The organism is Mesorhizobium sp. WSM4844, assembly GCF_055811775.1.
The window spans coordinates 1-56,438 of sequence record NZ_JBVVQB010000032.1 but is presented as its reverse complement, the minus strand read 5'-3'; the positions used below and the strand labels follow the sequence as shown (position 1 = coordinate 56,438).

At 62.1% G+C, this 56,438-nt stretch carries 51 protein-coding genes, 1 tRNA gene and 3 pseudogenes (1 of these 55 running past the window's edge); 23 read left to right on the top strand and 32 right to left on the bottom strand.

The features are described 5' to 3' along the window. Together AC0L2A_RS22885 and leuA are read right to left on the bottom strand one after the other, a co-directional pair. Positions 1-1,713, bottom strand: partial view of a hypothetical protein gene (locus AC0L2A_RS22885; RefSeq protein ID WP_473610780.1) — the 5' portion only. The gene continues 66 nt to the left of window position 1, outside the view; 1,713 of the gene's 1,779 nt are visible here — the first part of the coding sequence; its start codon is at positions 1,711-1,713; its stop codon lies beyond the left edge, outside the window. 182 nt (positions 1,714-1,895) lie between these two features. Next, positions 1,896-3,614 carry a 2-isopropylmalate synthase gene (gene leuA / locus AC0L2A_RS22880; protein WP_473610796.1) on the bottom strand — a complete coding sequence of 573 codons (1,719 nt, stop codon included), beginning with the start codon at positions 3,612-3,614 and terminating at the stop codon, positions 1,896-1,898. A 661-nt stretch (positions 3,615-4,275) separates the two neighbouring features. On the opposite strand from leuA, the gene AC0L2A_RS22875 reads away from it, so the two are divergent. The 4 genes from AC0L2A_RS22875 (at position 4,276) to AC0L2A_RS22860 (ending at position 7,130) form a co-directional block, all read left to right on the top strand. Then, the gene (locus tag AC0L2A_RS22875) at positions 4,276-5,208 is read left to right on the top strand and encodes a complex I NDUFA9 subunit family protein (protein WP_473610778.1); all 933 of its coding nucleotides are present in this window, start codon (positions 4,276-4,278) and stop codon (positions 5,206-5,208) included. A 132-nt stretch (positions 5,209-5,340) separates the two neighbouring features. After that, on the top strand, positions 5,341-5,577 hold the full coding sequence (locus AC0L2A_RS22870; protein ID WP_023797920.1) for a hypothetical protein: 237 nt from the start codon (positions 5,341-5,343) through the stop codon (positions 5,575-5,577). 279 nt (positions 5,578-5,856) lie between these two features. Then, complete coding sequence (locus AC0L2A_RS22865) at positions 5,857-6,546, top strand: hypothetical protein (RefSeq protein ID WP_473610777.1); 690 nt, start codon at positions 5,857-5,859, stop codon at positions 6,544-6,546. Next, positions 6,543-7,130: an RES family NAD+ phosphorylase gene (locus AC0L2A_RS22860; protein WP_287206439.1), complete on the top strand. Its 588-nt coding sequence runs from the start codon at positions 6,543-6,545 to the stop codon at positions 7,128-7,130. The genes AC0L2A_RS22865 and AC0L2A_RS22860 overlap by 4 nt, the downstream gene beginning before the upstream one ends. Positions 7,131-7,149: 19 nt before the next feature. Here AC0L2A_RS22860 and AC0L2A_RS22855 read toward each other — a convergent pair whose 3' ends face one another. Then, positions 7,150-7,539, bottom strand: coding sequence for a rhodanese-like domain-containing protein (locus AC0L2A_RS22855; protein WP_473610775.1), 390 nt, complete (start codon positions 7,537-7,539; stop codon positions 7,150-7,152). 2 nt (positions 7,540-7,541) lie between these two features. Beyond that, on the bottom strand, positions 7,542-8,111 hold the full coding sequence (locus AC0L2A_RS22850) for a peroxidase-related enzyme (RefSeq protein WP_128174323.1): 570 nt from the start codon (positions 8,109-8,111) through the stop codon (positions 7,542-7,544). A 71-nt stretch (positions 8,112-8,182) separates the two neighbouring features. On the opposite strand from AC0L2A_RS22850, the gene AC0L2A_RS22845 reads away from it, so the two are divergent. Beyond that, the gene (locus AC0L2A_RS22845) at positions 8,183-8,443 is read left to right on the top strand and encodes a hypothetical protein (protein ID WP_473610774.1); all 261 of its coding nucleotides are present in this window, start codon (positions 8,183-8,185) and stop codon (positions 8,441-8,443) included. Positions 8,444-8,607: 164 nt separating this feature from the next. Then, a complete protein-coding gene (locus AC0L2A_RS22840) occupies positions 8,608-10,380 on the top strand; it encodes an SLC13 family permease (RefSeq protein WP_473610773.1) in 1,773 nt (590 codons plus the stop codon). 894 nt (positions 10,381-11,274) lie between these two features. On the opposite strand, the gene AC0L2A_RS22835 is transcribed toward AC0L2A_RS22840, so the two are convergent. The 4 genes from AC0L2A_RS22835 to AC0L2A_RS22820 form a co-directional block, all read right to left on the bottom strand. After that, positions 11,275-11,589 carry a hypothetical protein gene (locus AC0L2A_RS22835; protein ID WP_139172611.1) on the bottom strand — a complete coding sequence of 105 codons (315 nt, stop codon included), beginning with the start codon at positions 11,587-11,589 and terminating at the stop codon, positions 11,275-11,277. Positions 11,590-11,886: 297 nt separating this feature from the next. Further along, complete coding sequence (locus AC0L2A_RS22830) at positions 11,887-12,291, bottom strand: hypothetical protein (RefSeq protein WP_473610771.1); 405 nt, start codon at positions 12,289-12,291, stop codon at positions 11,887-11,889. 119 nt (positions 12,292-12,410) lie between these two features. Continuing rightward, on the bottom strand, positions 12,411-12,626 hold the full coding sequence (locus tag AC0L2A_RS22825) for a hypothetical protein (protein ID WP_473610770.1): 216 nt from the start codon (positions 12,624-12,626) through the stop codon (positions 12,411-12,413). A gap of 117 nt (positions 12,627-12,743) precedes the next feature. Then, positions 12,744-12,818, bottom strand: a tRNA-Gln gene (locus AC0L2A_RS22820). 509 nt (positions 12,819-13,327) lie between these two features. On the opposite strand from AC0L2A_RS22820, the gene ppdK reads away from it, so the two are divergent. Beyond that, positions 13,328-16,006, top strand: coding sequence for a pyruvate, phosphate dikinase (gene ppdK, locus AC0L2A_RS22815; RefSeq protein WP_473610769.1), 2,679 nt, complete (start codon positions 13,328-13,330; stop codon positions 16,004-16,006). Between the two features lie 81 nt (positions 16,007-16,087). Here ppdK and AC0L2A_RS22810 read toward each other — a convergent pair whose 3' ends face one another. Both AC0L2A_RS22810 and AC0L2A_RS22805 read right to left on the bottom strand, forming a co-directional pair. After that, positions 16,088-16,477 (bottom strand): DUF427 domain-containing protein, encoded by a 390-nt coding sequence (locus AC0L2A_RS22810; protein ID WP_473610767.1) that lies wholly within the window; start codon positions 16,475-16,477, stop codon positions 16,088-16,090. A 164-nt stretch (positions 16,478-16,641) separates the two neighbouring features. Further along, positions 16,642-16,998: a hypothetical protein gene (locus AC0L2A_RS22805; RefSeq protein WP_023797902.1), complete on the bottom strand. Its 357-nt coding sequence runs from the start codon at positions 16,996-16,998 to the stop codon at positions 16,642-16,644. 196 nt (positions 16,999-17,194) lie between these two features. Between AC0L2A_RS22805 and AC0L2A_RS22800 the strand changes: the two genes are divergently transcribed. Beyond that, positions 17,195-18,823: a fatty-acid--CoA ligase gene (locus tag AC0L2A_RS22800; RefSeq protein ID WP_473610766.1), complete on the top strand. Its 1,629-nt coding sequence runs from the start codon at positions 17,195-17,197 to the stop codon at positions 18,821-18,823. Positions 18,824-18,901: 78 nt separating this feature from the next. Beyond that, positions 18,902-19,684, top strand: a complete 783-nt coding sequence (locus AC0L2A_RS22795; protein WP_473610765.1) for a DUF1499 domain-containing protein — start codon at positions 18,902-18,904, stop codon at positions 19,682-19,684. A gap of 88 nt (positions 19,685-19,772) precedes the next feature. On the opposite strand, the gene AC0L2A_RS22790 is transcribed toward AC0L2A_RS22795, so the two are convergent. Together AC0L2A_RS22790 and AC0L2A_RS22785 are read right to left on the bottom strand one after the other, a co-directional pair. Next, entirely contained in the window at positions 19,773-20,528 is a 756-nt protein-coding gene (locus AC0L2A_RS22790) for a substrate-binding domain-containing protein (RefSeq protein WP_473610795.1), read from the bottom strand. A 159-nt stretch (positions 20,529-20,687) separates the two neighbouring features. Beyond that, positions 20,688-20,771, bottom strand: a pseudogene (locus AC0L2A_RS22785) (hypothetical protein); the annotation flags it as partial. Between the two features lie 197 nt (positions 20,772-20,968). On the opposite strand from AC0L2A_RS22785, the gene AC0L2A_RS22780 reads away from it, so the two are divergent. From AC0L2A_RS22780 to AC0L2A_RS22760, 5 genes are all read left to right on the top strand, one after another. After that, on the top strand, positions 20,969-22,009 hold the full coding sequence (locus tag AC0L2A_RS22780; protein ID WP_473610763.1) for an ABC transporter substrate-binding protein: 1,041 nt from the start codon (positions 20,969-20,971) through the stop codon (positions 22,007-22,009). A gap of 28 nt (positions 22,010-22,037) precedes the next feature. After that, positions 22,038-23,075, top strand: a complete 1,038-nt coding sequence (locus AC0L2A_RS22775) for an ABC transporter ATP-binding protein (RefSeq protein WP_473610762.1) — start codon at positions 22,038-22,040, stop codon at positions 23,073-23,075. After that, positions 23,072-23,959 carry an ABC transporter permease gene (locus tag AC0L2A_RS22770; RefSeq protein WP_473610761.1) on the top strand — a complete coding sequence of 296 codons (888 nt, stop codon included), beginning with the start codon at positions 23,072-23,074 and terminating at the stop codon, positions 23,957-23,959. The genes AC0L2A_RS22775 and AC0L2A_RS22770 overlap by 4 nt, the downstream gene beginning before the upstream one ends. Beyond that, on the top strand, positions 23,952-24,743 hold the full coding sequence (locus AC0L2A_RS22765; protein WP_128248014.1) for an ABC transporter permease: 792 nt from the start codon (positions 23,952-23,954) through the stop codon (positions 24,741-24,743). Before AC0L2A_RS22770 ends, AC0L2A_RS22765 begins: the two co-directional genes overlap by 8 nt. A 97-nt stretch (positions 24,744-24,840) precedes the next feature. Continuing rightward, a complete protein-coding gene (locus AC0L2A_RS22760) occupies positions 24,841-25,689 on the top strand; it encodes a phosphorylase family protein (protein ID WP_473610759.1) in 849 nt (282 codons plus the stop codon). A gap of 1,191 nt (positions 25,690-26,880) precedes the next feature. Here AC0L2A_RS22760 and AC0L2A_RS22755 read toward each other — a convergent pair. The 4 genes from AC0L2A_RS22755 to AC0L2A_RS22740 form a co-directional block, all read right to left on the bottom strand. Next, a complete protein-coding gene (locus AC0L2A_RS22755; protein WP_473610758.1) occupies positions 26,881-27,963 on the bottom strand; it encodes an AbrB family transcriptional regulator in 1,083 nt (360 codons plus the stop codon). 143 nt (positions 27,964-28,106) lie between these two features. Continuing rightward, positions 28,107-28,415, bottom strand: a complete 309-nt coding sequence (locus AC0L2A_RS22750) for a putative quinol monooxygenase (RefSeq protein ID WP_473610757.1) — start codon at positions 28,413-28,415, stop codon at positions 28,107-28,109. A 46-nt stretch (positions 28,416-28,461) separates the two neighbouring features. Beyond that, a complete protein-coding gene (locus AC0L2A_RS22745; protein ID WP_473610755.1) occupies positions 28,462-29,277 on the bottom strand; it encodes an SDR family NAD(P)-dependent oxidoreductase in 816 nt (271 codons plus the stop codon). Between the two features lie 68 nt (positions 29,278-29,345). Next, positions 29,346-29,783 carry a DsrE family protein gene (locus AC0L2A_RS22740; protein ID WP_473610793.1) on the bottom strand — a complete coding sequence of 146 codons (438 nt, stop codon included), beginning with the start codon at positions 29,781-29,783 and terminating at the stop codon, positions 29,346-29,348. 96 nt (positions 29,784-29,879) lie between these two features. Between AC0L2A_RS22740 and AC0L2A_RS22735 the strand changes: the two genes are divergently transcribed. Beyond that, on the top strand, positions 29,880-30,974 hold the full coding sequence (locus AC0L2A_RS22735) for a hypothetical protein (RefSeq protein WP_473610754.1): 1,095 nt from the start codon (positions 29,880-29,882) through the stop codon (positions 30,972-30,974). A 26-nt stretch (positions 30,975-31,000) separates the two neighbouring features. Beyond that, the gene (locus AC0L2A_RS22730; protein WP_473610753.1) at positions 31,001-31,210 is read left to right on the top strand and encodes an antitoxin; all 210 of its coding nucleotides are present in this window, start codon (positions 31,001-31,003) and stop codon (positions 31,208-31,210) included. 17 nt (positions 31,211-31,227) lie between these two features. Here AC0L2A_RS22730 and AC0L2A_RS22725 read toward each other — a convergent pair whose 3' ends face one another. From AC0L2A_RS22725 to AC0L2A_RS22690, 8 genes and pseudogenes are all read right to left on the bottom strand, one after another. Continuing rightward, on the bottom strand, positions 31,228-32,157 hold the full coding sequence (locus tag AC0L2A_RS22725) for a cation diffusion facilitator family transporter (RefSeq protein ID WP_473610751.1): 930 nt from the start codon (positions 32,155-32,157) through the stop codon (positions 31,228-31,230). Positions 32,158-32,185: 28 nt separating this feature from the next. Continuing rightward, complete coding sequence (locus tag AC0L2A_RS22720) at positions 32,186-34,393, bottom strand: anthranilate synthase (RefSeq protein WP_473610750.1); 2,208 nt, start codon at positions 34,391-34,393, stop codon at positions 32,186-32,188. Between the two features lie 297 nt (positions 34,394-34,690). Then, positions 34,691-35,760, bottom strand: a pseudogene (locus AC0L2A_RS22715) (M14 family metallopeptidase). A gap of 133 nt (positions 35,761-35,893) precedes the next feature. Then, the gene (locus AC0L2A_RS22710; RefSeq protein ID WP_473610749.1) at positions 35,894-37,270 is read right to left on the bottom strand and encodes an FAD-containing oxidoreductase; all 1,377 of its coding nucleotides are present in this window, start codon (positions 37,268-37,270) and stop codon (positions 35,894-35,896) included. Beyond that, a complete protein-coding gene (locus AC0L2A_RS22705; RefSeq protein ID WP_473610747.1) occupies positions 37,267-37,728 on the bottom strand; it encodes a DUF4126 domain-containing protein in 462 nt (153 codons plus the stop codon). Before AC0L2A_RS22705 ends, AC0L2A_RS22710 begins: the two co-directional genes overlap by 4 nt. Before the next feature lie 156 nt (positions 37,729-37,884). After that, positions 37,885-38,394 (bottom strand): RES family NAD+ phosphorylase, encoded by a 510-nt coding sequence (locus tag AC0L2A_RS22700; protein ID WP_287316667.1) that lies wholly within the window; start codon positions 38,392-38,394, stop codon positions 37,885-37,887. Beyond that, positions 38,391-38,876 (bottom strand): type II RES/Xre toxin-antitoxin system antitoxin, encoded by a 486-nt coding sequence (gene parS, locus AC0L2A_RS22695; RefSeq protein ID WP_473610746.1) that lies wholly within the window; start codon positions 38,874-38,876, stop codon positions 38,391-38,393. The genes AC0L2A_RS22700 and parS overlap by 4 nt, the downstream gene beginning before the upstream one ends. Positions 38,877-39,024: 148 nt before the next feature. Beyond that, positions 39,025-40,002 (bottom strand): helix-turn-helix domain-containing protein, encoded by a 978-nt coding sequence (locus tag AC0L2A_RS22690; protein WP_473610792.1) that lies wholly within the window; start codon positions 40,000-40,002, stop codon positions 39,025-39,027. 124 nt (positions 40,003-40,126) lie between these two features. Between AC0L2A_RS22690 and AC0L2A_RS22685 the strand changes: the two genes are divergently transcribed. Then, entirely contained in the window at positions 40,127-40,774 is a 648-nt protein-coding gene (locus tag AC0L2A_RS22685) for a cysteine hydrolase family protein (protein WP_473610744.1), read from the top strand. 289 nt (positions 40,775-41,063) lie between these two features. Here the strand turns inward: AC0L2A_RS22685 and AC0L2A_RS22680 are convergent, their stop codons facing one another. From AC0L2A_RS22680 to AC0L2A_RS22645, 8 genes are all read right to left on the bottom strand, one after another. Continuing rightward, positions 41,064-42,743: a formate--tetrahydrofolate ligase gene (locus AC0L2A_RS22680; protein WP_473610743.1), complete on the bottom strand. Its 1,680-nt coding sequence runs from the start codon at positions 42,741-42,743 to the stop codon at positions 41,064-41,066. Positions 42,744-43,050: 307 nt separating this feature from the next. Next, the gene (locus AC0L2A_RS22675) at positions 43,051-43,473 is read right to left on the bottom strand and encodes an ester cyclase (RefSeq protein WP_473610742.1); all 423 of its coding nucleotides are present in this window, start codon (positions 43,471-43,473) and stop codon (positions 43,051-43,053) included. A 132-nt stretch (positions 43,474-43,605) separates the two neighbouring features. Beyond that, complete coding sequence (locus tag AC0L2A_RS22670) at positions 43,606-44,748, bottom strand: DUF2333 family protein (protein ID WP_091598492.1); 1,143 nt, start codon at positions 44,746-44,748, stop codon at positions 43,606-43,608. A gap of 50 nt (positions 44,749-44,798) precedes the next feature. Next, a complete protein-coding gene (locus tag AC0L2A_RS22665) occupies positions 44,799-46,103 on the bottom strand; it encodes a DUF6638 family protein (protein WP_091598489.1) in 1,305 nt (434 codons plus the stop codon). A 220-nt stretch (positions 46,104-46,323) separates the two neighbouring features. Continuing rightward, entirely contained in the window at positions 46,324-48,234 is a 1,911-nt protein-coding gene (locus AC0L2A_RS22660; RefSeq protein ID WP_091598483.1) for an AAA family ATPase, read from the bottom strand. Between the two features lie 24 nt (positions 48,235-48,258). After that, the gene (locus AC0L2A_RS22655) at positions 48,259-49,404 is read right to left on the bottom strand and encodes a hypothetical protein (protein WP_027151017.1); all 1,146 of its coding nucleotides are present in this window, start codon (positions 49,402-49,404) and stop codon (positions 48,259-48,261) included. A 29-nt stretch (positions 49,405-49,433) separates the two neighbouring features. After that, a complete protein-coding gene (locus AC0L2A_RS22650; protein ID WP_091598480.1) occupies positions 49,434-50,522 on the bottom strand; it encodes a hypothetical protein in 1,089 nt (362 codons plus the stop codon). 221 nt (positions 50,523-50,743) lie between these two features. After that, positions 50,744-51,355, bottom strand: a complete 612-nt coding sequence (locus AC0L2A_RS22645) for a thymidine kinase (protein ID WP_091598477.1) — start codon at positions 51,353-51,355, stop codon at positions 50,744-50,746. A gap of 236 nt (positions 51,356-51,591) precedes the next feature. On the opposite strand from AC0L2A_RS22645, the gene AC0L2A_RS22640 reads away from it, so the two are divergent. The 6 genes and pseudogenes from AC0L2A_RS22640 to clpS (AC0L2A_RS22615) form a co-directional block, all read left to right on the top strand. Continuing rightward, the gene (locus AC0L2A_RS22640; protein WP_023799957.1) at positions 51,592-52,539 is read left to right on the top strand and encodes a choline ABC transporter substrate-binding protein; all 948 of its coding nucleotides are present in this window, start codon (positions 51,592-51,594) and stop codon (positions 52,537-52,539) included. Between the two features lie 161 nt (positions 52,540-52,700). Next, positions 52,701-53,555 carry a choline ABC transporter permease subunit gene (gene choW / locus AC0L2A_RS22635; protein WP_023799956.1) on the top strand — a complete coding sequence of 285 codons (855 nt, stop codon included), beginning with the start codon at positions 52,701-52,703 and terminating at the stop codon, positions 53,553-53,555. After that, positions 53,552-54,733, top strand: coding sequence for a choline ABC transporter ATP-binding protein (choV, locus tag AC0L2A_RS22630; RefSeq protein WP_287220108.1), 1,182 nt, complete (start codon positions 53,552-53,554; stop codon positions 54,731-54,733). The genes choW and choV overlap by 4 nt, the downstream gene beginning before the upstream one ends. Positions 54,734-54,923: 190 nt before the next feature. Beyond that, the gene (gene clpS / locus AC0L2A_RS22625) at positions 54,924-55,229 is read left to right on the top strand and encodes an ATP-dependent Clp protease adapter ClpS (RefSeq protein ID WP_027151022.1); all 306 of its coding nucleotides are present in this window, start codon (positions 54,924-54,926) and stop codon (positions 55,227-55,229) included. Between the two features lie 194 nt (positions 55,230-55,423). Further along, positions 55,424-56,071, top strand: a complete 648-nt coding sequence (locus AC0L2A_RS22620; protein ID WP_473610791.1) for a VOC family protein — start codon at positions 55,424-55,426, stop codon at positions 56,069-56,071. A 20-nt stretch (positions 56,072-56,091) separates the two neighbouring features. After that, positions 56,092-56,190 (top strand): annotated as a pseudogene (clpS, locus tag AC0L2A_RS22615) (ATP-dependent Clp protease adaptor ClpS); the annotation flags it as partial. Positions 56,191-56,438 lie beyond the last annotated feature (248 nt).

The window sequence follows — 56,438 nt, the reverse complement described above, 5'->3', positions numbered from 1 at the left end:
GTATCTCCGCTCGACAAAAGCCGCGCGCGGATCGGCAGCGAATTTCGGGAACTTGACAGTCAACTCGTCCAGAAGTTCGTGCGCCAGTTGATCGCGGCCGGCGGCCTTGGCAGTGATCAGCCGCGCAGCCAGATAGTGCGATTTCGTCGGCGTCGCTTGCAGCGCATCGCTGGCAAGCGCGGCCTTGTTCATATCGCCAGCCATGAACTGGCCGACGAAAAGCCCGTAATCCCACCAGGTCGGATGGGCGCTGGAGGTTTCGGCGGCGTGAGCAAGGATCGGTGTCCCCTCCCTGTACCTGCCGGCGAAAATCAGCCCGTAGGCGTAAGCTGCTGCCATGCTGAGGTCGTAAGGATTGAGTTCGTAGGCCTTGCGCATCCAGCGGATCGATTCCTCCGAATTGCCGAGGCGGGAATTGAGATAGCCATAGGCACGGTGGGCATAGGGGCTGGTCGGCCCCATCTGCACGGCGCGACGCGCCAGCGACATCGCCTGTTCGATCGTTGCGCCGGCTGGATAGGCGTAGTGATCTGTGCCCGCCTCGAGATGCAGGGTCGCCAGCTCCGAAAAGACCAGCGACGATTTCGCATCCCGATCGACCAGGATTTCGAGGCAGCGATAGGCAGCCTCATGGGTTTTGGCGCCCTGGTCGAGATAGTATTTGTCGTTGAGCAGCAGACATTCCGTCAGGCCGGTCTGAAGGCCGCTCTGTTCGATATAGTTGTAGATCGCGCCCGAGGCGGGAACGGCCGAACTCAAAATGCCGGCGACACTGTCCTCGACGGTGGAGGGTGTGCTGTCGGCGGCAGTCAAGTTGCGCGACAGCAGGACCCGCCCGGTCGCCACGCTTTGAAGCTCCAGCGTGACGTCGCCTGCCGTTGGCCCCGGCAAGACATCGAATACGAAGCTGATCGCATCGGCGACCGAATCGGGCTGGCCGTCAGCATCGCGACCGATGAAGCTGACCGTGTCGAAGCGGCTGAGGCCGGCGCGCAGCGATGCGGCGACGCGGGCAGCCTCGGCACTGTTGGTTTTCACCGCAATGTAGACGAGCGGAAGGCTTTCAGCCGGAGCCCATGGCGCAATGCTGCCGGTTGCCACCGCATTTTCAATCGTCGGCGCGGCATCGCTTCCGGCCAGCAATGCGCTGCCTCCCTGACGAAGGATCAGCACGCCCAGCATGGCGATGACCAGAGCGATCGCCAGCCAGAAGAACTGGAGATGGCGCAGCAGCGAGGGTGCCGGCTGGCGAACGACGGGGGACATCAACGATGCGGCAGGTGCGGCCATGCCGGGTTCTTCGGGCGATTCCGGCAAGGTGGCCGCCGCTTCGACGTGTTCCGCCGACGCCGGCTCGACCGGCAGGCGGATCGCGTTGAGTTCATAGGATGGAACATAGCCGCCACGCGGAATGGCAATGCGGATCGGCTCGGCAACACCCTCATTGGCAAAGTAATGCTGCAGAAGCTCGCGCAGCCTGCCCGCCTGCACCCGCACCACGGCGTCGGTCGACGGATCGAAATCGCCGTCCTTGCCGAAAACATCCATCGCGATGGAAAAGCCCTTGAGCTTGTCGGCTTCGCCTGCCTGCTCGCGCTCGACCAGATAGCGAAGCAGCTTACGCGCTCGTTCGGATCTCCCGAACGTTTCGCTGGCTAGCAATCGCTCCAGCGTCTCGCGCACTGCGGGGGCGGCAGGCGTGGCATGCTGCAAGTGTCGATCCTCTCGAAGTCGGCACAGGTTAAGACGCAATCATATAGCGCCTGCACTGCCATACAAGCATGCATCCATTATGCGATCGCGTACCCCACCGGATAATATTCCGGTGGTTAATGGCGCGAAAGACTGGGGCAGGATGATACCATCCGGGGTCATCTTGCTCCAGCTCAGCTCCTCTAGTCGGCCTTTCCGCCGACGATGCGATTGGCGGCGGAAACCACGGCTTCCAGCGAAGCGGCGACGATATTGGTGTTGATGCCGGCGCCGAACAGCTTGCCGCCGGGATGCTCCATCTCGACATAGGAGATGGCCGAGGCATTCGAGCCGCGCTGCATGGAGTGCTCCGAATAGTCGAGCACCGACATCGGCACGCCGACATGGCGCGACAGCGCGTCGACAAAGCCGTCGATCGGGCCGGTTCCGGAGCCTGATATCGTCACCTCCTTGCCGCTGTCGAGGATGATCGCCTCCACCGCGCGCCGCCCCTTGATCTCGATGTCGGGATAAGTGTGGTGGTCGAGGAATTTCAGCCGCGCGCCGGGCTGATCGACGTAGGTTTCGAGAAAGCGCTCGTAGATGCGCTTGGCCGGCACCTCCTTGCCTTCGGTGTCGGTGATCGCCTGGATCGCTTGACTGAACTCGATCTGCAGGTTGCGGGGCAGATTGAGGCCGTAGTCCGCCTGCAGCACATAGGCGATGCCGCCCTTGCCGGACTGCGAGTTGATGCGGATGATCGCCTCGTAGTTGCGCCCGACATCGGCCGGGTCGATCGGCAGATAGGGCACTTCCCAGTACGGCGTGTTGGCCTTGCGCAACGCCTTCATGCCCTTGTTGATGGCATCCTGGTGCGAGCCGGAAAAGGCGGTGTAGACGAGCTCGCCGACATAGGGATGGCGCTCGGGGATCTTCAACTGGTTCGAATATTCGTAGACGTCCTTCATCCGGTTGATGTCGGAGCAGTCGAGCTCGGGATCGACGCCTTGCGTGTACATGTTAAGCGCCAGCGTGACGATGTCGACATTGCCGGTGCGCTCGCCATTGCCGAACAGCGTGCCTTCGACGCGGTCCGCGCCCGCCATCAGGCCGAGTTCGGTGGTGGCGATCCCGGTGCCGCGGTCGTTGTGCGGATGCAGCGAGATGAGCAGGTTCTCGCGGTTGTCGAGATTGCGGCACATCCATTCGATGCGATCGGCATAGATGTTGGGTGTCGACATCTCGACCGTGGACGGCAGGTTGATGATCAGCTTGTTTTCCGGCGTCGGCTTCATGATTTCGGTGACGGCGTTGCAGATTTCCAGCGCCACTTCGAGCTCGGTGCCGGTAAAGCTCTCCGGCGAATATTCGAAACGATAGAAGCCGCCGGCCTTCGCTGCCATGTCGGTGATCATCTTGGCCGCATCGGTGGCGATCCGCCTGATGCCGGCGACGTCCTTCTCGAAGACGACGCGGCGCTGCAGTTCGCTGGTCGAATTGTAGAAATGCACGATCGGGTTGGTGGCGCCCTGCAGCGCCTCGAAAGTGCGGGTGATCAGTTCCGGCCGGCACTGCACCAGCACCTGCAGCGAGACATCGTCTGATACATTGCCCTCTTCGATGCACCAGCGGGCGAAATCGAAGTCGGTCTGCGAGGCCGACGGGAAACCGATCTCGATCTCCTTGAAGCCCATGTCGAGGAGCAGGGCGAACATGCGCGCCTTGCGCTCGTGGCCCATCGGATCGATCAGCGCCTGGTTGCCGTCGCGCAGGTCGACCGAGCACCAGATCGGCGCCTTGTCGATGACCTTCGAAGGCCACACGCGGTCGGTGAGACCGACGGTCGGGTAGGGTTGGTATTTGCGGGCTGCCTCCGGCATGCCCCGGGCTGCCCCCGGCATGGCCCGGGCATCCTGGCCCATCTCCCCGCTGTCTGAGCGGATCTCTTCTCGTGCGTTCATTGTCGTCTCTCCCGGCGGCTCGCGGGATCCGCCTTCAGGCGGATTTGGTGTCGAGCGGCGCCTTTACCAGATGTTCATTTGATGTTGACTTGCCAATTTTGAAACTGGCCAAGGAGCATGCGCGTGAGCGGCGGTTCGACCGCCGGGCGCTCCTTCAGCGAACCCGGCGATCGCCGATAAGGCCGAGCAGCAGCAGAGCGGAAGCAAGCGCGCGCACGGTCTCGCCAGCAAAGCCGGTCTGACGGGAAGCGACGGAGGTGGCGCGGTTGGTCATGGCGGTTTCCATACAGGAGCAGCCAAAGCGAGGCAAGTGGGGCCGAACGACAGTGTCGTAAGCACACGAGTTGTCCGGATTAGGTAGCACGTGAGTTGACCGGTTTTATTACCAGCGGATGGTGGCTGGGGATGAGACGGACAGCATGGCAACCCAGCGTCGAACACTCGCGCCCACAGCGACATCGGCCGTCTCTCGATCGAACCTGGCGCCGACTGGAACAAAAAACGTTCCTGCGTTGTTCTCCAACCGTCCCGATGTTCGAAGGGGCTGGGTTATACGCCGGCCAGAGGCGATCCTTGCGGCAGGCGCTCGGTGGGCACGCAAAGCCAAGGGATGGCGAGGCAAATGGATCCTGACGATCTCAACACAGAACGGATCGTCACTGTGTTCGGCGGGACGGGTTTTCTCGGGCGCCGGATCGTGAAGCGGCTCCTGGAAAGGGGTTTCACGGTCCGCGCCGCATCCCGCCACCCGGCTCGGGTGGGCCAGGTTTTTTCCTCGACGGCAAGGCCGCCCGAGGCCGTCGAGGCGGACATATTGGATGCATCCTCGATCGGCACGGCCATTGCCGGATCACAGGCGATCGTGAACGCCGTCAGTCTCTACGTCGAGCAGGGCGCCCAGACGTTTGAGCGCGTGCATGTGGAAGCCGCAGCTGAACTTGCCGCCGCGTCGCGCGCTGGCGAGGTCGACCGGTTCGTCCAGATTTCGGGGATCGGCTCCGATCCTCAATCGGATTCGAACTACATCAGGGCACGTGGGCTCGGAGAAGAGGCGGTGGCGAGCGCATTTCCCGGCGCCATCATTGTGCGTCCCGCCGTCATGACGGGACCTGACGACGTTTTCCTCACGACGATTGTCAGGCTGATACGTCTCCTGCCGGTTTATCCGCTGTTCGGCGATGGCGGCACACGGCTTCAGCCGGTCTATGTGGAAGACGTCGCAGACGCAGTCAGCCGGCTGATCGGCGGGCGAAACCACAAGGGCTCATCGATATTCGAATTCGGCGGCCCGCGCATCTACACCTATAAGGAACTGCTGCGCGAGATCGCCCGACAGCTCGATACCCACATCAGGCTGATGCCGGTGCCGTTTGCGGCGTGGGACGCCTTGGCCGGCGTCGCGGAACTCCTTCCGGGAGCGCTGATAACGCGCAACCAGGTCGATCTTATGCGGCACGACAATGTGGCCGCAATCGGCGCGCCGGGCCTGAAGGAACTCGATATCGCGCCGCGCGACATCGAGGAGGTGATCCGCTTGATCGAACGGCGGGCGTGAGGCTGCTCGGGCCGGTCTCCTGTTTATTTAGCAAGACTTCCTGCTTGGCAGGACTCTACGATCCTGCCGGGAACCTATCGCCATGCGGCGGGTTGGTCGAGTTTGAACCAATGAGGAAGAAGGAAAAGTACCATGGCCAGATGCGATCAATGCGGGAATGACTACGACAAGGCTTTCGAAGTGACGCTGGCTGAGGAAAGCTATACGTTCGACAGCTTCGAATGCGCGATCCAGAAACTTGCGCCGCTCTGCCCGCATTGCGGGTGCCGGATCATCGGACATGGTGTCGAACAAGATGACATCATCTACTGCTGCGCACATTGCGCCGCGGAGGAAGGTGCAAGCGCGCTGACCGATCGCGCGCCTTGATGATTTTGGCCCCGCTTCGTCAAGTTCGCTCCGGTGCGATCGCGTTGATGGTGATGGGGTGATGCGCTCAGCGGCAGTGGAGCACGCCAGCCTGTGCAGGACCACATGCGGCTCGAGATGGTGCAATTTTCCCGGCAGTGAGCGGCTATTCCAGATTGATACAACCTCGCCCTGGCGGAACGGAAGGTGCAAAGCTTGACAAGATTTAAACTTGTCAAGGTTGCCAAAGTTGACAAAGTTGCTCGCAGCGCCATATTGTCTCGTCAGGAGGCAGAACCCATGGCAGGCAAAACGCGAGCCGAGGCACCGGCCGTCACCGCGAAGACACGGGGCCCGGGCGTGCTGACAATGTTCACGATGAAGGGTGACCCGATCAAGGCGCTGTCCGGGTTCAAGCTGCCGGCCGGCGCACATGTGGCGATCGTGTCCGGAAAACCGGAGTCCGTCAATGCGATCAGGAAGTCGGTGCGCGGTCGTGTGGTTCGCATCACCGAGGTTGTCGAGCGAGCCCCGCAGCATACTCAGGTCGAGCGCAAGCCGTTAATGGACAGGTCCGCATTCGAGCCTGACGCGCGCAGCCGCGCGATGCTTGAAGGTGTCCGTATTGCACAGCAGGATCTGCGCGACGCAGGCGGTGCCTATGACCTCGATCAGGTCCGCACCCTGTTGCACGGCGTCTCCCGGCAGGCGATCGACAAGCGAGTGCAGGACGGCTCCTTGCTTGCCGTTCCCGGCCCCAGCAACCGTCGCAGCTATCCGACGCTGCAGTTCAACCGCGATGGCACAGTTGTACCCGGGCTTAAAGCCGTTCGTGAGGCTTTGCAGACCAGCAATTCCTGGGCGGTGCTCAACTTCCTTTCCCAGCCGGATGCAAGGCTGGGCAATCGCAAGCCCATCCAGCTTCTCAAATCCGGCCAGATCGAGCTCGTGCTTGAAGCCGCGAGGCGGCACGGTGAGCAGGGGGCGTGAGCGGGCCACTCCCTCCCGCAGACCTGGACAGGCGCCTGCCCGAACTGGTGAAGCTACCGGCAGGGCAGGAGGTTCACCGCTTCTACACGGCCAAGTGGGAGCCGATCTTCTTCGACAGGTCGACCGAAGGGCGGTTCAATGCTCCCGACGCCTCCTATGGGGTTCTCTACGCCGCAAAGGAGATCAACGGCGCGTTCGCCGAGACGTTTCTGCGAACTCCTGGGCACACGCTCATCGACGCGGATCTGCTGCAGCGGAAGGCGTACGTTCGCCTCATCGTCCAAAGAGACCTGAAATTGATCCGGCTTGCCGGGCCCGGTCTCGCCCGCCTTGGGGCGACCGCAGAAGTCGCCCATGGCGGACTGCCCTACGACGTGCCGCAGGTTTGGTCGACCGCATTGTCGGGTCATCCAATTGGCGCTGATGGAATTGCCTACCATGCCAGGCATGACGACGCCGAAGTCTGCTACGCGCTGTTCGAGCGATCGGCAGATGCAATCGCGGAGGCGGCACGCGAGATCGACCTCGACCAGGATTGGTTCTGGCGGGTCGCCGAACGCTACCGTGTCGGCCTGGCTCCATAGGGCGAGCCGGTCGTCGAGCCTAGCTGTCCTTCCTCGGTCTCTCGGCGACGATATTGCCGCGCTTCTTCCACTCCGAGAAGCCGCCGCGCAGGCTGCGCGCGTCAAGACCCATCTCCTGCGCGATCTTGGCGGCGAGCAGCGAGCGCCAGCCGGACGCGCAGTAAAACACAAAGGTCCTGGGCTCGGCGAATATCGGCTTGTGGTAAGGGCTTTCCGGGTCGATCCAGAATTCGAGCATGCCGCGCGGCGCATGGAACGCGCCGGGGATCATGCCCTCGCGCTCCAGTTCCCGCGGATCCCGGATGTCGACCATGACAACGCCGTCGTAAATGGCCGCCATGTCCGCTGCCTCGACCGAGCGGACGACCGCATCGGCGTCGGCCAGCAGATCCTTGTATCCCTTCGGCATGGTCAGCGCCCCATCGCGTAGAACTCGTCGTTCGGCCTCATGCTGGTGACGTTGGCCAGCCGGTTTGACATGGCGAAGAAGGCGGCGATGGCCGCGATGTCCCAGGCGTCCTCGTCGGTGAAGCCATGCATCTTGAGGTCCGCGATGTCCGCGTCGCCGACCTCGTAGGCGCGCGCGGAAACCTTCATGGCGAAATCGAGCATCGCCATCTGGCGCGGGGTGATGTCGGCCTTGCGGTAGTTGGTGGCCACCTGATCGGCGATCAGCGGGTTCTTTGCGCGAATGCGCAGGATCGCGCCATGGGCGACCACGCAGTACTGGCACTGATTGGCATTGCTCGTGGCCACGACGATCATCTCCCGCTCGGCCTTGGTGATCGGGCCGGGCTTGTCCATCAGCGCGTCGTGATAAGCGAAGAAGGCGCGGAACTCGTCCGGCCGATGCGCAAGCACGAGGAAGACGTTGGGCACGAATCCCGACTTCTCCTGCACGGCGAGTATCCGTTCGCGGATGTCGTCGGGAAGGCCGGCGATCTCGGGAACGGGGAAGCGGCTTATGGCGGGCGCGGTCATCTGTGTTCTCTCCCTTGCACGGCCGTCAACGCGACCAACTTTAGGCCATCGAAGGCTTTTCGGCGAGCCTCATGGAAGGGCTGGAAGAGGGCGTTGAAGAGGATGCGGTGGTCTCGCAGTCGCCGCGCGAGTTCCAATCGCTGTGGACGATGCGGGACGCCTGCGCCGATTATGTGCGCACGCGCGATCACATCGTCGGCGGGGTGGAGGCGGTGTATCGCATGGTTGCGGAGAGCGGCGGGTCGATCGCGGCCGAACATGGCACAGCGCGCACTAGCGAGAATGACAGCTATCGCTATAAAGTCGGAGCGGCCAGCCGCCGGCCAGGTTGAAAGGCGCCACCCCAGGACCATGGCTGCGAAAGTCGGGAACATTGATCGACACGGGCTTATTGGCAAGCACGGAACCGTGCTAGCAAAACCGTGACCAGCAAAAGCAACAAAACGGCGGTTTGGCCGTTCTGATCAGCCGCACAAGCGGCGGGGCATCCGAAGACATGACTACGCCGCAAATTCTGTCGTTCGCCGTTATCTTCATAATGATGGCGGCGCTCGTGTGGGGTCGGTATCGATATGATCTGGTTGCAGCCGCGGCACTGTTGTCCGCACTCGCGGTTGGCATCGTGCCTTTTGACGAGGCCTTCAGCGGGTTCAGCGACGATATCGTGGTCATTGTCGGCAGTGCCCTGCTGGTGAGCGCAGGCATCGCACGCTCGGGCATCATGGAAGTCGCCATCAGGCGTTTCGCTCCGAACCTGTCGGGCGTTCGCTCGCAACTGGCGCTGCTGGTGATCGTCGTCACGATCCTGTCTGCCTTTGTAAAGAATATCGGTGCGCTCGCGATCATGATCCCGATAGCTTTCCAGTTCGCGCGCCGGTCGAGCGTTTCACCGTCGATATTCCTGATGCCTATGGCGTTCGGGTCGCTGCTCGGTGGACTCATGACGCAGGTGGGGACATCTCCCAATGTCGTTGTGTCGCGGGTGCGGGAGGAACTGACCGGCACCGCCTTCACAATGTTCGATTTTACACCCGTTGGAGCCGCCCTGGCTGCCGCCGGAACGATCTTCCTGGTGTTTTTCTATTGGCTGCTGCCGGTGCGCGAAAAGCTCGGCGGCTCGGTGAATGAAGCCATCGATATCAAGAATTACCTGACAGAGGCCCGCATTGTCCGCGATTCCACTGTGCTCGGCAAGACGGTGGCAGACCTCATGAAGCTTTCCGGCGGCGATGCTATCGTGACATCGATCCTGCGCAACCGGACCATGCGGATGACGCCACTGCCCGACGTTGTCCTCAAGATGAACGACATCCTGCTGCTCGAGGGCGACCCAGGGGCGCTGGATCGCCTGGTCTCCCAGGGCAAACTCAGCGTTACGGGCAGCAGGGCCAGCGGGGATGACACGACCGGCGAGCTGGTCGCTATCGAAGCCGTCATCGGTGAAAACTCCCCGTTGATCGGCTGGACGGCCCAGCGCCTTGCCCTCTATCACCGCTTCAACGTCAACCTCCTGGCTGTCAGCCGTCACGGCGAGCGCCCCGACCGCAGGCTGGCCGAAATCCAGCTAAGGCTGGGCGACGTCATCGTGCTGCAGGGCAATGCAGCGACGATACCCGAGATACTGCGTGAACTCGGCTGCCTGCCGCTGGCAGAAAGGGCTATCCTGCTTGGCAGCGTCCGCAAAGGTGTTGTGCCGGTAGCAATCCTTGCTCTCGCCATGGTGGCGACTGCGCTCGGGCTGCTCCCGGTCTCCGTCGCTTTCTTTACGGCCGCGGTCGCGATGGTGCTTTTCAAGGTCATCCCGGTCCGAGACGTCTACCAATCGCTGGATGGGCCAATCCTCGTCATGCTCGCCGTTCTCATTCCGGTGAGCGATTCGCTGCGCAGCACAGGGGCGACCGGCGTCATTGCCGGCGAGCTTGCCAAACTGGGGACCATTCTTCCGGCGCCCGGCGCATTGACGCTCATCCTTGTCGCCGCGATGGCCGTTACGCCATTCCTCAACAATGCCGCCACCGTTCTGGTCATGGCGCCTATCGCCGCCGCGTTTGCCGGCGATCTCGGCTACAGGCCGGAAGCATTTCTGATGGCAGTCGCCATTGGCGCCGGCTGCGATTTTCTCACCCCGATCGGCCACCAGTGCAACACGCTCGTCATGGGGCCGGGCGGCTACCGTTTCAGCGACTATCCACGCCTGGGACTGCCGCTATCGTTCCTCGTCGTCATTGTTGCCGTGCCGATGCTCATGATGGTTTGGCCGATGAACTAAATGCGACGGACGGATCGATCCTGGCGGAACTCGGAGCCCCATGGCAGTGCGTAGGCCGCTCCCGGTCAAGCAATATGCATCGCTCGTGACAAAGGGCTTGTGCCTATCGAGGCCACGGATTTTGGCAAAGCGAGACGCCGGAGGGGCTCTGACGAAGTATCAAGCAGCAGTCGATGAAGGGCTTGCCACAATGGGCACCTGAAAATTGGGGTCCGCTCCCGAATTTCTTGAAAGCCGGGCAGCCAACCACCGGCACGCTTCGCTGCCCTGCGGCCATAATAATTCCCGCGATATGGATTGGCCCCAAGGCGGACATCTACCGGTAACTATCTGGGTCCTTGGCCTTCCCGGCCTTGCAACTAACCTTACTCAGAAGAGCCTTACGGTAAGCGCCATTAAACACGCGGACAGCCCGTTCGAATTTAGCGGGAGGCGCCAAGTGTTTATCTAGCCCGTCGTTCAAAAGGAGGGGGACAGCCATCATGGCTTTTCCACTTTCGCTTGGTCTCAGCGCCGGGCACCTTTTCAATAGGCCATAGATGTCACCTGAAATTTTTGCAGCCCGATGCAATTTGCCATCTGCCATACGTGCCAAGTAATTGATGTTTTGCTCTAACTGCCCGGCCGAAGCAGTCGATATTGTGAAGCAGATTCCTGCGATGACCGTTACCAAAATGCGGCTCAAACGTTCCCCTCTTCTTGCAGTCAATTCGCCCTACTGATCACGCGTTATCATAGCTTGGCCTGGTTCAAAAGCTCACCAATCGGCGCCAGCGGGCATTACCACTAAAGCTCAGTTGCGGACCTCGATGGGCGAACAGTTTATTTGGTGGACAAGCTGAAAATTTCTCGGCTGATAGCCATTAATTGCAAACAAGCACGGAAATTCTGGTTCTATTCGTCCATCGAAAATGTGAATCGAACTGGGTTTGTTTTGATTCCCGGCGGCCAACACCGTTTCACGCCTCGTGCAAGGATCGGAGCGGCCTTCGCCATCGACTCTGAGTGAGGCTCGTAAGCAACCACAGCAACAGTCTGTGCCTTGTCGGCTTTATCCAGCGTGACCTCAAAAGTCACTTTGAACGGCGTCGCGATATCGACCGGAATGACTAAGCAGCCTCCAATTTTCTCGCTGAGAAGAACCTCTAATTCGCTAGCCCGTGCAGTGCCGGCGCAAATAATTAGACCCAATACGACGACTGCACGCATTCTGATCCCCTTTGATCAACGGTAACTTTAAACTATTAGGCGGAGCCGCGCCGTTCTCTACCGTGTCGCGGACTGGAAAAGCGGCAAGGTTTGGGCGACACCACTTCGCGAATTCCATAAGCAGTTCCAGCCTCTCAATGGCGATTTTATCGAGGGCGTTCCCGCTGATCCCGGCGCGGTCGATTGAGCCCTAAATGGGAGAGCTAGAATGCTCTACATCAGGAATTGAAATCTCTATAATGATGGCTGGGGTTTTCTTGGTAGTTTTTCGAACTTTTTGTCCCGAGCGCGTTCTTGTCAAAGGGCTTTCAACTGCTCGATCTCGACAAATCGCCGATAGGTTAGCTGGTTACAGCCGCTAACGGCGTAGACATCCTGGTTGATCGCGAAAGGCTTCCCGATGGCGTTCATGTAGACCATCACTGTCTTACGGCCAATGTAACCGCCCATCTGGTTCTTGGCGTTTGCTTTGACGCACACTGTTGGCGTTCCGCCTAGATCGATCACCTTCGAGATTTCGGCATCTCGGACCGAATACGGGTCATAAAGATATTCCCGCATCGCATTGAGGATACCATTAACCTCCACGGTGGATGGCTCGCGCTGCGACGCAAGCACGCTTCCGGTCCGGACACCAAAGGCTGCACTCTGGCAGCCGGACAGCGCTAGTCCAGCGGCCGCAACAATCAACATCTTGTTCAATTGAAATCCCCCCAATGCCCATCTGAGTCATGCGTCATCACTAAGCTACAACGCAAGGGAATAGTTTCGACCGAGCAACATCACTTGGCACTGGTGTTCAAGGATCGATCGCGAATGGCTCACGCGCCGCCGCTCTGTTGCTGGCTGTGCCACTGTTTAATGTGATCGCATAGGAACTTCACAAATCCACTGCACAGCAACGGGTCTGCTGCACCGTCTGGCGTGAATTCATATCTCGCGTCCGATTCATCGATTCCCCAAGTTCCGAGATATTCGCCGTCCTGAGTGACGACAGCGCCGTCCTCAAGCAGGTTTATTGACCATCGAAGATCCATGCCGCCTCCCGGTCCGAATGATGCGGATAGAACGCCATGTGGATCATCCGCTTGTCTGTAACACTTAGCAGTTTCTAATGCGTGCTAAGTGTTTGAAAATTAATTAAAAAAGAGGTTTGGCTGGGGCGCCAGGATTCGAACCTGGGATTGTCGGTACCAAAAACCGATGCCTTACCACTTGGCTACGCCCCAACAGTCGCAACATGCCCGCTGCGCGCGGCCTTATAGGACGAGCCGACGGAAAGCTCAATGCCGAGAATGGCCGACATGCCGAGAATGAAAAGTGCGCGGAACTGATTCACCGGTCCCCGCAGATTGGCGTCGCATATCATCGCCTGCTGTCGGGCGATGGCATCTATTCACCCCAACCGCCATTTCACTGCCGGCCGGATCGACGTGGGAACCGCCTGCCGGGGAATGAGAAGATCGGCTCGACGTGCCGCCGGCATTTTCGACGGCGCCCAGCGTTTCGAGTTCTCCGGTCAGTCACATGGCGTTATCGCTAGTTCCTGTTTTGTCCTCTTCAACCGGCCGTCGAGCCGCAAGTCTTTTTGTTATCGCTTTTTCTTAATCGATTGTAGAAGCCGGCTGGCTTGCCGACGGCTTGCCTTTCGCACTGCAGCATCATATCGCTCGTGCAGGGACACGGCGGAACTTCGGCTTCGTCAATCTTTTCAATCTCCTGCAACCGGAGAGCAAGCATGACCAAATGGGTCTACACCTTTGGCGACGGCGCTGCAGAAGGCCGTGCCGGCGACAGGAACCTCTTGGGCGGCAAGGGCGCCAATCTGGCCGAAATGTGCAGCCTGGGCCTGCCGGTGCCGCCGGGGTTCACCATCACCACCGACGTCTGCAACGCCTACTACGCCAACGGCCGCACCTACCCGGCCTCGCTGGAGGCGGACGTCGCGGTCGCATTGGATCATATCGGCCGGCTGACCGGGCGCCGCTTCGGCGATCCCTCAAAACTGCTTTTGGTGTCGGTGCGTTCCGGTGCCCGCGCTTCGATGCCCGGCATGATGGACACCGTGCTCAATCTCGGCCTGAATGACGAGACGGTCGAGGCGCTGGCCGCCGATTCAGGCGACGCCCGCTTTGCCTATGACAGCTACCGGCGTTTCATCCAGATGTATTCCGATGTCGTCATGGGCCTCGACCATGAGGTGTTCGAGGAAATCCTCGAAGACCAGAAGGGCGGGCTCGGCCATGAACTCGATACCGAACTGAGCGCCATCGAATGGCAGGGCGTGATCGCGCTCTACAAGGCCAAGGTCGAGGAGGAACTCGGCAAACCGTTTCCGCAAGATCCGAACGAGCAGCTCTGGGGTGCGATCGGCGCCGTGTTTTCGAGCTGGATGAACAACCGCGCCATCACCTACCGGCGCCTGCACGACATTCCCGAAAGCTGGGGCACCGCGGTCAACGTCCAGGCCATGGTCTTCGGCAATATGGGCGAGACCTCGGCCACCGGCGTCGCCTTCACCCGCAATCCGTCGACCGGCGAAAAGATGCTCTATGGCGAGTTCCTGGTGAATGCGCAGGGCGAGGATGTCGTCGCCGGCATCCGCACGCCGCAAAACATCACCGAGGCGGCGCGCATTGCCGCCGGCTCCGACAAGCCGTCGCTGCAGAAGCTGATGCCGGAAGCCTTCCAGTCTTTTGTCACCATCTCCGACCGCCTGGAAAAGCACTACCGCGACATGCAGGATCTCGAATTCACCATCGAGCGCGGCAAATTGTGGATGCTGCAGACCAGGTCCGGCAAGCGCACCGCCAAGGCGGCGCTCAAAATCGCCGTCGAGATGGCGCGCGACAAGCTCATTTCAAAGGAGGAGGCGGTCGCCCGCATCGATCCGGCCTCGCTCGACCAGTTGCTGCATCCGACCATCGATCCGAAGGCGGCACGCGATGTCATCGGCATCGGTCTGCCCGCATCTCCGGGGGCAGCCACCGGCGAGATCGTCTTTTCCTCCAACGATGCCGAGGAGCTCAAGACGCAAGGCCGCAAGGCGATTCTCGTGCGCATCGAGACCAGTCCGGAGGACATCCACGGCATGCATGCGGCGGAAGGCATCCTGACCACGCGTGGCGGCATGACCAGCCACGCGGCGGTGGTGGCGCGCGGCATGGGCAAGCCTTGTGTGTCGGGCGCGGGCTCGCTGCGCGTCGACTACAGGGCCGGCACCCTGATGGCGATGGGATCGACGTTCCGCAAGGGCGATATCATCACCATCGACGGCGGCAACGGCCAGGTGCTGAAAGGCGCCGTGCCAATGCTGCAGCCGGAGCTCTCGGGCGATTTCGCCGCCATCATGGAATGGGCCGATGCCGTGCGCCGCATGAAGGTGCGCACCAACGCCGAAACGCCGCTCGACGCGCGCATGGCGCGTTCCTTCGGCGCCGAAGGCATCGGGCTTTGCCGCACCGAGCACATGTTCTTCGAGGGCGACCGCATCGTCGCCATGCGCGAGATGATCCTGGCCGACACGGAAAAGGGCAGGCGAACGGCGCTCGCAAAACTCCTGCCCATGCAGCGCTCGGATTTCCTCGAATTGTTCGAGATCATGGCCGGCCTGCCGGTGACGATCCGCTTGCTCGATCCGCCGCTGCACGAATTCCTGCCCAAGACCGAGGAAGAGGTGGCCGAAGTCGCCGCCGCCATGAACCTGTCGCCCGACAAGCTCAGGCAGCGCACCGAGGCCCTGCACGAATTCAACCCGATGCTTGGCCATCGCGGCTGCCGGCTTGCGGTTTCCTATCCCGAAATCGCCGAGATGCAGGCGCGCGCCATTTTCGAGGCCGCCGTCGAAGCCGGCAGGAAGGCCGGCGCGCTGGTGGTCCCGGAAATCATGGTGCCGCTGGTCGGCCTGGTGAAGGAGCTCGACTACGTCAAGGCGCGGATCGATGCCGTCGCCAGGAGCGTGATGGAGGAAACCGGCGTCAAGATCACCTATAATACCGGAACGATGATCGAACTGCCGCGCGCCGCGATCCGCGCCCAAGCCATCGCCGAGGCGGCCGAATTCTTCTCTTTCGGCACCAACGATCTCACCCAGACCACTTTTGGCATCTCACGCGACGATGCGGCCTCGTTCCTGGAGACCTATCGCCAGAAGGGCATCATCGAGCAGGATCCGTTCGTGTCGCTAGACATCGAAGGCGTCGGCGAATTGGTGCGGATGGCGGCCGAAAAAGGCAGGGCAACGCGGCCGGATATTAAGCTCGGCATTTGCGGCGAGCATGGCGGCGATCCGGCGTCGATCCATTTCTGCGAGGAGATCGGCCTCGACTACGTGTCGTGCTCGCCCTATCGCGTGCCGATCGCCAGGCTGGCTGCCGCGCAGGCGGCGGTGCAGGCTGCTAAGAACGGTCGCGGGTAAGGCGCCGACGTCGGCCATTGCCGTGCCACCGAATGATCGGCGGGACAGGTCACGAGCCGTCCCTGCTCAGGCAGGCCCTGCTCAGGCTGGTTTGGCTTCGACCGTCACCTTGTTGGGATAGAACGCGCCGTGATCGCGGATTGCGATCATCTCGTCGAAAGGCCGCTCATAGGCCCACATCGCATCCTTGCCTGCTTCCGCGGCAGGTAGCACGCTCCAATAGCTCGCATCGCCCTTGAATGGGCAATGAGTCGACGAGTCCGTCTTGCGAAGCTGGTCGAAATCGATGTCTTCGAATGGAATATAGAGGATCCCGGGGTAGGGGGATTCGGTCAACACCTTGGCCCTCCTGGACGAGGCAATGACCTCGTCGCCGGCGCGTACGGTCACAGTTCCGCTGAAGGGCTCGATAGTAATCACTTTATCCGGGTTGCGCTGAAAGCCGGGTGACGGATTGGCGGTCTGGTCCATGACGGTTCTCCTTGCACGACCTAAGGTGTGTAGGGTGTGCGCGCTACGCAAGGGCGCTGTCGAATGCGGGGGCTCCATCGCCTTTTGGCGTTGCCGGATCTCTCGTCAAATCGAGCTTGGCTATGACCGATCAGGGCCGATGACCGATCAGGGCTGATGACTGATCAGGCGGCAGCCTGAAACGCGTCCATCAGCCCGGCATAGGCGGCGGCGATACCGGCGACAGGATTGGTGCTTCGCGACGCGGTTTCGACCTTGAGCGCACCACCGCCGGTCGGCAGGGTAAGAAGCAGGAACTGGCGGTTGCCGCCATCGCCGACGCAAGCCGCGGCGACGTGCTGGCTTTCGCCTTCGTTCTGAACGCACATCTTGAACAGCAACGTGCCGCCGACCGCCTCAAGGGCTCCGCCGACGACTTCGACGAATTCGTCCTCGGAAACGGTTTTGGCGTCCGGCACCAAATCGGCCAGGCTTTCGGCAAGCGAATCTTCGAGAGCTTTGTCGTCGAGCTGCGCGTCCATGCGAACCTCTTTCATTCGCCAATCACACCCCTACCATTAATCAAAGTTAATGTCGACAATGGCCGGATTGTGGCGGTTTTCTCTGCCTTTTCGAACAATGCGCTGCTTCTGCCCGGTCATGGCTGGACAATCCGCTTGTTCGTCCCACAATGGAGCGAAAACCAGTGGGGGAACGAAAACCCATGGGAGGAGAAGTATGCTCGGACTGATGCAGGAATGGCCGCTGCTTTGCCATAAGCTCATCGACAACGCAGCCAGGCAGCACGGCGAACGCGAGATTGTGTCGCGCTCGATCGAGGGCCCGATCGTCCGGACCACTTACGTCGATATTCATCGCCGCGCCTTGCGGGTCGCTGAGCGGCTCGAGCGTGATGGCTTTGGGCTTGGCGACCGCATCGCCACATTGGCCTGGAATACGGCGCGCCACATCGAAGCCTGGTACGGCATCATGGGTGTCGGCGCGATCTATCACACGCTTAATCCGCGCCTGTTTCCCGAGCAGATCGCCTGGATCATGAACAATGCCGAGGACAAGGCGATCTTCATCGATCTGACATTCGTGCCGCTGCTTGAAAAGATCGCCGGCGCGGTCAAATCGCTCAGAAAGGTGATCGTGCTGACCGACAAGGCGCACATGCCGCAGACGGCGCTGCCGAATGCTGTTGCCTATGAGGAATGGCTTGACGAAACCGACGGCGCCTTCACCTGGAAGACGTTCGATGAAAACACCGCCGCCGGCATGTGCTACACCTCGGGCACGACAGGCGATCCGAAAGGCGTCCTCTACAGCCATCGCTCGAACGTGCTGCACGCCATGATTGCGGCGATGCCCGATGCGATGGGCCTCTCCTCGCGCGACACCATACTGCCGGTTGTGCCGATGTTCCACGCCAACGCCTGGGGCCTCGGCCAGAGCGGCCCGATGATCGGCGCCAAGCTGGTCATGCCTGGCTGCAAGATGGACGGCGCCTCGATCTATGAATTGCTCGACACCGAAAAGGTGACGTTCAGCGCCGCCGTGCCGACAGTGTGGTTGATGCTGCTGCAGTACCTGGAGGAGACCGGCAAGAAACTTCCCTATCTGAACAAGGTCGTTATCGGCGGCTCATCCTGCCCGCGTGCGATCACGGCAAAGTTCCAGGGCAATTACGATGTCGAGGTCGTCCATGCATGGGGCATGACCGAAATGTCGCCGCTCGGCACGCTGTGCACCATGAAGCCGGGCTATGCCGGGCTTGAGGGCGAAGCCCGGCTCGACGTCCAGGGCAAGCAGGGTTTTCCGCCTTTCGGCGTCGAAATGAAGGTCACCGACGACGACGACAAGGAACTGCCATGGGACGGCAGGACATTCGGGCGCCTGAAAGTCCGCGGACCGGCCGTCGCGCGTGCCTATTATGGCGGCATCGGATCCGAACAGTTCGATGAAGAAGGCTGGTTCGATACCGGCGATGTCGCCCATATCGACCCGGGCGGCTACATGCAGATCACCGATCGCGCCAAGGACGTCATCAAATCGGGCGGCGAATGGATCTCGACCATCGAGCTCGAGAATCTCGCGGTCGCTCATCCGGATGTGGCGGAGGCGGCCGCCATCGGTATCCAACATTCGAAATGGGGCGAACGGCCGTTGCTTGTCGTCGTCCGCAAGCCGGGCCGCGAGCCGACCAAGACGGATATCCTCGCCTTCATGGACGGCAAGGTGGCGAAGTGGTGGATGCCAGATGACGTCGCCTTCGTCGGCGAAATTCCCCACACCGCTACCGGCAAGATCCAGAAGACAACCTTGCGCCGGCAGTTCAGGGACTATCGCCTGCCGACGGACTGACTGACATGACGTCTTTCGCCTTCAAGCCGCCGCTGAACGGCTTAAGCGCCGGTCCGGGGTGAAGCAGTGCTGAAAATAATGAAAACTCCCGAGCGACAGACGTCGAGGGCGGCCGGCTGGTCGCGGCGGACAGGCGCTTTTTCGGCGGTCCTGCTGCTGACCGTTCTCGTCGGCCACCGCTATCGGCTTGTCGAAACGCCGGCTTTCCTTTGGGTGCTCGGCATTGTCGCGCTGCTTGCCGCCTTGGCGCTGTTGTTCGCCGGCCTTGCCTTTTCGAGAATCTGGAATTTCGGCGACCGTGGCGGTCGCGATCTCAGCGTCGGCGCGGTGCTGGCACTGCTGGTGCTTGTTCCTTTTGGCATTGCCGCCTATTGGGCGGCGACTTCTCCACCGCTCAGGGACATCTCGACGGATTTCGATGATCCGCCGATGCTCGACACCAGCACCCGGACCGGGGATATGAACGCGCTTTCGCCACCGACCCCGGGCGAGCGGCGCCTGCAGGCCGAGACCTATCCGCTGGTCACCAGTCGCAGCTATCAACTGCCTTTCGATCGGGTCCTGGAAGCGGTCGAAACCGTGCTCGGTCGTCGGGACTGGCAGCTTGCGGCGCAGTTTCCGCGTGCGATCGGGCAAAGCGAGGTGACGATCAACGCCCTGGCCAGGAGCTTCATCCTCAGCCTTCCCGCCGACGTCGCCATCCGTGTGACCGACGATGGCGATGCGGTCCTCGTCGACATGCGTTCGGCCTCGCGTTACGGCCGCTACGACCTTGGCGACAATGCGGCCCGCATCGTGGATTTCCTGGCCGAGCTGGATCAGGAAGTCGCCGGCCAGGTCGGCACGGCCCCGGCCGAGTGACGTCCAGAGCATTTTTACAGCCAAAGCGGAATCGCTTTGACGCCACAGAAATGCGGCTGATACAATCAGGGGTTGAGTATGCGACAGGCTATTCGGCCGGCTCGAATTCACCCTTGAGCAAAATTGTCTCCACCGGCCCAAGCGGATTGATGATCCGGCTCTCCAGGACTTCGACAAGCTTGCGTCCGACAGCCGCCATATCGACGGAATGGACTTCGATCTTCGCCGGCAGGAAGCGTGCCAGCCGCGTGCTGTCACGCGTGACTATGTGGACGTCGCTGCCTGGCGCAAGACCTCTTTTGCCAAGAGCATGCAGCGCCCCCAGAAGGCCCAGTTCGTTGGCGCATGCCAGGCCTGTCGGCGGATCTGAGCGAGCCAGCAAGCGATCGAACCAGGCTGCGCTCGATTCCATGGTGAACATGCCATGACCGATCAGCGCTTGGTCGATCGCAATGCCGGCCTCGGCCATTGCCCTTGCATAGCCGGAAAGACGCATGGCACTCCCCTGATCCTCCGAAACCAGAAGTTGCAGTGCAATGCGTCGACAGCCCTTGTCCATGAGCCGTCGGGTTGCCTCGTAGGCAATCTGTTCATTGTCGACATCGACATAAGGATACGCGGTATCCAGGTCGGTTCTTCCAAACGCGACGAATGGCATGCGTTGATCCAGCAGCAGCTTGACGCGCGGATCACCCGACACCAGGCGCGTGATGATCAGTCCGTCCGTGCTGCGCGCCTGAAGCTGCCGCTGCACGCTCTCGACGGGATCGTCGTCGGGCGTGGTGGAATAGATGGACAGACTATAACCGGCTTTTCGCGCCGCCAGCGTCATGCCTTCGATCAAAGGCAGCTTCAACAGATCGGACAGATGGTCTCGGGTCTCCATCGGGAGTACTGCCGTCAGCGTCAGCGTTCGACCGGTCTTGAGCGCACGACCATGATGATTTGGCAGATAGCCGACCCGCTTGGCCGCCTCCTTGACGCGGGCAATGGTCGAGGGCTGCACTTCCGGCCCATCCTTCAGAGCGCGGGACACCGTGGTCACCGAGAGGGAAAGTTCCGCCGCGATCTGCTTTAGATTGGCCATTGTTCGCCCGACTTCATTTGCGAAAGCGCCGGCTGACTTGCTGACCGCCATAACGTTACCGGATTCGACATCCCGGTCAATCCGAACGCCCGTCGCAAGCAGCTTGACTCCTGCGTATTCTGATGCAATCGTAACGTTACGATTACGAATAAATGGCCATTTCAGGCAATAGTTGATGACGTTGGGGAGGAGAACCTATGTCCTGGCTGCGCATTTCCTTCACAGCATTCGCGATCTCGGCTGCCGTGCCCGTCCACGCGCAAACACTCACCATCACGACCGCAGGCGGCGATTATGGCAACGCCATGAAAGAGGCCATGTGGGGCCCTGCTGCAAAAGAGCTTGACTATGATGTCCGCGAGGAGACCCTGAGCGACGGCCTGGCCGCCTTGAAGATGCAGGTCACCTCGGGGGCAATTGCGACCGACATTATCCACCTCGGCTCGCCGGAAGGCGCCCAGGCAGCCGCACAATCGCTGCTGGAGCCCCTCGACTACAAGATCATCGATGCCAAATCCGTGCCGGAGGGTGCCGCGTCCGACTACTGCTATCCGTTCGATTCCTATGGCACCGTCCTGTCGTGGAACACCAAGACCTATGGCGACAACCCGCCGAAGACCTGGGCCGAGTTCTGGGACGTTGCCAAATTCCCGGGCCGCCGCGCGTTGCGCGCCAATGCGCAGGACTCGATCGAGATCGCGCTTCTCTCCGATGGCGTGGCGCCGGCGGACGTCTATGCCGTGCTCAGCACCCCGGAAGGGCTGGAGCGCGCCATCAAGCGGCTTGAAGCGATCAAACCGGATGTCGCCGTGTGGTGGACCTCGGGAGCCCAGTCCGCGCAGCTGCTGAAAGATGGTGAGGCGGATCTGGTCGTTACCTGGAACGGACGGGCAGAGACCGTGAAAAAGGATGGCGGCGCGGCTGACTACACGTTCAAGGGTTCGGTCATCGGCACCGACTGCCTTGGGGTGCCGAAGGGAGCGCCGAACAAGGAAGCCGCGATGAAGCTCATCGCAGCGATGACGCAGCCCGCGCGCGTTGCGAAGCTGACCGATTTCATCGCCTATGGCCCGGTCAATCCTGCGGCCTATGAGGGTGGCCTGATTCCCGATGACCGTCTGAAGACGCTTGCGACCGCGCCTGAAAATGCCGGCACTTCGGTGTTTTCGAATTCGGAATGGTGGGTCAAGAACGGCGAGGCTGCCCAACAGGCCTTCGATGAGATGATGGCCCGCTGAGTCTCGGCTGACAAGGCAGGAGCAGATGATGAAGTCGCTCCCGATCACCATCGACAGCGTCAGCAAGGCTTACGGGTCCTACGTCGCACTGGATGATGTCTCGCTCGACATTCAAGCTGGCGAGTTCCTCACGCTGCTGGGGCCCTCGGGATCGGGCAAGACCACGCTGCTCATGGCTCTGGCCGGTTTTGTCCGGCCGGATTCCGGCAGGCTGTTGTTGGGCGATCGCGACATCACCCGCCTGGCGCCCAACAGACGCGACATCGGCATCGTATTCCAGAATTACGCCTTGTTTCCCCACATGAATGTCCTGGCGAATGTCGCGTATCCGCTGGCGCTGCGCAAGACGCCGAGAGCGGAGGCGCGCCAGCGGGCGCTTGCCACCCTGGCCCGCGTCAAGCTGGATGGCCTGGCGGAGCGCAATGTTGCCGCACTGTCCGGCGGCCAGCGTCAACGGGTGGCATTGGCGCGGGCAATCGTCTTCGAACCGCGCGTGATGCTGATGGACGAGCCGCTGTCGGCGCTCGACAAGAATCTGCGCGAAACCATGCAGTACGAGATCCGGCGTCTGCACGATGACCTGGGCATCACCACAATCTATGTGACCCACGACCAGCGCGAAGCGCTGATCATGTCCGACCGGATTGCGGTGATGAATTCCGGCCGCATCCAGCAGATCGATACGCCGCAGCGGATCTATGATCGTCCGTCGACCCGCTTCGTCGCCGAGTTCATGGGCGAGGCCAACATCGTGCCGCCGGGCTCGGTGCGCAGGATCGACGGCGCCGAAGCGTCACGCGAGACCCTGATGATTCGCGCCGAAAGCTTCCATCTTGATGCGAAGCTCATCGGTGCAGACGCAGTGGCTCTCGAAGGAACACTGCGCGCCAAGGCGTTCCGCGGCGAAAACTGGCTTTTGACGCTGGCGCTTGACGGTGGCCAGGAGGTCCTTGTCTGCATTCCGGCAGCGCTGGCCGGCGGCTGCGCCGAGCTTGCCGCCGGCCAGCGGATGATCGCCTATGCACCAGCAGCCAAGGTTCACGCGATACCGGGAGCGCTGGCGTGATCGCCACCGCGGATCCAGTGCTCCTGGCGGATGCGCGCCGCGAGCGGCGGTTTTTTCTTTCGCTTTCGCTGCCGGCGCTGTTCATCGTTGGACTTGCGGCGATACTGCCCATCCTTTGGATCATCCGGCAATCTTTTCTGACCACAGGCGGTGAGTACACTGTCGGCAACTACGCGAAAGTGCTTTCGAGCGGACTGACATGGTCGGCGCTCGTCACCACCCTCGAACTGTCCCTCGGCACGCTGGCGATCTGCATTGTTCTGGGCACCCCGCTGGCACTCGCCTTGGCCAGCGCCAGGCCAAGGGTGGCCAACGTGCTGATGGCCTTCGTCATGCTGCCGCTGTGGACCGCTATCCTGGTACGCACCTATGGCTGGCTCGTGCTCTTGCGGCGTGATGGCCTGATCAACGCGGCTTTGACGGGTTCTGGCCTGACGGCGGAGCCTTTGCCGCTGGTCTATAACTTCACCGGGACGCTGATCGGCATGGTTCACTACATGCTGCCGATCTTTCTGCTGCCGGTCTATGCCGCGATGCGCGATATCGACCCAAACCTCGTTCGCGCGGCAGCGAGCATGGGCGCCACCCTCGGGCAGGTCGTCCGCACCGTCATATTGCCGCTTTCGGCCGGCGGCATTTTTTCGGGTTCGGTCATCGTCCTCATCTATTCCATCGGTTTTTTCATCACGCCGGCGGTGCTTGGCGGCGGCAAGGTAAATCCTCTCTCTACCCGGATCGAGCGTGCGCTATCGACCTTTCAGGATTGGGGGTCGGCAAGCATCCTGGGCATTCTGCTCCTCGTTCTGATGGCGCTGATCGGTGTGATGCTGCTGGCGGCACGCCGCCTGCTGGCCCAGGACACGGTGGCAGCCGCCCATGCTTGAAGCCTATCCGCAAAACCGGCTCGCCCGCATTGTCCTGTGGAGCTTTGCTGCTCTTGTCATGGCATTTCTGATGTTGCCGACGCTCGTGGTGGTGCCGCTTTCGTTTTCGGCATCCAATCTCCTCGAGTTTCCGCCGCACGCCTACTCGTTGCGCTGGTACGAGAATTTTTTCGGCTCGGCGACGTGGATGGCTGCACTCAGGACGAGCCTGATCCTTGGGACATTGACGGCGCTGATCGCGGTGCCGTTTGCGCTGCTCGCCTGCATCTCGATGAATCGGCTGGGCGGCAAGACCGCAGCGTCCATCCAGGGCGTCCTGCTCACCCCCTCGGTCACTCCAGGAATCCTGCTGGCGATCGGCCTGTTTTTTGTCCTGGCGGCACAACGTCTGGTCGGAACGCTGTTCGGTGTGCTGGTCGGACATGTGGTGCTGGCCGTTCCGGTGGCGTGCATTGTGCTGTTGCCCGCCCTGGCTCGCTTCGACTGGAACCAGGTTCAGGCGGCGCGCAGCCTCGGCGCGGACTGGGCCAGGGCAATTGGCGGAATAATCGTTCCGCAACTTCGGCTCAGCCTGTTGTCGGCGACACTGATGGCCTTCCTGACGTCGCTCGACGAGTCCGTGATTTCGATCTTCGTGGCAAGTGGTCGCAACAGCACGATGCCGAAGCTCATGTTCATCTCGCTGCGCGATCAGATCGATCCGACCATTGCGGCGATCTCGACATTGTGGACCGCCATTGTTGTGGTCGTCGTCGTGATCGTGGCGCTGCGCCAAAAATCCTGACCGAGCCAAAAATCCTGACCGAGTTGGAAGCATGCCCCAAAATCATCACGCGGCCGGTGCTCCGGCGGACCGATCGACTGACATCCCTCAGCTAGGCTTGGCGATCATCACCGGGTCGGCAAACTGGGGGCTTGCCTTCCCGGAAGACGTCGGCTTCGAGGGCGTGCGCACGCTGCGGCGCGACATGAGTTTTGAAACGCCTTTCGGTCGTTCCGACAACTGGAAGTTGCTCGAGTTCGATGCCTCGATTTCAGCCGAAGGCAGAGCAAAGCGGGCGTTGTGCATGTATTCGCACGGCAATCCCCGCGACCATATCGACCATTCCTGCCATCGCCGCGCGTTCTGGGTGTTGATGCAAGCGGGGGTGCGGCAAGTCCTCGCCTGCTCGACCGTTGGCGCCGTCAACAAGGCGATCCAGCCCGGCGACATGGTGGTGCCCGCCGACATCATCGAATTGACGCAGACCCCGTTTTCACTGCTTCCGGACCGCCAGAGTTTTGACTGTTCGGGCAAGCAGATCGTATGTCCAAGATGTGCGGCGGTTCTGGCCGAGACGGCCCGCCGCCATTGGCCAGACCGCGTTCATGGCATCGAACAGCAGCTGGTGGCTGCTCATTGTTATGGGCCGCGGCTGACGACCCCGGCCGAAGCCTTGGCCTATCGCGGCATGGGGGCGGACGTGCTCAACCATTCCATCGCCCCCGAGGCGACCCTGGCGCGCGAGATCGGCGCCTGCTTCGTGCCCTGTGCGTTCGTCACGGCGGGTTTCAACGACTATATGGACCGCAACCGCCAGAAATTGCTGCAGGAGGACGTGCTGCCCAATCTCTCCATGACAGCCTCGCGGGTCGCGCTGGAGACCGCCGCCCGACTTCCGGCCAATCCGCAATGCTCTTGCCAGGGTCTGAAGTCGCCTCAACCGGAAGAGCGCTCCAGCCGGTTCTGAGCTTTCAGGGGCGCAGTGCGAGCTCTGGCGGGATCTTAGCCAGGCGGCTGAAAATGCCGTCGACAGTCGGGTCGCCGTCAGGACTAAGCGAACCAATGTCCGCTGTTTACAGGGAATTTACAGAGAATCTACATGTTCTTGCATGTGATGAAGGGCCGAAAAAGGTCAGTTTGATTATAAAAATCAGTTATTTAGAGTTTCCGATGCCGGATTTTCATAACAGGGAATTGCAACAAGCAATTAATTCGGCGAAACCCGCCAGTTTTCCGCAAAACTGAAATTCTATCGAGACGCATTTAATTTCTCTGTCCCAGCATTGGATAATCCAAGCATTTCCCGGCTGTTGGCTGAAGTCAAAAACCGCTGAAAAATGACTTGAATTGCGGGCCAGAGCAAACGTTTAGCAAGCTCAGGACAGCACAGCGGTGACGAGATCTCTGAACGACCAGTTGGAGAAATGGGAGGGGCGGTCGCTAGCCCGCTTTTTTCTTAGGCGGCCCTGTCAGTGGCGACCGTCGGCCCGCTTCGTCATGGACGGCCGCTCTCCATGGCGTGCGGGCGCGGGACTTATGGCTTGTCTTTTCTTCGAGCATCGTTCGGGCTCGCCACACAGGATCGGGCGGCCACGAAATTGTCCTTGATAGACTCTTTAAAGAACTGCGGAAGCTCCTACAGGCACGCGATGCGCACGGTCTGGCATCTCTGCTCGAATCACTTTGACAGCTGTCAAGCGAAATCAGCATGATCCCCTTCATCCCCACTATCCACCACCTGCCCAGTGGGTGAACAGAAATTCGACGCCGTAGAAATGGGCAAACGAATGACCAACAGCTTGTGCAGGCGCTCAGTCGCTTCTGGGGGAAAGTCGCCCCTAGACTAGCGGCCGAGGCCGCGGCGAGGATCTGCAGATCGAGTATCGCCAGGTCGCCACTCTGAAGCCCTATGCGCCCGAACCCACTCGCGCAAGCAGGTAAAACAGATTGCCGAAAGCATCAAGATATTCGGTTTCGTCAACCCGGTCCTGCTCGATCAGGAAGGCACTATTCTGGCCGGTCATGGCCGGGTCGAGGCGGCCAAGCTGCTCGGCATGGACTTCCTGAGCGAACGGGCTGGTCCTTCTGCGGCCGCGAGCCGATTGCGGTCCATTTATGTGACAGCGCAGCAGGTCTTTCTGCAGCGGCAGACTGCCCTCTACTCCCTCAGACTCCGCGCCACCAGCCGCGCCACGCTTGGCCCGATCAGCAGCACGACGAGGAAGCGGGCCGATTGCAGCGCCATGACGAAGGAGATGTCGACGTGCTGTGCGGCGGCGGCGATGATGGCGACGCTGTCCATGCCGCCGGGGCTGGTCGCCAGATAGGCGGTCAGCGGATCGATGCCGAGCACATGGCTGAGCATGAAGCCGAGGCCGCCGCAGAAGGCGATGAGGATGATGATCGAGCCGACGATCTGCGGCAGCGCACGCGTCGCGTGCCGCAGGATAGCCCTGGTGAAATTCAGGCCGATGGTCCAGCCGATCATCGTATAGCCGAGGGCGAGCAGCCAGGGCGGCAACTGCATCGTCACGCCAAGGCCGAGATGCACCGCAGTGCCGAAAATGAAGGTGCCGAGGAAAAACGGTGACGGCAGCCTGAACAGCTTGCCGATGAGGCTGCCGACGAGCGCCACGCCAAGTGTTGCGGCAAAGGCAGTTGGATCGATCGGGGGGAACCAGATGATGGCCGGGATCTCGATGCCTGATGTGGAGACCCTTGCGACAAGTGCGGCAGTCATCGAGACAAGGATGACACGCAGATATTGCATGAAGGCGACGAGGCGCTGGTCGGCGCCGCAGGCGCCGGCAATCAGCACCATGGCGGTGGCCGCGCCCGGCGATGAGCCCCAGACCGCGGTGGTGCCGGGCAGGATACGCCAGCGGCTGATCAGCCAGCCGAGCAGACTGGACGCCGCAACGGTGGCCACCACGGCGCCGAGGAACAGCGGCCATTCCTTGTAGAAGAGCGGAAAGATATCGGCGGAGATCGAAGCGGCGACAAGGCAGCCGACGATCGCCTGGGCGGCGCCGAACAAAGCGCGCGGCACACGCACCGTGGCGCCGTTGGTGCCGGCCAGGATCGCCGCCAGCATCGGTCCTATCAGCAGCGCTGCCGGCAAGGCGCCGAATTCCAGCGCGCCGGCAAACAGGATCGAGAAAATCAGCAGGGCCAGCCACTGCCAGACCTTGGGCACCCGCGCCAGATGCTCGATGGCCGGCGGGTTCGGGAAAGAGTCCATATCCGGCTCTTAGACGGGTCGCGGAAAAATGCGAACCGTTTTTGCGGGGAGTATCAAAGATTACCGCTAATCTCCCCCCAAGTGGGGGAGATGTCCGGCAGGACAGAGGGGGCGCTGTCCCGCCGGCCTCTCCTGTATCCCCCTCAGCCCGCCTTGGCCTCAGCCAACCCAAACCCACCAACAGGATGCGTTTCCACCTGGAACTCGAACCCAGCGATGAACGGCCGCGCCTTGGCAATCGCTGCCTGGACTTCCGGCAGTTGCAGCGAAGCCTTGTGGCTTGCCTGATCGGTCCATACCTCGGTCACCCAGATCGCGTCGGCATCGGCCGGATCGGTGGCGATGATGTAGCTCAGGCAGCCCGGCATGGCGCCGGTGCTGGCAAGCAGCACGTCCATCATGGCGTCGCGCTGGCCGCGCGTCGCCCGCATCTTGCCGATCAGACCGTACATTGCCGGTTTCTCCGTTGCCTGTTGCGACAAGTATGCAGGTCGCCGCTCACGGCATCAACTGGCCACCGTTCACCTCGATCACCTGGCCGGTGATGTAACCGCTCAACAGAGCGGACGAGAGGAACAGATAGGCGCCGACGCAGTCCTCGGCTGTGCCGGCGCGGCCCTGCGGAATGGTGGCAACCATGGCCCTCATATGCTCCTCGGTCGAATAGCGCTCATGGAAAGGTGTCGCGATGGTACCCGGCGCCACCGCGTTGACGCGGATGTTGTAGCCGATCAGTTCCTTGGCCATGCCGCGCGTCACATTGGAGACGAAGGCCTTGGCCGAGCCATAAAGGCCGGCGCCGCCGCCGGCGCCATTGCGCGCGGCGATCGACGAGGTATTGACGATGAAGCCGCCCTGGCGCTTCAGCCATGGCATCGCCTTGCGTGATGCGGTCAGCACGCAGCGGGCGTTGAGGTCCATCACCGCGTCGTAATGCGCCTCTGTCAGTTCGGCATAAGGCACGCGGCCGAGCATGCCGCCGGCATTGTTGACCAGGCCATCAAGCCGGCCGAAGTGTTGCGCGCTGTCCTCGACGACGCGCTCGACATCGGCAACGATCGAGAAATCGCCCTGGATGAGAAACACCTCGCCACCGCCGTTGCGGATGATTTTGGTCAGGGTTTCGGCAGCCGCCCGACTTGAATTATAATGCAGCGCGACACGGCATTTCTGCGCGGCGTAGGCGAGGGCAAGTGCCGCCCCGATGCCGGTCGAAGCGCCGGTGATCAGCACCGCCTTGCCGGCGAGGTCGGGGATAACCAAAGTGGGGGTGACAAGGGTGGAGGTGACAGGGGCGGTTGTGGTGGCTGGCACGTCTATTCCTCCGGACTCTCCTGCTCTTCGTAGGGCCTCTCCGTGCTCATGTTCAAGTCCGTAGAGGTTTACGGCCGCAAATAGGCGTAGCCCTGGCGCTGCAATTCGGCGAGCTTGACGACGCCGCCGGTCTCGGCGGCATGGAAGCCGTCGAGCAGATCGGTGAGCGCAACGTCCATGCCCTGCATGGTATTGGCGCAGGCATGCGGGGCCAGCCCGTCGCGGACCAGACCGGAAAAACGGCTGGAAATGGCAGCCGACGCGCTCTTCGACTTGAAGGCGGCGAGTGCCGGTCCGTGCACAACCAGCACGATGTCGACCTTGCCGCCGGTGCCGTCATAGTGGTTCTTGATATTGCCCAAAACGAAGCCGACCTTGTCCAGGTCGCTGAGGTGATAGGCGACCTTTTGCCTTTCCTCTGCCACGGCCGCCGCCTCGACCTGGCGCAGCCCGAGAAGACCGGCGGCTCCGGCAATGGCCACGCGGAAAATATCGCGGCGTCGCATCATGTCGTTCTCCAGCATGTCCGCGCAAATTGCGTGGCTTCGACCTCGATCCTAGCATAAATTGAAGTTACGTCCTGGTCGGGCGAGGAGGGGCACATGACTTTGAGGACGCTTGTGGGGAAGACCATTTTAGGCGCCGGACTTGCTGTCGCCTGGCTAGCCGCTGTCGCCAGCACGGCCCTTGCCGACGATACGCCCAAGCTCACCGAACTCAGCCCGGGCGGCAACGATGGCTGTTTTGGGCGTATCTACGATGCCGCGCATCTCAAGGTGCACCCGAACCAGAAGGTGGGACGGATTTTCTTCTACTATGGCAGCGATCCGGTCAGCCCTCCGAACGAGGAGCCGAGCAGTGGTCCATCCGGCTACAACGGTTTTTTGGCGACGACGGTGCGCGGCGCCAAGGAGCCCGAATGGGTCGGCGGCTGGTGCGGCAAGGATGATCCGCAGTCGGGCGAGATCCATTGCGGCATGGAATGCGACCGCACCATGGCCTTGGTGAACATCGACGAAAAAGGCCGGCTGATCGTCTCCGGCGTGCATCGCAACCTTTATCTCGATGCCGGCGCCGAGGATGAACTTGGCGAAAAGGAGTTTTCCAGGCAGGCACTCGGCACCGAAGATGACGGCTTCCGGCTCGACCGCATGCCGGGTGAGACCTGCAAGGCCGAATTCGCGCGCATCGATCCGGTCGATCCGGCGCTGGGAGCACCGCTGCGCGAGCGGCTGAAACCGGACCAGCCGTTCTGCTACGGGCGCGACTACGATGCCGCGCATCTCGGCTCGCATCCCGATCAGCTTACCCACAGCATCCGGGTTTTCCGGGGCCCGATCGAACTGGCCGCGTTCGCCAAGGACAGCGAGACGGCAAACTGGCCTGATGGCGCCGAGATAGTCGTTTCCGTCACCACGCGCCAGAATGCCGTAGAGGTCGCGCAGAGCTACAGTTGTGACGGCGAAGCGGACCAGTGGCGCTGCGTGGCGAGCGGAAGTACGAGCGACTTTTCCTGCGACATCGCGGCCAGGGAGATTTTTCTGCGTCGCGGCGCCAACGGCACGATGATGCTGGCCAACCCCAACAGCAGCCTACCGATCGTCGACCTCTGCTCGAAGGCGGCAGAAGACGAAACCGCTTCCGACGACAAGGTCTATCGGCTGGAGTCGATGCCGCAGGCTGCCTGTGCGCGTTGAAATTTTCGGGTCAGAAAGGATGCCATATGGACAAGGGGAAGGTGTTCTGGTCAGGCCGCTCGCAGGCGGTGCGTCTGCCCAAGGAATTTCGTTTCGAAACCAAGGAGGTTTCGATCCGCCGCCAGGGCCGAGCGGTCATCCTCGAACCGCTGGCGCAGGATTGGGCTTGGCTTGACCGCGTGATCGGACCGCTTGACGACGACTTTGTCGAGGCAGCTTTAGAACGGCCGACATAGATCTGATAATCGCCGCCTCACGCGAACGGCACGGCGGTCGTGCCCTTGGGCAGTTTTGCCTCGTCGTCGGGCTCGACATGGATGGTGACGCGCACCGAGGGGATTTCTGCCTTCAGCGCGTCCTCGATGCGGTCGCAGATGACGTGGCTGGCGCCCACCGACATGTCGGCGTCGACGACCAGGTGGAACTCGATGAAGGTGGCGCGGCCGGCAATCCGCGTCTTCAGATCGTGGACCTCCAGCGCGCCTTTGCAATTGGCCGAGATAATGTCGCGGATGCGCATGTGCTCCTGCGTGTCGACGGCGCGGTCCATCAGACCGTTCATCGACGAGCCGATGACGTGCCAGCCCTGCCACAGGATGTTAAGCGCGACGATGACGGCGAGAGCGGGATCGAGGACTTGCCAGCCGGTCAGCACGGCGCCGACCAGACCAATGAACACGCCGACCGAGGTCGCCACGTCGGTCATGATGTGCCTGCCGTCGGCGACCAGGGCCGGTGACTTCTCGGCACGGCCGGCACGGATCAGCGTCAAGGCCCAGAAGGCGTTGATCACCGTCGCGACGCCGTTGATGGCGAGGCCGGTCCAGGGCTGTTCGAGCGGGACGGGATGCCGCAAGGACCACCACACTTCGTTGAGGATCAGAAGGGCTGCCAGCACGATCAGCACGCCTTCCAGGACAGCCGAGAAATACTCGGCCTTGTGGTGGCCGAACGGATGATCCTGGTCGGCCGGCTTGTGGCTGACCTGGATCGCCCAATAGGCGGCGGCAGAGGCAATGACGTTGACGATCGATTCCAGCGCGTCCGAATACAGCGCCACGGAGCCGGTGACGTACCAGGCCGCCAGCTTCAGGCCGAGCACGACCAAGGCGATGATGATCGACCAGAACGCGAGGCTGGCGACCTTGCGCTTGGCGGCGTTTTTCGAATCAATAGCGGTCATCGATTGCTTCCGGCCGCCGAAACCGGAGCTAAGCCGCCTTTTCCTTGGCCTTGCGCGGCAGATGCGCAACGATGTTCTCAATAATGCGCATGCCGGCATTGTGGCCGAGCGTCATGATCGATTCCGGGTGGAACTGCACCGCGGCGATCGGCTCCTTGCTGTGCTCGAAGGCCATGATCACGCCTTCTTCGGTCTCGGCGGTGACGACGAAGCCGTCGGGCAGGCGGACCGGATCAGCGAAAATCGAGTGATAGCGGCCGACCGTCACCTCCTTGGGCAGGCCGGAAAAGATAATGCCCGGCTTCGACACGCGGATGCGCGACGGTTTGCCATGCATCGGCACGTGCAGCTGCCGCAGCTCTCCGCCATAGGCTTCGGCCAGCGCCTGCAGGCCGAGGCAGACGCCGAAGATCGGCAGGTCGCGCGCGCGGGCCCGCTTGATGGTGGCGGCGCAGTCAAAATCCTTCGGCGTGCCGGGACCGGGCGACAGCACGACGAGATTGGGTTTCAGCCGGTCGAAGACCTCGTCCGGCACGGGCGTGCGCACGGTCGAGACATTGGCGCCGGTCTGGCGGAAATAATTGGCCAGCGTGTGGACGAAGGAGTCCTCGTGGTCGACCAGCAGGATGTTGACGCCGTCGCCGACGCGCGCGGTGGCGCGTTCGGTGTCGGCGGCATTGCCTGATTTGGCGTCGCGGATGGCGGAGATCATGGCGGATGCCTTCAGTTCGGTTTCGGCTTCTTCTTCCTCGGGAATGCTGTCGAAGAGCAGCGTGGCGCCGGCGCGCACCTCGGCGATGCCGTCCTTGATGCGGATGGTGCGAAGCGTCATGCCGGTGTTCATGTCACCGTTGAAATTGACCATGCCGATCGCCCCGCCATACCAGGCGCGCGGGCTCTTCTCGTTCTGCTCGATGAAGCGCATCGCCCATAATTTCGGCGCGCCGGTGACGGTGACCGCCCAGGCATGCGACAAGAATGCGTCGAAGGCGTCCATGCCTTCGCGCAGCCGCCCCTCGATGTGGTCGACGGTGTGGATCAGCCGCGAATACATCTCGATCTGGCGGCGGCCGATGACGCGCACCGAGCCCGGGTCGCAGACCCTCGACTTGTCGTTGCGGTCGACGTCCGAGCACATGGTCAGCTCGGATTCGTCCTTCTTCGAATTGAGCAGCTTCAGGATCTGCTCGCTGTCGGAAATGGCGTCGCCGCCGCGCTTGATCGTGCCGGAGATCGGGCAGGTCTCGACACGGCGGCCGTTGACGCGCACGAACATCTCGGGCGAGGCGCCGACCAAATATTCGCCTTCGCCGAGATTGATGAAGAAGGAATAGGGCGAGGGGTTGATGGCCTTCAGCTTGCGGGAGATGTCGGAGGGCGGCGTCTCGCAGCGCTCGTAGAACATCTGGCCGGGCACCACCTCGAACAGGTCGCCGCGCTTGAACGATTGCATCGCCTTGCGCACCAGATTGGCGTATTCGCCGGGTTCATGGTCGCCGCGCGGCGGGATGCGGTCGGCGGTCCTGAACGGCTCGACGATTTCGTCGCGCGGCAATCCCTGCGTCGAAAACCCATCGCTGGAATAGTCGTAGCGGTCGGTCCACGCTTTTGTCGAATAGTGGTCGACGACCAAAATCTCGTCGGGCAGGAACAGCACGAGGTCGCGCTGGCTTTGCTGGCGCTCGAGCTTGTAGTCGACCGGATCGAATTGGAAAGCAAGATCGTAGCCGAAGGCGCCGTAGAGACCGAGATTGGCGTCTTCCTCTGTCTTGAACAGAGCGGTGATGGCGCGCAGCACGGTGAAGACGGAGGGAACGCGGCTGCGTTCTTCCTCGGTGAAGACACGCTCTTCGGTGAAGACCTGGGCAGGCTTGGCCACGTCGAGGCGGATCAGTTTTTTCGACGTCTCGGCGATCGTCACCTCGTCAAGGCCGCCGAGCGCCTTGCCGACCACCGGCAGAAGCATCTCGCCACGGCTGTTCAGCGCCTCGATGCGCATCGCGCGGCCACGCGCCGAGATCACCAGCGGCGGGTCGATGATGGCGGTGTCCCAGCGCGTATAGCGGCCGGGGTATTCGTAATTCGAGGAAAACACGGCGCCACGGCGTGAATTCAGCCCGTCGACATAGGCGTCGATCGCGCCTTGGTAAGGCCGGTCATGGCGCTCGCGGGTAATCGTCACGCCACCGGCCGTGACGAAGCGCTCCGCCCCGTTCTCCAGAATTTTCGTCGTCATTGCCGTCTCCATCAGCGTCTTGGCTATTTCAGCGTCTTGGATATTTCAGCGTCTTGGGGGCAACGGACCCGGGGCATGGCTTTGAAAAACAAATGGCCGCCCGGACATTCCGTTGCGGCCACCTTCCATTTTTCACGCGCACGCGTTCGAACAGGCCGCTGTCAGCGAGCCCACCACCAAACGGTCTTGATCGAGCGCATGTTCATGGCGATTCCAATAGCGGCGATTGAACGGCCGCGCAACTGGATTCAATGGGGGGCTGGAGAAGGGCGAGGGCATGGAGAAGGGCATGAGCCCTCAATCCTCCAGCGTTCCCGACCGTGCATCGGCGCTTTTGCTGTCGCCGACCAGTTTTAGCAGATCTTCGCCGGCGCGGATGATGCGCCGGGAACGCCGTGTCAGGATGATGCCTGCCTGGGCGCGAGCACCTCGGTGCGGCCGCCGGCTTCACCCGGCGCATGGACGATGGTGGCGAGCAGCGCGCCTTTTGCCACGCGGTCGCCGGGCTTCACGTCGTAGAGGACCGCGCCCGCCCGCGGCGCCGGCATCATGTCGATGTTTTCGAGCGGCGCCACGAAACCGGTGAAGCTGCCGGACGTGGACAGGGCCTGGTCCAGGATCATACCGCGCGCCACCAGCAGCCGATAGAGCCCTTCGGCATCGGCGCCGGCCAGAGCGCCGTCGACATCGAGTATGCCGCGATACTCGACCGTGGCGGCGACGCGCCGGTCGAACCGCGCCACCTCGGCAGGGAGGTTCAGATACGGCGTGATCGAAGCGCCTTCGAAGGTGCCGTCGGTGTCCTCGTCCCACAGGACCACCGCATCGACGCCCATGGCCGCCGCACAATCCGCCATCGCCGGCCACAGGCTGGTGTGGACATAGAGGTAGGCGAGGCCCTCGTCGTCGCAGTGCAGGTCAAGCACGATGTCGTGGCCGATCGACAGCTGCAGCAGCCGGCTCTTCAGCCGCTGATCGGCAGTGCCAAGCGTGGTGTCGGGCAACAATTTTACGTCAGGCGCGGCCAGCAGCGGAAAGCCGCGGTTGAAGTTGGTGCGCGTGCCCAGGTGAAAACGGCCCTGGTGCTCGCCGAAATGATATTGGGCGCGGCCGATCGGATTGGCTTGCGGCACGATGGTGATATTGCCCTTGATGCGGCCTTCGGCTTCGGCCTTTTCAAGCATCGGCATCAGCGCGTCGATGGCGACGACCCCCGGCAGTTCGCCGGCATGCAGTGCCGCCTGCAGATAGGCCGAGGATGCCGCCTTATCCGTTCCCTCGAAGCGGGACCCTTCAAAGCGGAAGACTGGGAATTCGTAGGAAACGCCCTCGCTGTCGCCGGCGATACGCTCGATCGATTTCTGCATGATACGACTCCTGGAAAGAGGCCGAACACATGCCCTTTCGCCGCTACGCTGTCGATTGGTCCAGCTTTTCACGTTATGGGCGCAAGGCTCTCCTCGGCCGGGCGCGGACATATTGGTCCAACGCCTGCCCGGCCTACGCCAGCGGCTTCAACTCCTGGGCGATCGTCGGCAGAAGTTCCGAGACATTCGGGTGGATGTGCATGGCCCGCGCGAGCGTGCTGACCGGCGCCTTGGCGTACATCAGATCGAGCACGCAGTGTATCGCCTCGTCGCCGCCGGGGCCGAGCACCGAACAGCCGAGGATTTCGTTGGTGTCGGCATCGGCCAGGATCTTCATGAAACCTTGCGTCTCGCCTTTCTCGACGGCACGGCCGACGCGGGTCATCGGCCGCTGGCCGACCAGCGCGCGGCGGCCGGACTTTCTGACCGCTGCCTCGGTCATGCCGCAGCGGCCGAGCGGCGGGTCGGTATAGAGCGCATAGGCCTCGATGCGGTCGCTCACCCTGCGCGGGTCGTTGTCGAGCAGATTGGCGGCGACGATCTCGTAGTCATTGTAGGAGGTGTGGGTGAAGGCGCCCTTGCCGTTGCAGTCGCCCATCGCCCAGATGCCGGGCACGCTGGTGCGCAGCTGGTCGTCGACGACAATGAAGCCGCGTTTGTCGACCTCGACGCCGGCCTTGTCGAGGCCGAGATCGTCGGTGTTGGGCGTCCGGCCTACTGCCAGCAGCACATGCGAGCCGACAGCCGGCGCCTGGCCGGCGGTGAAAGTCACGGCGATGTCGCTGCCCTGCCTGGCGAAGCTGATGTCGCCGGCGCCGAGATGTACCGTGATGTCTTCGTTCTCGAGGATGGACAGGATGGCGGCCGAGACATCCTCGTCCTCGCGGCCGATCAGCCGCGGGCTCTTTTCGATCACCGTGACCTGTGAACCGAAACGGCGAAACATCTGCGCGAATTCGAGCGAGACGTAGCTGCCGCCGACGACGACGAGGTGGCGCGGCAGTTCGTCGAGATCCATCATCGACGAGTTGGTCAGGAACGGAATGTCGTCGACGCCCGGCAGATCAGGCACCGAGGCGCGGCCGCCGGTGTTGATGAATATTTTTTCGGCGCTCAGCAGGTCGTCGCCGACGCGCACGGTATCGGCCGTCTCGAAGCGGGCATGGCCGCGATAAAGCGTGCATCTGTCCATGCCGGCAATCCAGCTTTCGAGGTTGCCGCGGGCGTCGTCCGACACCTTGTCCTTGCGGGCCTTGATCGCCTTGTAGTCGACGCCGACCGGACCGGAGAGTGTCACGCCGTAGTCGGCGGCGCGGCGGGCGAGATGCGCGGCATAGGCGCTGGCGACCATGGCCTTGGTCGGCATGCAGCCGGTGTTGACGCAGGTGCCGCCGACCAGCTTGCGCTCGATCAGCGCCACGCTCATGCCGGCCGCCGTCAGCCGGCCGGCGAGCGGCGGGCCGGCCTGTCCGGCGCCGATGATGATGGCGTCGAATGGCTTTGCCGTCATGCCACGGCCGCCACGATCAGCAGACCACTGAGGATCGCCACCGCGTCCTCGACGAGGGCGGCGGGCTGGTCCTTGCCGAAAGCCAGCGCCAGGCGTTTGCGCAGTTCGGCGCCGCCCAGCGTGCCGATAACCGCGCCGATGGCGCCGGCGATCAGGCCGCCGACGGTAGCGCCGCCGGTCGCGCCGATCACCGCGCCGGTGAAGGCGCCGACAGCGATGCGCGCGCCGAACTGCTGCGGCACCTTGCGGCTAGGCGTGGACGGCAACTGGTCGGTGACCAGTTCGGCAATGGCCAAGATGGTGAAGATGCCGACGGTGATCCAGTGGCCCATGAAGCTGGCCCAGGTTCCGGCGACCGGCAGCCAGCCAAGCCAGGCGCCCCAGGCGACGGCGGCGGGTGCGGTCATGGCGCGAAGGCCGGCAACGACGCCGATGAGAAGTGCAAGGATGTACAGCATGATTGATCCCTCGATCACACGGCCTGGGACAGCCCAGCCGGGGCAGGCTAGCATAGGTTCGGCATTTGACCAGAGGCCTGCGATCTCTGGCATTATACGATTTTCATGGAAACGATATTGAAACAGCAGGGTAGCGAAGCAGCGAGATAAGCACGGTCATTTAGCAGGAGGCGGATGCAATCGCGTATCGAGCGCAAAGGCTTCCTGGGTCCTCAGGGCATAGGCGCCCTTCGCGACGCTCGCCTCGAAGATCAGATTCCAGCTATTCTGGGATACTGCGCTCGGAATCACCACGAACCGGTGCCGTTTGAGAAGATCGTCGCCGAATGCCTGTTGCCCGGAGCTCGGAATGCCCGGACGCAGCCAGTTAGGGTTCGGAACGGCGGCAGGGTCGACGATATGCACATCCGTGACATCGCTGACTATCGCCGCCGTCATCACATGCGCGATCGTGTCGAGCGCCCTAAAACCTTTGTGGACTGCGACCTCGAGAATTGCCGTCGAAGGATCGATTGAGCAGTAGACCGCGCGCACGCCCCTGCTGTTCCATCGTCCGCCGACCCTGTATGCGCCCTCGCCACTGTCCCATGTCGGCGCGAACGCAGCCTGATCGAGACGCCAGCCAACGAGGTCGGAGCCGCCAAGCACCGCCGGTAGCGGCGTCATGCATAAACGCCGTATTCAAGCCGCTCGAGATAGTCTTGCACAAGCTCGACACCGGCCGGGGTTGCCAGAAGATCGATGGGACGGCGCTGGTCGAGCCCGATCGCCGGGCGCTCCAGCCATTGCTCGGCTTCCGCCTGTGAACCGAACACGTCGGTCGCTTTCGACAGGATCTCGGCGAATTTCCAGGTTCGTCCGCTCTGGTCCTGGCTGAGCGGCTTGGAGGGGGCGTCCTTACGACGCTGGTAGGTGCGCAAGCTCATGCCGACGGCCTTCTCGAGCGAATCAGTCTTCTGGATGAAGACGAGTTGCCCAAGCAGATGGTCCAGCGCCGAACCTGGCAGGCCGCGAACAAGCAACTCATGGGCGTCCAATGCGCTCCGGAGATGCCGCGACAGGATGCGGGCGCCACCGAGCAATCTGGCCACCTTCTGCAGTTCATTGTTTCTTGGCGCCGCAGGTGTTTTTTTCGATGCCGTCGCCACGGGCTCGCCTCCTAACGTCATCTGTCGCTTCAATATATGACAGGTGACGCGACGCTTTCAAGGGCGAGCAGGATCGAGAGCAGAGATAATGCTTCAGGTTTGCGCTGCCAGCGCCGACATCGACGGTGATTTCCAACATGAGTTGGAGCTATCTTGCCACGCGCTCCTGAGCGTTCTTCGAGAATTCGCGGCGGTACTGAGCGGGCGTGGTTCTGAGCCGCGCCGCAAAATGCTGGCGCAGCGAGGTGGCGCTGCCGAAGCCGGCCTCGAAGGCAACCGTGTCCATTGATTTTTCCGTTGCTTCCAGCAGCCGCTGCGCCAGCGCGACGCGCTGATCGGTCAGCCAGTCGCCGAAGCTGGTGCCGATTGTTTTCTGGAAGCGGCGCGTGAAGGTCCGGCGGGTGAGGCCGGCGGTAGCGGCGACACTGTCCAGGCTGTGCGTCGCGTGCAACGTCTTGCGCACGGTGTCGATGGCGTGGGTGAAGCGGTCGGCATTTTCGGTCCTGGCGATCGGACGCTCTATGAACTGCGCCTGCCCGCCCTGCCGATGAGGAGAAAGCACGATCTGCCGGGCAAGCCGGAGTGCCGCCTCCGCGCCATAGCGGGCCCGTATGATGTGGACACAGCAGTCGAGCCCGGCGGCGACACCGGCCGAGGTCACGACATCGCCGTTGTCGATATAGAGCACCTCCGGCTCGACGAGAATGTCGGGATAGAGGGCCTGCAGCTGGTCGGAAAAAGCCCAGTGCGTCGCGGCTCGCCGCCCCGAAAGCAGTCCGGTCGCCGCAACAGCGAACGTTCCCAGGCACAATCCGACAATCAGCGCGCCGCGCCGGTGCGCGCGACGCAGCGCCTCGATCAGTGCCGCCGGCGGTGGGACTTCGAGGTTCTTCCAGCTGGGCAAGATGACGATGTCGGCGTCATCAAGCGCGGAAAGCCCGTGCGGGACGCTGATGGTCAGCCCCGCATCGGTGCGGATCGGCCCGTCCTCAATCGCGCAGACCCGGAACTCGAAGCGCGGCAGGCCGAGCGTCGTGCGATCCTCTGCGAATACAAGGCAGGGCACTGAGAGGTGGAACGGGCTGATGCCATCGAAGGCGATGGCGGCAACGATCGGATCGGCCATGATAAGCACCATGAGAGTTTCCCGATTGTCCCAATTATTTCGAACTATGTCAATCGGGACACTTTTGCGGCCCGATGCCGAGTCTATCCTCGACCCATCAATGTCAACGGGAAAGGAAAGCCCCATGTCGGACTCAGCCAAAGGCAAAGCGCCGCGCCGTGCCCTCATCGTCGTCGACGTTCAGAACGACTATGACGGCGGCAATCTCGCCATCAAGCACCCGCCCTTCCGCGACACCGTCGCCAATGTGGCGCGCGCCATGGACGCGGCCGCCGAGGCAGGCGTCAAGGTGGTGGTCGTCAAGCAGTTGGCGCCGGAAACCTCACCGGTCTTCGCCAAGGGCAGCCATGGCGCAGAATTGCATCCCGAGATCGCGACGCGAAACCGTGACCACACCATCGAAAAGGCCTTGCCAAGCGCCTTCACCGGCACCGACCTCGAGGAATGGCTGCGCGCCAACGCTATCGATACGATTACGGTCATCGGCTACATGACGCATAATTGCGATCTGTCGACGGTCATCCACGCCGTCCATATGGGCTTTGCGGTCGAGTTCCTGTCGGATGCGACGGGGTCGCTGCCCTATGCCAACAGCGCCGGCTACGCCTCGGCCGAGGACATCCATCGCGTGGTGACGGTTGTCCTGCAGTCGCGCTTCGCCGCCGTTCTCAAGACCGCCGAATGGATCGACTGCCTGAAGACTGGCGTGCTGCCCGAGCGCGATACGCCCTACGCCTCCAACCAGCGCGCGCTGGCGCGGAGCGCCGCTTAGGCGAACTTGGATGTTCAGGCGTCTCCGGCGTTCCTTTACCAAGGACAATCGTTGAAATCAGCGCCGCCCCTCATTGCCCTGCCGGGCATTTCTCCCCGTATAGTGACGGGGAGAAAGATGCCGTCATCGCCGATTTCGCCAATCTACAGCGTTGCAGAATGCGTGCCGAGGTTGCGGCCAGCCCCTTCTCCCCGTTCACGGGGAGAAGATGCCGGCAGGCAGATGAGGGGCGGCGCCGACATTGAGAATTGGTCGACGCGCTGGTCGATCAGCCAGTCGCCGCGAGCCCTCAGAACAGGCCTTCGATCTGGCCCATCTCGTTCAGGAATATCTTCTCCGAGGACGGTGCCTTGGGCAGCCCGGGCATGGTCATGACCTCGCCGCAGATGACGACGATGAAGCCGGCGCCGGCAGACAGCCTGACCTCGCGCACCGGCACAGTGTGGCCGGTCGGCGCGCCGCGTAGGTTCGGATCGGTCGAGAACGAATATTGCGTCTTGGCCATGCAGACCGGCAAATTGCCGTAGCCGGCGTGCTCCCAGGCGTGGAGCTGGTCGCGCACCGATTTGTCGGCGATCGCTTCGGAACCGCGATAGATGCGCTGGACGATGGTGTTGATCTTCTCGAACAGCGGCATGGCGTCGGGATAGAGCGGCGCAAACTGCGAGGAGCCGGATTCGGCGAGTGTCACCACCTTGTTGGCGAGTTCCTCGATGCCGGCCGAGCCGTGGGCCCAGTGCTTGCACAGGATCGCCTCTTCGCCCATCGAGGCGACGTAGTTGTTCATCGCCCTGATTTCAGCGTCGGTGTCGGAATAGAAATGGTTGATGGCGACCACCGCAGGCACGCCGAACTGCCTGACATTCTCGATGTGACGGCCGAGATTGGCGCAGCCCTTCTTCACCGCCTCGACGTTCTCCTTGCCGAGGTCTTCCTTCTTGACGCCGCCATTCATCTTCATGGCGCGCACGGTGGCGACGATGACCGTGGCCGCCGGCTTCAGGCCGGCCTTGCGGCACTTGATGTCGAAGAACTTTTCGGCACCGAGATCGGCGCCGAAACCGGCTTCGGTGACGACATAGTCGGCAAGTTTTAGCGCAGTCGTGGTGGCGACGACCGAGTTGCAGCCGTGCGCGATGTTGGCGAAGGGGCCGCCATGGACGAAGGCCGGGTTGTTCTCCAGCGTCTGCACGAGGTTGGGCTGCATGGCGTCCTTGAGCAGCACGGCCATGGCGCCGTCGGCCTTGAGGTCGCGGGCATAGACGGCCGACTTGTCGCGGCGATAGGCGACGATGATGTCGCCGAGGCGCTTTTCCAAATCCTTCAGGTCGGTGGCGAGGCACAGGATCGCCATGACCTCCGAGGCGACGGTGATGTCAAAGCCGCCCTCGCGCGGAAAACCGTTGGCGACGCCGCCGAGCGAGCAAATGATCTCGCGCAGTGCGCGGTCGTTCATGTCCATGACGCGGCGCCAGACGACGCGGCGGATGTCGATGCCGAGTTCGTTGCCCCAGTAGATGTGGTTGTCGATCAGCGCCGAAAGCAAATTATGTGCCGTGGTGATGGCATGGAAATCGCCGGTGAAGTGGAGGTTCATGTCCTCCATCGGCACGACCTGCGCATAGCCGCCGCCGGCAGCGCCGCCCTTGACGCCGAAATTCGGCCCGAGCGAGGCCTCGCGGATGCAGACGATGGCCTTCTTGCCGATACGGTTGAGACCGTCGCCGAGGCCCACCGTCGTCGTCGTCTTGCCTTCGCCGGCCGGCGTCGGGTTGATGGCGGTGACGAGGATCAGCTTGCCGTCCTTGTTTGCCTTCACCGACTTGATGAACTCGGCCGAGATCTTCGCCTTGTCGTGGCCGTAAGGCAAAAGATGCTCGCTTGGAATGCCGATCTTCTGGCCGATCGCCTGGATCTGCTTCTTGTCGGCGGCGCGCGCGATCTCGATGTCGGACTTCACTTCGGCCATGGCGGCTTTCCTCTGGATTGGACGGTGGAGGGGACGGGTTTGATCAGTGTGGTCGCAAGCCTGTTCGAAACAGCCCGGTACTGCAGGCGAGGGCACTTTCTAGCCCTGTCGCTGCCGTGGCGTCAACTTGCATGCAACTATGTTTCCTCTAGAGAAAGACGGCTCTTGGTCGACCTGACCCGTATCTTCGCGGGTTGTCGCGCCGTATAGAAGCCAGAGCACGCGCCGTCCTGCCGTCTCAAAACAGCCGCGGAATGCACGGAATGCGACAGGGTTCGAGCGCCGGTCGGCGCTTCGAGCGGTCTCGCTAGAATGCGCCGATCTGGTGCATCAGCCCCAAGCCGTCAAGCTGGCCGAAATGTTCGACCACGATGCCGTTCTCGACGCGATCAATGTTAATCACACCAACCGAGACGCAATTTCCGCTCGGTGCGACGCCGTGGAAGGTGCCGGTGTGCGTGCCCTGAAAGCGACCGCGCGTGACCACCTTGTCGGCATCGCCGACAAAGTCGTCGATGACGTGATGGCCGTCGGGGAATCCAACAAAGAATTCGGTCAGGGATTTTCGCCAGTCATCGAAGCCGATCGGACTGGCGCTGGCGAGGTGAACGGCGAGATCCGGAGAGACCAGACCGGCCAGTTTATCCCAGTCTTGCGCATCGATCGTGGCATAGAAATTTCGAGCAAATTCCCGGATATCCATCGCGTGTCCTCGCTGGCTGCCGCCCACGGTTGAACGACGGCGCGACGATCAGGTTCCGCTCCTCGCAATGCGCAGCCGAACTGCTGCGACAGGACGTTGCCGATCTCGACCAGGGCCAGCGGTGATTCAAGCCAAGGCGTCTTTCACCAATCGCTTGCTTCACCGATCCAGGACAGACCTGACCTCGACGAGGTTCGATCGAACCCTAAGCACATAGAAACCCATCGTGGTGAGGTGGGTGGGCATGATCCAGCCATCCTCGCGGCCGTTGGAGATTATCAGAGGCTGGATGGCGAGCGCTGCCTTGAGCTGGCCTTCCACGCTGTTCCACAGCGGCGTGAGGCCGCGATTGTCGAGGATCTGCTGAAAATCGTGATGCGCCGCCGTCAGGATGCCGTAATAGCCGTAGAGCTGGCCGTAGGCGAACCAGAAGCGGTCGTCAGCGCGCGTGTCGAACCAGCCGCTGTTGAAGTTCTGCGAACGGTCGCGGATCAGGTCCGACGTCGAGCCTATGTCACTCGCGATCCGGTCGACGAACTGCAACAGATTGTCGGCGCGCGCGTTGAAGACAACCTCGCATTTCATGAGCCGGTCGTTGAAGGCGCGAAGGCTGTTCGCCGCCGTGCGATAAAAACTCGGCGTCGGGGTTTTCGGACCAAACGGCCTGAGGCCGAAATACCAGGTTTCCTCGTCGAAGGTGATCGCGCCGCGCGCATCCTGCAGGTTCTGGTCGATCTGGCTGGTGCCGCGGACGCGGCCCAGCGTGTCGACAAGCTCGACCGTGGTGCGCCGGATGGCCTGATTGACCCCGCGCTGGAAGGAGGCCTTGTTGTCGAGAAACGGCGTGCGGTCCCAGTCCATGCCGAAGAGCCCGAGCTTGTAGAGTATCATCGACGAGATCCAGGCATTCTCGTTGACGTTGAAATCGATGAGATCGGCCGTAACCTGGACAATGGCCGAGTGGGTGCAGGTCTTGACCTCTCCCTCGACGCCAGCGGTTTCCCCGGTGGCGGAAGGAGCGGGCTGTGCCGGCGTGGTTCCGGCCGGCTGCGTGAACCTATATGCTTCCGCATAGGCGGGATTGAAATTGCTCCAGACCTGCGTGTTCCAGATGAAATAGCCGTAGAGGCCGATCAGCATGAGCAGAGCGAGGCCGAGCACCGCCTTCAGGATCCAGCCGCGCTGCGTATACCAGCGCCCGGCCCACATGAACGGCCACAGGATCACGCCGACGGCGAAGCCGATGCCGCGGCCGATCCACTGGAATATCCGTGTGAAAAAATTCACGATCGGATCAAGCATGGCGATGTCACCCCTCGTCAGTCAGCCAAGTATTCGATAAGGTTAGGCATTCAATCGGTAAGGCCGTAGAGGCGTGTGCGAAACGCCACCTTGTCTTTCAGATATGTGGTTTTCAGAACGTCCACAACATGCGATCGCCAAGCGTCGCTGAAGCCGTCATAGTCCCTGTAAAAACCCGGTTTGTTGAAGACGTAGCGCGAGACGAAGTCCTGCGGCACGAAATCCGAGATCAGCTGGTTGGTCAGCCAGGCGTCGGGATGTCCGGGCTTGGCCCGGATCGTCAGGAAACGCTGCTGCGGGAACACGTCCTCGACCTTGAGATAGCCGAGGTGAGCGATCTCGCGCTTGGCGGCGTTGAGGAAAGGAAAATTGCCGTCCCTGGTGATCAGGTCGGCATGGCTGTGGATCCAGGTCTGCAGCCAGACCTTGTCGACGTCGGTCAGATTACGGTCGGGCTCGGCGTCGCGGATCAGCGCCCGCACCACCATTTCGGCGCGATGCTCGAGATAGCCTGATGTTTCGATCCACGAGGCCCGCGGCAGTTCGATGCGGCCGGTCGCGGCAAGGAACTTGAACACCCTGTCGGCATCATTGATCGAGAGGTAGCTCACCTGCCACGGCCGCGAGCGGCGGAAGCCGGGTGCTGCCGGGTCGCTGATCACCGTCGTCATGTCGGGGTCGATGAACACATAGAGCCCGCCGAAATGGCTGGTCCAATAGGCGCTGTGGCGAAAGATCACCTGATCCGGCACCAGCGCGTTCTCGCGGATGTCGCCGCAGATCTTGGCAAGCTCGACCATGCGGGTGAGCATGGCGCTGTCGCGCCAGGCGTCCGGCTCCTGCTTCAACCGGTCGACGAGCTTGCCGAGTTCGGCGGCTTTGCCGAGCACGTCCTCCGCCGACAGCACCTTGAACTCGACTTGGTTGATCGACAGCAGGTCCTCGATGTCGTCGACCTTGGGGACCGAATCCTCGATCTCGCCGTAGATGACATCCTTGATGGTCAGCGCGTCGATGGCGCGCTGGTTCGTCGACATGAACTCGAACATCAGCTGCGAGGTGTTGGAAAAGGCGGTGTGGACCACCGGCAGGTCGACCTGCGACGGGGTCAGGAGGATGAAGCGGCGATTGATCTCGTTGGGATCGAGGTAGCTGTAGTCGCCGCATTCCTCGGCCACTTGCGGCGAGAAGCCGGTGCGGTCGATCTCGAAGCTCTTCAGCTTCGTCGGCTTCAGGCCGAAGGCGACCAACGCCTTGTTGTAGCGCTGGATCAGATGTGGCTCGTCGATGGTCAGCAGCCGGCCATAGATCAGCTCGTTCTCGCGCAAAAGGTCGGACTTCCTGGCGGGGCTCATCTATGCCTTCTCCCCGTTCACGGGGAGAAGGTGCCCGAAGGGCGGATGAGGGGCGCGGGCATCCCTTCTCCCCTGGTGGGAGAAGGTGGATCGGCGCGCAGCGCCGAGACGGATGAGGGGTGCTGGACGGAGCGCCATCGGCGCCAAGCTGGAGCACCCCTCATCCGTCGCCTTCGGCGACACCTTCTCCCACAAGGGGAGAAGGGAGCGTCGGCGCGTCTCACGCATTCCACAGGCCCTTCTTCTTCAGCTCCTCGATCTCGCGGACCGCGCGGTCGCGCAGGCGGGTGTCGCGGATCATCTTGGTCACTGCGGCGTCGTCTGACTTGTCGGAATAGCGGAACTCCGAGTCGGCGTAGCGGTTGACCTCCTGCATGACCATGTCCATCGAGAACGGGCCGCGCAGTTCCTCGATCATCGCCTTCTTGTCGTCGTAGCTCTTGTGCATGAAGACTTCAGGCTTCTCGAACCATTCGTCCGGCAACTCGAGGTCCATGGCGCGCATCTTGATCGCATCGGTGACATTCTTGATGGCGCGGCCGGTGAAGCGCGGCTCGGCCTCCTTGATCATGTGCAGATAGGTGCCGATGTCGGCCATCGACTTCGGCGCGCCGTTCTCCTTCATGTAGCGCTCATAGACCTTCATCAGCCCGTCTTCCCTGGGCTTCTCGTGCTCTTCATAGGCCTCCATCACCGCGCGCTGGATTTCTTGGGCGGCATAGAGCTTGTGGTCGCCGAGCGGGATCTTGTGGTTCTTGCCGGCGAGCAGCACGAAGATGTCGATATAGTCGTCGCGCGTTTGGGGCCCATTGACCAGCCAGCGGGCGCCGGCGCGCTGGCGCAGCGCGTCGTCGACGTTTTCGGGATAGTTGGAGAACATGCCGAAGGAGCAGTTGCCGCGCACCACCGTGGCCGCACCCCCGAATGCGTCCATCAGGACGCCGGTGATTTCCTGCTGGCCGGCCGAGGCGCGATCGTCGGAGCGGCGGGCCGCCACCTGGTCGATGTCGTCGATGGTGCCGAAGCCGATGACGCGCGAGTTCAGCACATTGTTGATGAACTGGCGGCAGTTCTGGCCCGACTTGCCCTGGTAGGAGGAGATCTGGTCGACACCGAAATTCTCGTAGGCGAAGGGATAGCCGGCGACCTGGCAGTAGCCGTTGACGAGACCGGCGATCATCTGGATCAGCGTCGTCTTGCCGGTGCCGGGCGCGCCGTCGCCGATGAAGGTGAACAGGAAGCCGCCGAGCTCGACGAACGGGTTCAGCTCGCGCTCGAAGTCGTATGCCATCAGCATCTTGGCGAGCTTGACCGACTGGTATTTGGCGATGTGGTTGCCGACGACCTCTTCCGGCTTCTTGAAGGTCATTACCAGCGGCTTCGACCGCTTGCCCGGCGCGACGTCGAAGCCGTCGAGGGTGAAGTCGTCGACGTCGATGCGGATATGCGCATTCTCAAACGGACCAATGCCGTCGAAGCGGCCCTTTCGCGCCAAAAGCCCGTCGATGACGACACGGGCGAATGCGCGCGCCCGGGTCATCAGATCGGCGTCGTCCTTCGCGCCTGCTATCGCCCTGTCGAGGCCGGCCACGATCGATTTCACCGCGTCCTGCGGCGTGTCGAACAAAAAGTCCGGCTCGGGCGTGTCGTTCGGCGCCTCGCCGTCGCTGTCGATCAGCTGGAACAGATAGGAGGCGAGGCTGAAGGCCGAAATATAGGCCGAGGCCGACAGCAGCTTCTTGAAGGCGGCGGCCTCGTCGCCTTCGAGCGGCGCGCGGGCGTTTTTCGCCTTCAGGCTCTCGAGATCTGAGCCTTCGGCGAAGACATCGGCGATGGCCAGCGCGATCGCCAGCCCGCGCCGGGTGCGATAAAGCAGCATGTGCTGTGCAATGCTCAGCAGCTGGTCGTCGGGATGGACGGCGGCGACGGTCTTGGAAAGCTCGACCTCGCGCGTGCGGCGCACCGAGCCGACCGAGACGGTCGAGACGAAGCGGCGGTTGGTGCCGGCAAGCGCGGTTCCGGATTCCCGCGACGGGTCCTCCAGCACGACGATGCGGGTGATGAAGCTCTGCGCGGTGGCGCGGTGCTTTTCGATTGCCGCTTCCGAAATCGTGGTCAGGCCGGTGTCCATGAAGGATGCTCCGCGGTTTGACTGTCAGACGTCACTGATGACCTGTCCTTTGGACAGGATGTGGACCTTGTAGCCGGAAAAGATCTTCTGCGCCTCGCCGGCGGCGTAGAGCGCCTGATAGGCCTCATGCGGGATCAGCGCGTGCTTCTCGTAGCTCGACACGCCTTGTCGCGCCGCCTCCAGATCGTCGGTGTCGATGAAGAATTCCTGCGTCGCCTTCTCGCTCGAAAACAACCCCTTGCGACCTGGCTTTTCGGATTTCGAATAAACCTCCTGGATGGTCCAGGTCAGCAGCCAGGCGTTTTCCGGCTTGCGCACCTTGTCCAGAATGTCGGTCACCGTCGAATTGTTGTCGGTGATCCCGGCCGAATAGAAAGGCCCGAGCACGACGCGGCGCAGCTGCTTGGGGTGGAGTTGCTCGAAATCCTTGTCGAGGTTGACCGCGATCGTAGCCGGCGACAGCGTATAGGCGGAGTTCTTCTCGGTGAAGTCGTCGAAGCGGTGGGCAAGCTCGGGATTGAGCAGTCCTTCAACCGGAAGCGGAATGTCGACCTTTTCGTTGAGCTTGCCATTGCGGTCGACAAGCTGCCCGATCATCTCTTCGGAGGAATCCTCGACCGTCACCATGTAGACCAGCGGCAGGTTGGCGCTGCCGTCGAAGGCCGCCCAATGGGCGAGGTAGTAAGGCCGCCTGGTCTTCGGATTGACCGAGACTTTTGCCGTCTGCGCCAAGGTGAACGGCCCGAAGGTCGTCTCGCTCCTGACGCCTTCCAGATAAAGCCGCTCGGCCATCGACTTCTGCAGCGCCTCGGGGAATTCCTTGTGGCGCAGGATGAAGTCGGCCATTTCCTCGCGCAACTCGTCGGCCAGCGGTATGTTGGCGAGACGCGTATCGGCCTGGCGGCGGTCGTTTTCAAGTTCGAGCACGTTCTGGAAGACCGGAAAACCGCTTTCGGCGCGCGAGATGCGGAATGTCTCCATGAAGCCCAGCCGGTTGCGCCAGCAGGAAAACGAGTTGTCGAGCCGCGCTATGTATTCGGCGACGATCTTGGCGACGATGCCGTGCCGGTAGAGCGGCGAGCGATCGTCGCGCATGAACACTTCGAGGCCGCTGAGTGCCGCGGTGATCGCCGAGAAATACCGCGTTGCCGCTTCGTTTTCGGGGGTCATGCAGCCAGCCCTTGGGAGATATGCAGCAATTACGACTGCACGTAGTTTGCCGCATTGTGCTTTTTCAGCACGTCGTCGAAGCGGCGGGCAAAGGCATCGTCGGCCAGCTTCTTGCGGCGCTGGATGTCGGCGGTCGCCACCATGTTCTTCTCGTGCATTTCGAGGAGATCGCCAATGTGCTTCTGCGAGGCCGCGCCGATGCCGGCCATGGTTTCCTCGGCGGTGTTGTCGACCTGGCTGCCCAGCGTATTAATCTTGTGAGCGACGTCCTGCTGGGCGGCGGTCTTCAGCGAATCTTCCAGGGCCTTGTAGAGCACGATGCGCTGCTCGGTATCGATGGTCAGCTTGTTGATCAGCGTCGACTGCGCCGCGATCTGGTTGTTGAGCGAATCGACGAAGGTCTGGAACATCGAGGTGTAGCGCTCCAGGGTCTGGCTTTCGGCCAGCAGTTCCTGCTCCTTGGCCTGCTTCTCGTTGTACTCGGTTGCCAGTTTCGAACGCTCGCCCTCAAGCTCGGTGCGCTCCTTCTGGCTGGTCGAGGCGGCGATCTTGTTCTCGATGTCGAGCAGCATCGGATTGAGCTCCTCGATGCGCTTTTGCACGATCTCGAGATTCGACATGGTTGCCTTGCGGCGCTCGATCACCTGCGACAGGCTGGCCTCGGAGGTCTTATAACGCTGGTCGAGGATCTGCTTCTGCGCCTTGAGGATGCCGACGATGGTGTCGGATTTCGCCAGAAGCTCCTGCAGATTGCCGGCCAGCGACATGTTGCGGACGCGGTCGGTGCGCATGCGTTGCTTGCTCTGGTCGGAAAATATGCCGACGAAGCTTTCCCAGCCGGTGTAGTTCTTCATGCTCTCGAATTCGGCGCCGAAGACGTTGGTGGCGTCCTCCAGCCCGATGATCAGGTCGGCGATGTTGCCTTCCATCACCTTCTGCTGCTTCAGCACATCCTCGATGCGGGCGTTCTCGAGGTCGAAATTGGCGTCGCCGATCTTCCTGTCGGTCTTGGCAAGCGTGTCGAGCACGGCGCCGGACTGCTCGATCTTGGTGCGCATGTCCTGCACGACCTGATTGGTCTTGGCAATTTCGGCATCGAAATTCTGCAATGTCGCCATAGGAGCCTCCCGCTTCGGCAATTGTTCGTGTCGCGAACGCCGCGAATATATGTATGGCAAGGGGGGAAGGAAAGGCGGAAGATGCCGCGATATCTCAAACAAAACCCGACCCCATCGGCCTGCCTTCCACCGCTGGTGATTGGCGAAAAGCCGAAGCCGCACCCGATCTCCCCCGCAAGGGCCCGCAAGGGGGAGATCGGCAGCGTCGCCGACGGCGCTGCTCAGGCCTTGGTGAAGCCGATGAAATCGTCGGGCGCGGCGCGGCCCATTTCCTCTTCCCAATGGCGGCGGCAGAGCGAGACATAAACATCCTTGCCGATCGCCACCTGTTCGCCCTGTCTCGCCGCCTTGCCGTCCGCGCCGAGGCGCACGACCATCGTCGCCTTGCGGCCGCAGCGGCAGATGGTGCGCACCTCGCGCAGATCGTCTGCTATCGCCAGGAGCGCGCGCGAGCCGGAAAACAGCTTGCCCTGGAAATCCGTGCGCAGGCCGTAGCACATCACCGGGATGTCCAGCCGGTCGGCGATGCGGGCAAGCTGCCACGCCTGCTCCTCTTCGAGGAACTGCGCCTCGTCGACGAAGACGCAATGCACGGTCGTGTGGTCGTGATGCTCGGCGACCCTGGCGAACGGGTCGTCGCCGTCGCGGAACATCTCAGCCTCAGTCTCCAGGCCGATGCGCGACGAGATCAGCCCGGTGTCGCCCTTGCGGTAGTGGCCGGCGACGAACAGCATCGTCGTCATGCCGCGCTCGCGGTAATTGTAGGAGGCCTGCAGCAGCATCGTCGTCTTGCCGGCATTCATCGTCGCATAGTGGAAGTACAGCTTGGCCATGCCGCCCTTTTAAGCCGAGTTGTCCCAACGCGGGGAGGGGGCGTCCCGACGTTCCACCGGAAAAGCGCCTGGCCACCGGAAAAGCGGCGAATCTGTCGCTGGTCGGCCAGCCCGCGCCGTTGATCGCGATTGTCTTATCGCTTGAAACCGCACCAGAATGGTGTTTGGCTGACGAAACAAGGCGGAGACAAAACCGCAATTTCGCTTCGCCGACAGATCACAATGGGAGAATACAGATGTCGCGTATGAAACTACTCGCCGCCGGCTTCGGTCTGGCGGCATTTCTTTCGGCGAGCGGTGCACTCGCCGCCGAGCCGGAAAGCTGCAAGCCGGTGCGTTTTGCCGATGTCGGCTGGACCGACATCACCGCCACCACCGCTACCGCCAGCGTCATCCTCGAAGCGCTCGGCTACGAGCCCGACGTGCAGGTGCTGTCGGTTCCGGTCACCTACACCTCGCTGAAGAACAAGGACGTCGACGTCTTCCTTGGCAATTGGATGCCGACCATGGAAGCCGACATAAAACCCTATCTCGAAGACAAGTCGGTCGAGACGGTCGTGACCAACCTGGAAGGCGCGAAATATACGCTCGCCGTTCCACAGCACACCTATGATGCCGGTCTCAAGGATTTCGCCGATATCGCCAAATTCAAGGACAAGCTCGACGGCAAGATTTACGGCATCGAAGCCGGCAATGACGGCAACCGCCTGATCCTCGACATGATCGCCGCCGACAAGTTCGGCCTGAAGGATTTCGAGCTTGTCGAAAGCTCCGAGGCCGGCATGCTGTCGGCGGTGCAGAAAGCGGCCGCATCGGGCGAAGACGTGGTCTTCCTCGGCTGGGAGCCGCATCCGATGAACGCCAACATCAAGATGGCCTATCTGTCGGGTGGCGACGAGGTGTTCGGCCCGAATTTCGGCGGCGCGACCGTCGCCACCAATGTCCGGGCCGGCTACACCACCGAATGCCCGAACGTCGGCGCGCTGCTCAAGAACATGGTGTTCTCGCTCAAGATGGAAAACGAGATCATGGGTGCGATCCTCAATGACGGCGCCGACCCGAAAGCCGCGGCCACCGAATGGCTCAAGGCCAATCCGGACGCGATGACGCCATGGCTCGCCGGCGTGACGACCTTCGACGGTGGCGACGCCGCGGCCGCGGTGAAAACCGCACTGGGTTCGTAGCAAACTTACACCTCCCCCGTGTGGGGAGGTTCGGCGCGGCACGCGCCGCGGTTGGGATGGTTCGGAACGGAGCATAACCGTGACCATCCCACCCGGCTCGGCTGCGCGGTTCGGCCCACTCCGTCAGGGGAGAGGTGAAGAAGAATGAGGGGACATTTGCCATGGATCCGGTTTCGCAACTGATTTCGAGCTTCAAGATCCCGATCGGGCGGTGGGGCAAGACCTTCTTCGACTTTCTGACCACCAATTTCGAGTGGTTTTTCGACAGTATCGCCGACGGGCTAACCGTCGTTCTCGACGGGCTCGTCGATCTTTTGCTGCTCGTCCCCCCGGTCCTCCTGGTCGCCGCCATAGCCGGGCTTGCCTGGTACCTGCAGAAATCATGGAAGCTGGCGCTTGCTGTCGCGCTCGGCCTGCTCTTCATCGTCAACCAGGATCTCTGGCAGGAAACCGTCGAGACACTGGTGTTGGTCGTGGGCGCCGCTGCGGCCTCGATGGCCATCGGCGTGCCGATCGGCATCTGGGCGGCGCATAACGAGCGCGGCTACCGCTATCTCCAGCCGGTCCTGGACCTGATGCAGACCATGCCGACCTTCGTCTACCTGATCCCGGTGCTCATTCTCTTCGGCCTCGGCATCGCTCCCGGCCTCATCGTCACCGTCATCTTCGCTGCTCCCGCGCCGATCCGCCTGACGCATCTCGGCATCACCTCGGTGCCGAAACCGATGATCGAGGCCGGCGAAGCCTTCGGCGCGACAAAACGCCAACTGCTGTGGAAAGTCGAGCTGCCGGCGGCACTGCCGACCATCATGGCGGGGCTGACGCAGTGCATCATGCTCTGCCTGTCCATGGTCGTGATCGCTGCGCTCATCGGCGCCAACGGCCTCGGCAAGCCGGTGGTGCGCGCGCTGAACTCGGTCAACATCCCGCTCGGGCTCGAAGCCGGCCTCGCCATCGTCGTGCTCGCCATCATCCTCGACCGCATCAGCCGCATCGGCACGGGAGCCGCCAAATGAGCGCTGCGGTCGATTTCAAGAATGTCGACATCGTCTTCGGCGCGGCGCGCAAGGAAGCGCTGGCGCTCGTCGACAGGGGCGCGACGCGTCAGGAAATTTTGGAGAAGACCGGCGCCGTGCTCGGCTGTGCCGGTGCCAATTTGACCGTCAACGAGGGCGAGATTTCCGTCCTGATGGGCCTCTCCGGCTCCGGCAAATCGACGCTGCTGCGCGCCGTCAACCTGCTCAACGTGCCGGCGCGCGGCAACGTCATGGTCAAGGACGGCGACCGCATGGTCGATGTCGCTGCCTGCGACGCCGCCACGCTGCGCCACATCCGACAGACGCGGGTCGCCATGGTGTTTCAGCAGTTCGGCCTTCTGCCCTGGCGCACCGTCGCGGAAAATGTCGGCTTCGGGCTCGAGCTTTCCGGCGTGCCCGAAGCCGAGCGCAAGGCGCGCGTCGAGCGCCAGTTGAAGCTCGTCGGGCTCGACCAGTGGGCGTCGAAATACGCCCACGAGCTTTCCGGCGGCATGCAGCAGCGCGTCGGGCTGGCGCGCGCGTTTGCCACCGAAGCGCCGATCCTGCTGATGGACGAGCCGTTCTCGGCGCTCGACCCGCTGATCCGGACCAAGCTGCAGGACGAATTGCTGCAGCTTCAGGCCGAGCTGAAGAAGACCATCGTCTTCGTCAGCCACGATCTCGAGGAGGCGCTGAAGATCGGCAGCCACATCACCATCATGGAAGGCGGGCGCATCGTGCAGACCGGCGCGCCGGAAGACATCGTGCTGCGCCCCGCCAACGACTATGTCCGCGACTTCATCGCCAATGTGAACCCGCTCTCGGTGCTGACCGCCTGGAACGTGATGCGCGACCGCCGTGATCTCGACCACGGCGAGGACGGCTGGGTGTGGCTCGACCGCCGCAAGACGACGCGTTTCAAGATCGACGAGCACGGGCTGGTGGCGGCGGCCGAGCGCGATGGCAAGCCGGCGTTCTGGGTGTCGTGCGCCGATGTCGAGGCGCAGCCGGAGGAGACGACGCAGGTATTCTGGGCCAATCCCGGCACCTCGCTGAAGACGGTGATGCTGGCCATGCACCGCTCGCAGACCGCACCGGTGGCGCTGTTCGACGACCAGTCGCGCTTCGTCGGCGCCATCGGCATCAGGGACGTGCTGAGCGCGGTATTGCGGCGATAGTTGTTTCTAAACGGAACGGTCCGTATCGTTTTTCGCGGTCTGCGCTGGCTTGGCGGCGGTCCCATATAGGCACGGACTTGTGAATGGCCGCGCCCGCCGGGAAGGCGGTTTGCGGGCGGTTCAAAATGGACGATCGCTTTCGTCCATGTCAGAATAAAAGCGAAATTCTTGCGCACAGTTGCCGGTTCCGATGCCTGAGATCGTCACAAAACCCCGCACCAAGACGCGGCCGAAGATCGAACGCCCGAAGCTCTACAAGGTCATCCTCCTCAATGACGATTTCACGCCGCGCGAGTTCGTGGTGACGGTGCTCAAGGGCGAATTCAAGCTGAGCGAGGACCAGGCGCGGCGGGTGATGATCACCGCGCACCAGCGCGGCGTCTGCGTCGTCGCCGTCTTCACCAGGGACGTCGCCGAGACCAAGGCGACACGGGCGACCGATGCCGGCAAGGCCAAGGGCTACCCGCTGATGTTCACGACGGAACCGGAGGAGTAGTGCCGGCTTCCCCTCCTCCCTTGCTGCGGGAGAAGGTGGATTGGCGCGCAGCGCCAAGACGGTTGAGGGTACTGGACGGGGTGCGGTGATTGACAACTGCTCATCGCCGAGGCACGTTCGCAGCGCTGCGTAGGGCGCATCGGTATAACGTCGAAAGGGCAATGCCCGCCTATACTGTGACCACAGTTGCGCCCATGCCGAATCTCGAAAACCTCAAAAAGCAGGCCAAGCAATATTTGCGGTGGCACCGCGAACGGTACTATCCGGTCGCAGCCGAGATCAGGGCTGCGTTGCCACGCTTCCAGCATCTCGATGACAATCAGGTACTGGAAGCAAATTTTAAGCTCAGCGACGCGCAGGAACTGATCGCGCGTCAATCGGGGTTCGAGGGATGGCAGGCGCTCAAGACAGGAGCCCCAGCCATGACAGATCAGAAAAAACAGACCGTACCTGCACCCGTTCTGAGTTCAACCTCAGCGCAGTTGTTCGTCACCGACATCAAAGCGTCGTTCGAATTCTTCACCACCAAGCTCGGCTTCGAAGTCGACTTTGTTTACGGCGACCCGGCATTTTACGGACAGGTGACACGTGACAATGCGCAACTCGCGCTGAGGTTGGTTTGCGAACCTGTGTTCGTTGGCGATATACGGCAACGTGAACACCTGCTCTCCGCCGGGATCACAGTCGATACTGCAGACGAGATCAAACAGCTCTTTCTGAATTTTCAGGCCGCAGGGGTGCCCTTTCACCAAGTCCTCAGGAAAGAACCCTGGGGTGCCAGAAACTTCATTGTTATGGATCCAGACGGAAATCTCATTTTGTTTGCTGGCCCGGGTGACTGAGCCGTCTGCGTCGTCGCCGCTTCACAAGGGACGTCGCCGAGACCAAGGCGACTCGGGCGACCGATGCCGGCAAGGCCAAGGGCTACCCGCTGATGTTCACGACGGAACCGGAGGAGTAGCGCGCCCACTTCCCCTTCTCCCCCTGTGGGAGAAGGGGATTGGCGCGCAGCGCCAAGACGGTTGAGGGGTGCTGAACGGAGTGCCGTCGCTGCCAAGCTGGAACACCCCTCATCCGACCGAGCGGAGCCTGTCCTCGGGCTTGCCGGAGGCAAGACCCGTGGGCTCGGCCACCTTCTCCCACAAGGGGAGAAGGGGAAGGCGCGTCGCTAACGCCCCTCGCGGTACCACATCGAGCCCAATGCCAGAA

Excerpts from the sequence above, each read along its gene's own strand:
- leuA (WP_473610796.1), bottom strand. The coding sequence starts at position 3,614 with ATGGGCCAGGATGCCCGGGCCATGCCGGGGGCAGCCCGGGGCATGCCG.
- AC0L2A_RS22875 (WP_473610778.1), top strand. The coding sequence starts at position 4,276 with ATGGATCCTGACGATCTCAACACAGAACGGATCGTCACTGTGTTCGGC.
- AC0L2A_RS22870 (WP_023797920.1), top strand. The coding sequence starts at position 5,341 with ATGGCCAGATGCGATCAATGCGGGAATGACTACGACAAGGCTTTCGAA.
- AC0L2A_RS22865 (WP_473610777.1), top strand. The coding sequence starts at position 5,857 with ATGGCAGGCAAAACGCGAGCCGAGGCACCGGCCGTCACCGCGAAGACA.
- AC0L2A_RS22855 (WP_473610775.1), bottom strand. The coding sequence starts at position 7,539 with ATGCCGAAGGGATACAAGGATCTGCTGGCCGACGCCGATGCGGTCGTC.
- AC0L2A_RS22850 (WP_128174323.1), bottom strand. The coding sequence starts at position 8,111 with ATGACCGCGCCCGCCATAAGCCGCTTCCCCGTTCCCGAGATCGCCGGC.
- AC0L2A_RS22845 (WP_473610774.1), top strand. The coding sequence starts at position 8,183 with ATGGAAGGGCTGGAAGAGGGCGTTGAAGAGGATGCGGTGGTCTCGCAG.
- AC0L2A_RS22840 (WP_473610773.1), top strand. The coding sequence starts at position 8,608 with ATGACTACGCCGCAAATTCTGTCGTTCGCCGTTATCTTCATAATGATG.
- AC0L2A_RS22835 (WP_139172611.1), bottom strand. The coding sequence starts at position 11,589 with ATGCGTGCAGTCGTCGTATTGGGTCTAATTATTTGCGCCGGCACTGCA.
- AC0L2A_RS22825 (WP_473610770.1), bottom strand. The coding sequence starts at position 12,626 with ATGGATCTTCGATGGTCAATAAACCTGCTTGAGGACGGCGCTGTCGTC.
- ppdK (WP_473610769.1), top strand. The coding sequence starts at position 13,328 with ATGACCAAATGGGTCTACACCTTTGGCGACGGCGCTGCAGAAGGCCGT.
- AC0L2A_RS22810 (WP_473610767.1), bottom strand. The coding sequence starts at position 16,477 with ATGGACCAGACCGCCAATCCGTCACCCGGCTTTCAGCGCAACCCGGAT.
- AC0L2A_RS22805 (WP_023797902.1), bottom strand. The coding sequence starts at position 16,998 with ATGGACGCGCAGCTCGACGACAAAGCTCTCGAAGATTCGCTTGCCGAA.
- AC0L2A_RS22800 (WP_473610766.1), top strand. The coding sequence starts at position 17,195 with ATGCTCGGACTGATGCAGGAATGGCCGCTGCTTTGCCATAAGCTCATC.
- AC0L2A_RS22795 (WP_473610765.1), top strand. The coding sequence starts at position 18,902 with ATGAAAACTCCCGAGCGACAGACGTCGAGGGCGGCCGGCTGGTCGCGG.
- AC0L2A_RS22780 (WP_473610763.1), top strand. The coding sequence starts at position 20,969 with ATGTCCTGGCTGCGCATTTCCTTCACAGCATTCGCGATCTCGGCTGCC.
- AC0L2A_RS22775 (WP_473610762.1), top strand. The coding sequence starts at position 22,038 with ATGAAGTCGCTCCCGATCACCATCGACAGCGTCAGCAAGGCTTACGGG.
- AC0L2A_RS22765 (WP_128248014.1), top strand. The coding sequence starts at position 23,952 with ATGCTTGAAGCCTATCCGCAAAACCGGCTCGCCCGCATTGTCCTGTGG.
- AC0L2A_RS22755 (WP_473610758.1), bottom strand. The coding sequence starts at position 27,963 with ATGGACTCTTTCCCGAACCCGCCGGCCATCGAGCATCTGGCGCGGGTG.
- AC0L2A_RS22750 (WP_473610757.1), bottom strand. The coding sequence starts at position 28,415 with ATGTACGGTCTGATCGGCAAGATGCGGGCGACGCGCGGCCAGCGCGAC.
- AC0L2A_RS22740 (WP_473610793.1), bottom strand. The coding sequence starts at position 29,783 with ATGCGACGCCGCGATATTTTCCGCGTGGCCATTGCCGGAGCCGCCGGT.
- AC0L2A_RS22735 (WP_473610754.1), top strand. The coding sequence starts at position 29,880 with ATGACTTTGAGGACGCTTGTGGGGAAGACCATTTTAGGCGCCGGACTT.
- AC0L2A_RS22730 (WP_473610753.1), top strand. The coding sequence starts at position 31,001 with ATGGACAAGGGGAAGGTGTTCTGGTCAGGCCGCTCGCAGGCGGTGCGT.
- AC0L2A_RS22725 (WP_473610751.1), bottom strand. The coding sequence starts at position 32,157 with ATGACCGCTATTGATTCGAAAAACGCCGCCAAGCGCAAGGTCGCCAGC.
- AC0L2A_RS22720 (WP_473610750.1), bottom strand. The coding sequence starts at position 34,393 with ATGACGACGAAAATTCTGGAGAACGGGGCGGAGCGCTTCGTCACGGCC.
- AC0L2A_RS22710 (WP_473610749.1), bottom strand. The coding sequence starts at position 37,270 with ATGACGGCAAAGCCATTCGACGCCATCATCATCGGCGCCGGACAGGCC.
- AC0L2A_RS22705 (WP_473610747.1), bottom strand. The coding sequence starts at position 37,728 with ATGCTGTACATCCTTGCACTTCTCATCGGCGTCGTTGCCGGCCTTCGC.
- AC0L2A_RS22700 (WP_287316667.1), bottom strand. The coding sequence starts at position 38,394 with ATGACGCCGCTACCGGCGGTGCTTGGCGGCTCCGACCTCGTTGGCTGG.
- AC0L2A_RS22690 (WP_473610792.1), bottom strand. The coding sequence starts at position 40,002 with ATGGCCGATCCGATCGTTGCCGCCATCGCCTTCGATGGCATCAGCCCG.
- AC0L2A_RS22685 (WP_473610744.1), top strand. The coding sequence starts at position 40,127 with ATGTCGGACTCAGCCAAAGGCAAAGCGCCGCGCCGTGCCCTCATCGTC.
- AC0L2A_RS22680 (WP_473610743.1), bottom strand. The coding sequence starts at position 42,743 with ATGGCCGAAGTGAAGTCCGACATCGAGATCGCGCGCGCCGCCGACAAG.
- AC0L2A_RS22670 (WP_091598492.1), bottom strand. The coding sequence starts at position 44,748 with ATGCTTGATCCGATCGTGAATTTTTTCACACGGATATTCCAGTGGATC.
- AC0L2A_RS22665 (WP_091598489.1), bottom strand. The coding sequence starts at position 46,103 with ATGAGCCCCGCCAGGAAGTCCGACCTTTTGCGCGAGAACGAGCTGATC.
- AC0L2A_RS22660 (WP_091598483.1), bottom strand. The coding sequence starts at position 48,234 with ATGGACACCGGCCTGACCACGATTTCGGAAGCGGCAATCGAAAAGCAC.
- AC0L2A_RS22655 (WP_027151017.1), bottom strand. The coding sequence starts at position 49,404 with ATGACCCCCGAAAACGAAGCGGCAACGCGGTATTTCTCGGCGATCACC.
- AC0L2A_RS22650 (WP_091598480.1), bottom strand. The coding sequence starts at position 50,522 with ATGGCGACATTGCAGAATTTCGATGCCGAAATTGCCAAGACCAATCAG.
- AC0L2A_RS22645 (WP_091598477.1), bottom strand. The coding sequence starts at position 51,355 with ATGGCCAAGCTGTACTTCCACTATGCGACGATGAATGCCGGCAAGACG.
- AC0L2A_RS22640 (WP_023799957.1), top strand. The coding sequence starts at position 51,592 with ATGTCGCGTATGAAACTACTCGCCGCCGGCTTCGGTCTGGCGGCATTT.
- choW (WP_023799956.1), top strand. The coding sequence starts at position 52,701 with ATGGATCCGGTTTCGCAACTGATTTCGAGCTTCAAGATCCCGATCGGG.
- choV (WP_287220108.1), top strand. The coding sequence starts at position 53,552 with ATGAGCGCTGCGGTCGATTTCAAGAATGTCGACATCGTCTTCGGCGCG.
- clpS (WP_027151022.1), top strand. The coding sequence starts at position 54,924 with ATGCCTGAGATCGTCACAAAACCCCGCACCAAGACGCGGCCGAAGATC.
- AC0L2A_RS22620 (WP_473610791.1), top strand. The coding sequence starts at position 55,424 with ATGCCGAATCTCGAAAACCTCAAAAAGCAGGCCAAGCAATATTTGCGG.